The 56,154-nt window shown below is 70.5% G+C and carries 52 protein-coding genes, 3 tRNA genes and 1 pseudogene (1 of these 56 running past the window's edge); 27 read left to right on the top strand and 29 right to left on the bottom strand.

Translation table 11 applies throughout. The features are described from left to right. Together ACGF3C_RS05440 and ACGF3C_RS05435 are read right to left on the bottom strand one after the other, a co-directional pair. A protein-coding gene (locus tag ACGF3C_RS05440) for a hypothetical protein (protein ID WP_393218970.1) crosses the window boundary here: on the bottom strand, window positions 1–239 show its start. 457 nt of this gene lie to the left of the window's left edge; only the first 239 of its 696 coding nucleotides appear in the window; its start codon is at window positions 237–239; its stop codon lies off the left edge, out of view. Then, entirely contained in the window at window positions 232–732 is a 501-nt protein-coding gene (locus tag ACGF3C_RS05435; RefSeq protein ID WP_091396991.1) for a sigma-70 family RNA polymerase sigma factor, read from the bottom strand. The genes ACGF3C_RS05440 and ACGF3C_RS05435 overlap by 8 nt, the downstream gene beginning before the upstream one ends. Before the next feature lie 181 nt (window positions 733–913). Between ACGF3C_RS05435 and ACGF3C_RS05430 the strand changes: the two genes are divergently transcribed. Next, window positions 914–4,138: a S8 family serine peptidase gene (locus ACGF3C_RS05430; protein WP_393218966.1), complete on the top strand. Its 3,225-nt coding sequence runs from the start codon at window positions 914–916 to the stop codon at window positions 4,136–4,138. Window positions 4,139–4,430: 292 nt separating this feature from the next. Then, on the top strand, window positions 4,431–4,913 hold the full coding sequence (locus ACGF3C_RS05425) for a class I SAM-dependent methyltransferase (RefSeq protein ID WP_393218963.1): 483 nt from the start codon (window positions 4,431–4,433) through the stop codon (window positions 4,911–4,913). A gap of 93 nt (window positions 4,914–5,006) precedes the next feature. Here ACGF3C_RS05425 and ACGF3C_RS05420 read toward each other — a convergent pair whose 3' ends face one another. The 3 genes from ACGF3C_RS05420 to ACGF3C_RS05410 form a co-directional block, all read right to left on the bottom strand. Beyond that, complete coding sequence (locus tag ACGF3C_RS05420; protein ID WP_393218960.1) at window positions 5,007–6,551, bottom strand: non-reducing end alpha-L-arabinofuranosidase family hydrolase; 1,545 nt, start codon at window positions 6,549–6,551, stop codon at window positions 5,007–5,009. 527 nt (window positions 6,552–7,078) lie between these two features. Then, the gene (locus ACGF3C_RS05415; RefSeq protein WP_393218957.1) at window positions 7,079–8,692 is read right to left on the bottom strand and encodes a serine/threonine protein kinase; all 1,614 of its coding nucleotides are present in this window, start codon (window positions 8,690–8,692) and stop codon (window positions 7,079–7,081) included. Window positions 8,693–8,860: 168 nt separating this feature from the next. Further along, window positions 8,861–8,974, bottom strand: a complete 114-nt coding sequence (locus tag ACGF3C_RS05410; RefSeq protein ID WP_357229094.1) for a DUF3455 domain-containing protein — start codon at window positions 8,972–8,974, stop codon at window positions 8,861–8,863. Window positions 8,975–9,074: 100 nt separating this feature from the next. Between ACGF3C_RS05410 and ACGF3C_RS05405 the strand changes: the two genes are divergently transcribed. Then, window positions 9,075–9,434: a low temperature requirement protein A gene (locus ACGF3C_RS05405; protein WP_357229090.1), complete on the top strand. Its 360-nt coding sequence runs from the start codon at window positions 9,075–9,077 to the stop codon at window positions 9,432–9,434. A 78-nt stretch (window positions 9,435–9,512) separates the two neighbouring features. Here the strand turns inward: ACGF3C_RS05405 and ACGF3C_RS05400 are convergent, their stop codons facing one another. Then, a complete protein-coding gene (locus tag ACGF3C_RS05400) occupies window positions 9,513–10,628 on the bottom strand; it encodes a ricin-type beta-trefoil lectin domain protein (RefSeq protein WP_357229088.1) in 1,116 nt (371 codons plus the stop codon). A 398-nt stretch (window positions 10,629–11,026) separates the two neighbouring features. On the opposite strand from ACGF3C_RS05400, the gene ACGF3C_RS05395 reads away from it, so the two are divergent. Further along, a complete protein-coding gene (locus ACGF3C_RS05395; RefSeq protein ID WP_393218952.1) occupies window positions 11,027–12,586 on the top strand; it encodes a hypothetical protein in 1,560 nt (519 codons plus the stop codon). 156 nt (window positions 12,587–12,742) lie between these two features. Here ACGF3C_RS05395 and ACGF3C_RS05390 read toward each other — a convergent pair whose 3' ends face one another. The 3 genes from ACGF3C_RS05390 to ACGF3C_RS05380 all read right to left on the bottom strand — a co-directional run bounded on the left by ACGF3C_RS05390 (window position 12,743) and on the right by ACGF3C_RS05380 (window position 13,407). Further along, window positions 12,743–13,024, bottom strand: coding sequence for an SCO0607 family lipoprotein (locus ACGF3C_RS05390; protein WP_357229083.1), 282 nt, complete (start codon window positions 13,022–13,024; stop codon window positions 12,743–12,745). A 181-nt stretch (window positions 13,025–13,205) separates the two neighbouring features. Next, window positions 13,206–13,281: transfer RNA gene (locus ACGF3C_RS05385), tRNA-Arg, on the bottom strand. A 35-nt stretch (window positions 13,282–13,316) separates the two neighbouring features. Beyond that, window positions 13,317–13,407 (bottom strand) — tRNA-Ser (locus tag ACGF3C_RS05380). A 239-nt stretch (window positions 13,408–13,646) separates the two neighbouring features. Between ACGF3C_RS05380 and ACGF3C_RS05375 the strand changes: the two genes are divergently transcribed. Next, window positions 13,647–14,900 (top strand): hypothetical protein, encoded by a 1,254-nt coding sequence (locus ACGF3C_RS05375; protein WP_393218948.1) that lies wholly within the window; start codon window positions 13,647–13,649, stop codon window positions 14,898–14,900. Between the two features lie 4 nt (window positions 14,901–14,904). On the opposite strand, the gene ACGF3C_RS05370 is transcribed toward ACGF3C_RS05375, so the two are convergent. Beyond that, window positions 14,905–15,675: a CPBP family intramembrane glutamic endopeptidase gene (locus ACGF3C_RS05370; protein WP_393218945.1), complete on the bottom strand. Its 771-nt coding sequence runs from the start codon at window positions 15,673–15,675 to the stop codon at window positions 14,905–14,907. A 144-nt stretch (window positions 15,676–15,819) separates the two neighbouring features. Here ACGF3C_RS05370 and ACGF3C_RS05365 point away from each other — a divergent pair, with 144 nt between their 5' ends. After that, on the top strand, window positions 15,820–16,935 hold the full coding sequence (locus ACGF3C_RS05365) for a globin domain-containing protein (protein WP_393218942.1): 1,116 nt from the start codon (window positions 15,820–15,822) through the stop codon (window positions 16,933–16,935). A gap of 68 nt (window positions 16,936–17,003) precedes the next feature. Here ACGF3C_RS05365 and ACGF3C_RS05360 read toward each other — a convergent pair whose 3' ends face one another. Then, window positions 17,004–18,533: a peptide deformylase gene (locus ACGF3C_RS05360; protein ID WP_393218939.1), complete on the bottom strand. Its 1,530-nt coding sequence runs from the start codon at window positions 18,531–18,533 to the stop codon at window positions 17,004–17,006. A 328-nt stretch (window positions 18,534–18,861) separates the two neighbouring features. On the opposite strand from ACGF3C_RS05360, the gene ACGF3C_RS05355 reads away from it, so the two are divergent. Continuing rightward, window positions 18,862–19,638 carry a hypothetical protein gene (locus ACGF3C_RS05355; protein WP_357193762.1) on the top strand — a complete coding sequence of 259 codons (777 nt, stop codon included), beginning with the start codon at window positions 18,862–18,864 and terminating at the stop codon, window positions 19,636–19,638. Between the two features lie 21 nt (window positions 19,639–19,659). On the opposite strand, the gene ACGF3C_RS05350 is transcribed toward ACGF3C_RS05355, so the two are convergent. Next, window positions 19,660–21,495, bottom strand: a complete 1,836-nt coding sequence (locus ACGF3C_RS05350; RefSeq protein WP_393218935.1) for a hypothetical protein — start codon at window positions 21,493–21,495, stop codon at window positions 19,660–19,662. Between the two features lie 212 nt (window positions 21,496–21,707). Here ACGF3C_RS05350 and ACGF3C_RS05345 point away from each other — a divergent pair, with 212 nt between their 5' ends. Continuing rightward, a complete protein-coding gene (locus ACGF3C_RS05345; protein ID WP_393218932.1) occupies window positions 21,708–22,418 on the top strand; it encodes a class I SAM-dependent methyltransferase in 711 nt (236 codons plus the stop codon). Window positions 22,419–22,536: 118 nt separating this feature from the next. Here the strand turns inward: ACGF3C_RS05345 and ACGF3C_RS05340 are convergent, their stop codons facing one another. Beyond that, entirely contained in the window at window positions 22,537–23,079 is a 543-nt protein-coding gene (locus ACGF3C_RS05340; RefSeq protein ID WP_393218929.1) for a YbhB/YbcL family Raf kinase inhibitor-like protein, read from the bottom strand. Window positions 23,080–23,189: 110 nt separating this feature from the next. Between ACGF3C_RS05340 and ACGF3C_RS05335 the strand changes: the two genes are divergently transcribed. Together ACGF3C_RS05335 and ACGF3C_RS05330 are read left to right on the top strand one after the other, a co-directional pair. Further along, window positions 23,190–23,378 carry a hypothetical protein gene (locus tag ACGF3C_RS05335; RefSeq protein WP_393218926.1) on the top strand — a complete coding sequence of 63 codons (189 nt, stop codon included), beginning with the start codon at window positions 23,190–23,192 and terminating at the stop codon, window positions 23,376–23,378. 221 nt (window positions 23,379–23,599) lie between these two features. Further along, window positions 23,600–24,512: pseudogene (locus ACGF3C_RS05330) on the top strand (low temperature requirement protein A). A gap of 89 nt (window positions 24,513–24,601) precedes the next feature. Here ACGF3C_RS05330 and ACGF3C_RS05325 read toward each other — a convergent pair. Beyond that, a tRNA-Ser gene (locus ACGF3C_RS05325) sits at window positions 24,602–24,691 on the bottom strand. A 161-nt stretch (window positions 24,692–24,852) separates the two neighbouring features. Here ACGF3C_RS05325 and ACGF3C_RS05320 point away from each other — a divergent pair. Then, complete coding sequence (locus tag ACGF3C_RS05320) at window positions 24,853–25,851, top strand: NAD(P)H-quinone oxidoreductase (RefSeq protein ID WP_393218923.1); 999 nt, start codon at window positions 24,853–24,855, stop codon at window positions 25,849–25,851. 48 nt (window positions 25,852–25,899) lie between these two features. Here ACGF3C_RS05320 and soxR read toward each other — a convergent pair whose 3' ends face one another. Then, window positions 25,900–26,373, bottom strand: a complete 474-nt coding sequence (gene soxR / locus ACGF3C_RS05315; protein WP_357229816.1) for a redox-sensitive transcriptional activator SoxR — start codon at window positions 26,371–26,373, stop codon at window positions 25,900–25,902. 47 nt (window positions 26,374–26,420) lie between these two features. Between soxR and ACGF3C_RS05310 the strand changes: the two genes are divergently transcribed. Further along, the gene (locus ACGF3C_RS05310; protein ID WP_393218920.1) at window positions 26,421–27,116 is read left to right on the top strand and encodes a transketolase; all 696 of its coding nucleotides are present in this window, start codon (window positions 26,421–26,423) and stop codon (window positions 27,114–27,116) included. Between the two features lie 5 nt (window positions 27,117–27,121). Beyond that, the gene (locus ACGF3C_RS05305; RefSeq protein WP_393219110.1) at window positions 27,122–28,015 is read left to right on the top strand and encodes a transketolase family protein; all 894 of its coding nucleotides are present in this window, start codon (window positions 27,122–27,124) and stop codon (window positions 28,013–28,015) included. Here the strand turns inward: ACGF3C_RS05305 and ACGF3C_RS05300 are convergent. Continuing rightward, window positions 28,001–28,708 (bottom strand): glycosyltransferase family 2 protein, encoded by a 708-nt coding sequence (locus tag ACGF3C_RS05300; protein WP_091397575.1) that lies wholly within the window; start codon window positions 28,706–28,708, stop codon window positions 28,001–28,003. The genes ACGF3C_RS05305 and ACGF3C_RS05300 overlap by 15 nt on opposite strands. A gap of 123 nt (window positions 28,709–28,831) precedes the next feature. On the opposite strand from ACGF3C_RS05300, the gene ACGF3C_RS05295 reads away from it, so the two are divergent. Together ACGF3C_RS05295 and ACGF3C_RS05290 are read left to right on the top strand one after the other, a co-directional pair. Further along, entirely contained in the window at window positions 28,832–31,051 is a 2,220-nt protein-coding gene (locus ACGF3C_RS05295) for a glycosyltransferase family 39 protein (RefSeq protein WP_357223332.1), read from the top strand. A gap of 265 nt (window positions 31,052–31,316) precedes the next feature. Further along, window positions 31,317–32,918: a ricin-type beta-trefoil lectin domain protein gene (locus tag ACGF3C_RS05290; RefSeq protein ID WP_393218915.1), complete on the top strand. Its 1,602-nt coding sequence runs from the start codon at window positions 31,317–31,319 to the stop codon at window positions 32,916–32,918. Window positions 32,919–32,975: 57 nt separating this feature from the next. Here the strand turns inward: ACGF3C_RS05290 and ACGF3C_RS05285 are convergent, their stop codons facing one another. From ACGF3C_RS05285 to ACGF3C_RS05265, 5 genes are all read right to left on the bottom strand, one after another. Further along, the gene (locus ACGF3C_RS05285; RefSeq protein ID WP_393218912.1) at window positions 32,976–33,575 is read right to left on the bottom strand and encodes a hypothetical protein; all 600 of its coding nucleotides are present in this window, start codon (window positions 33,573–33,575) and stop codon (window positions 32,976–32,978) included. A gap of 57 nt (window positions 33,576–33,632) precedes the next feature. Further along, entirely contained in the window at window positions 33,633–35,096 is a 1,464-nt protein-coding gene (locus ACGF3C_RS05280) for a sensor histidine kinase (RefSeq protein ID WP_393218909.1), read from the bottom strand. Then, complete coding sequence (locus ACGF3C_RS05275) at window positions 35,089–35,781, bottom strand: response regulator transcription factor (RefSeq protein WP_328651712.1); 693 nt, start codon at window positions 35,779–35,781, stop codon at window positions 35,089–35,091. The genes ACGF3C_RS05280 and ACGF3C_RS05275 overlap by 8 nt, the downstream gene beginning before the upstream one ends. Window positions 35,782–35,869: 88 nt before the next feature. Further along, the gene (locus ACGF3C_RS05270) at window positions 35,870–36,376 is read right to left on the bottom strand and encodes a hypothetical protein (protein WP_357193713.1); all 507 of its coding nucleotides are present in this window, start codon (window positions 36,374–36,376) and stop codon (window positions 35,870–35,872) included. Window positions 36,377–36,487: 111 nt separating this feature from the next. Beyond that, window positions 36,488–37,501 carry an aminoglycoside phosphotransferase family protein gene (locus tag ACGF3C_RS05265; protein ID WP_393218904.1) on the bottom strand — a complete coding sequence of 338 codons (1,014 nt, stop codon included), beginning with the start codon at window positions 37,499–37,501 and terminating at the stop codon, window positions 36,488–36,490. Window positions 37,502–37,671: 170 nt separating this feature from the next. Between ACGF3C_RS05265 and ACGF3C_RS05260 the strand changes: the two genes are divergently transcribed. Together ACGF3C_RS05260 and ACGF3C_RS05255 are read left to right on the top strand one after the other, a co-directional pair. Further along, on the top strand, window positions 37,672–38,610 hold the full coding sequence (locus tag ACGF3C_RS05260; RefSeq protein WP_357223346.1) for a hypothetical protein: 939 nt from the start codon (window positions 37,672–37,674) through the stop codon (window positions 38,608–38,610). 81 nt (window positions 38,611–38,691) lie between these two features. Beyond that, window positions 38,692–39,576 (top strand): maleylpyruvate isomerase N-terminal domain-containing protein, encoded by an 885-nt coding sequence (locus ACGF3C_RS05255; protein WP_393218900.1) that lies wholly within the window; start codon window positions 38,692–38,694, stop codon window positions 39,574–39,576. A gap of 19 nt (window positions 39,577–39,595) precedes the next feature. Here the strand turns inward: ACGF3C_RS05255 and ACGF3C_RS05250 are convergent, their stop codons facing one another. Next, window positions 39,596–40,768, bottom strand: a complete 1,173-nt coding sequence (locus tag ACGF3C_RS05250) for an acetyl-CoA C-acyltransferase (protein WP_357223351.1) — start codon at window positions 40,766–40,768, stop codon at window positions 39,596–39,598. A gap of 125 nt (window positions 40,769–40,893) precedes the next feature. On the opposite strand from ACGF3C_RS05250, the gene ACGF3C_RS05245 reads away from it, so the two are divergent. Further along, window positions 40,894–41,376, top strand: coding sequence for a PH domain-containing protein (locus ACGF3C_RS05245; protein ID WP_393218896.1), 483 nt, complete (start codon window positions 40,894–40,896; stop codon window positions 41,374–41,376). Between the two features lie 16 nt (window positions 41,377–41,392). Here the strand turns inward: ACGF3C_RS05245 and ACGF3C_RS05240 are convergent, their stop codons facing one another. Further along, window positions 41,393–42,304, bottom strand: coding sequence for a rhomboid family intramembrane serine protease (locus ACGF3C_RS05240; RefSeq protein ID WP_357223356.1), 912 nt, complete (start codon window positions 42,302–42,304; stop codon window positions 41,393–41,395). Between the two features lie 94 nt (window positions 42,305–42,398). After that, complete coding sequence (locus tag ACGF3C_RS05235; RefSeq protein ID WP_357223359.1) at window positions 42,399–42,929, bottom strand: peptidylprolyl isomerase; 531 nt, start codon at window positions 42,927–42,929, stop codon at window positions 42,399–42,401. A gap of 84 nt (window positions 42,930–43,013) precedes the next feature. Between ACGF3C_RS05235 and ACGF3C_RS05230 the strand changes: the two genes are divergently transcribed. Then, complete coding sequence (locus ACGF3C_RS05230) at window positions 43,014–43,793, top strand: hypothetical protein (protein ID WP_112583840.1); 780 nt, start codon at window positions 43,014–43,016, stop codon at window positions 43,791–43,793. Window positions 43,794–43,873: 80 nt separating this feature from the next. Here ACGF3C_RS05230 and corA read toward each other — a convergent pair whose 3' ends face one another. The 4 genes from corA to ACGF3C_RS05210 all read right to left on the bottom strand — a co-directional run bounded on the left by corA (window position 43,874) and on the right by ACGF3C_RS05210 (window position 47,515). Then, a complete protein-coding gene (gene corA, locus ACGF3C_RS05225) occupies window positions 43,874–45,028 on the bottom strand; it encodes a magnesium/cobalt transporter CorA (RefSeq protein WP_357223362.1) in 1,155 nt (384 codons plus the stop codon). Between the two features lie 351 nt (window positions 45,029–45,379). Continuing rightward, complete coding sequence (locus ACGF3C_RS05220) at window positions 45,380–46,474, bottom strand: PLP-dependent aminotransferase family protein (protein WP_357193690.1); 1,095 nt, start codon at window positions 46,472–46,474, stop codon at window positions 45,380–45,382. A 106-nt stretch (window positions 46,475–46,580) separates the two neighbouring features. Continuing rightward, window positions 46,581–47,039, bottom strand: coding sequence for an ester cyclase (locus tag ACGF3C_RS05215; RefSeq protein WP_357223364.1), 459 nt, complete (start codon window positions 47,037–47,039; stop codon window positions 46,581–46,583). Between the two features lie 83 nt (window positions 47,040–47,122). Then, window positions 47,123–47,515 (bottom strand): cyclic nucleotide-binding/CBS domain-containing protein, encoded by a 393-nt coding sequence (locus tag ACGF3C_RS05210; protein ID WP_030487774.1) that lies wholly within the window; start codon window positions 47,513–47,515, stop codon window positions 47,123–47,125. 109 nt (window positions 47,516–47,624) lie between these two features. Here ACGF3C_RS05210 and ACGF3C_RS05205 point away from each other — a divergent pair, with 109 nt between their 5' ends. From ACGF3C_RS05205 to ACGF3C_RS05185, 5 genes are all read left to right on the top strand, one after another. Beyond that, a complete protein-coding gene (locus ACGF3C_RS05205) occupies window positions 47,625–48,077 on the top strand; it encodes an NUDIX domain-containing protein (RefSeq protein ID WP_181518408.1) in 453 nt (150 codons plus the stop codon). Then, entirely contained in the window at window positions 48,074–48,844 is a 771-nt protein-coding gene (locus ACGF3C_RS05200) for a hypothetical protein (RefSeq protein ID WP_357223369.1), read from the top strand. Before ACGF3C_RS05205 ends, ACGF3C_RS05200 begins: the two co-directional genes overlap by 4 nt. Before the next feature lie 78 nt (window positions 48,845–48,922). After that, window positions 48,923–49,654, top strand: a complete 732-nt coding sequence (locus ACGF3C_RS05195) for a phosphocholine cytidylyltransferase family protein (protein WP_355004454.1) — start codon at window positions 48,923–48,925, stop codon at window positions 49,652–49,654. Then, a complete protein-coding gene (locus ACGF3C_RS05190; RefSeq protein WP_179781433.1) occupies window positions 49,642–50,709 on the top strand; it encodes an iron-containing alcohol dehydrogenase family protein in 1,068 nt (355 codons plus the stop codon). The genes ACGF3C_RS05195 and ACGF3C_RS05190 overlap by 13 nt, the downstream gene beginning before the upstream one ends. Further along, entirely contained in the window at window positions 50,684–51,403 is a 720-nt protein-coding gene (locus ACGF3C_RS05185) for a CDP-alcohol phosphatidyltransferase family protein (RefSeq protein ID WP_357226148.1), read from the top strand. The genes ACGF3C_RS05190 and ACGF3C_RS05185 overlap by 26 nt, the downstream gene beginning before the upstream one ends. A 26-nt stretch (window positions 51,404–51,429) precedes the next feature. On the opposite strand, the gene ACGF3C_RS05180 is transcribed toward ACGF3C_RS05185, so the two are convergent. After that, complete coding sequence (locus ACGF3C_RS05180) at window positions 51,430–52,683, bottom strand: tetratricopeptide repeat protein (protein WP_357226143.1); 1,254 nt, start codon at window positions 52,681–52,683, stop codon at window positions 51,430–51,432. Window positions 52,684–52,981: 298 nt separating this feature from the next. Between ACGF3C_RS05180 and ACGF3C_RS05175 the strand changes: the two genes are divergently transcribed. The 3 genes from ACGF3C_RS05175 to ACGF3C_RS05165 form a co-directional block, all read left to right on the top strand. Then, entirely contained in the window at window positions 52,982–53,311 is a 330-nt protein-coding gene (locus tag ACGF3C_RS05175; protein ID WP_357226140.1) for a hypothetical protein, read from the top strand. A gap of 26 nt (window positions 53,312–53,337) precedes the next feature. After that, complete coding sequence (locus ACGF3C_RS05170; protein WP_357226137.1) at window positions 53,338–55,596, top strand: CHAT domain-containing protein; 2,259 nt, start codon at window positions 53,338–53,340, stop codon at window positions 55,594–55,596. A 97-nt stretch (window positions 55,597–55,693) separates the two neighbouring features. Then, a partial coding sequence (locus ACGF3C_RS05165) for a tetratricopeptide repeat protein (RefSeq protein WP_393218882.1) occupies window positions 55,694–56,154 on the top strand: 461 nt, incomplete at its 3' end.

Raw genomic sequence — 56,154 nt, 5'->3', positions numbered from 1 at the left:
ACCACCGGCGGTGCGGCCTGGGTGGCCGGGCCGACGCCGGGCGTCTCGACGGTGTCGCGCACCTGCACCAGGGCGGTGCCGGCGGCGAGGGCCACCACGGCCAGCCCTGCTGCGCCGACGGCCGTCCGGCGTCGCCGACGCCGGTCGCTGCGGTGCCGCAAAGTCTGTGCCCCCGGCATGGTGGTGACTCGCCGGACCTCGTCCACGATCGCGGTGAGATCGTCGCGCGGATCAGCCATGGGAGGTCTCCTCCTGGTGCGCATCGGTCAGCAAACCGGCCATCGCTCTCCGACCACGGGCGAGGTACGTCTTCACGGTTCCGACGGGGGCCTGCATCTCGGCTGCCACCTCCGCGACGCTGAGGTCGTTGAGGTGGTGCAGCACGACGGCCCGGCGCTCGTTGGCGCTCAGTCGTTGCAGCGCCTGCAACAGCGCGACGTGGTCCTCGTTCAGTCCGGGCACGCCCTGGTCGACAGCGGCCCGGCGGTGTGCGCGTACCCGGTTGAACGCCTTGCGCCAACTGCTCACCGCGATCCGGGAGGCCACCCGGCGGACCCACGCCTCCGGACTGTCCGTCTCCCGCACCGTCGCCCACCGCTGCCAGGCCCGCATGAACGCCTCGGCGACGGCGTCCTCGGCCTCGGCGCGATTGCCGGTGAGCGCGTACACGTGACCCACGACCCGACCCGCACAGGCCGCGTAGAGGGCGTCGAACTCTTCGGCGTCACGCATCCGACCGGTGCCCTCCCCTGCCTCGTCCCCTGGTCACCGCCGCATGGAACTCGCAAGGGTGCACCGGTCACATCGGCGCGGGGCGCGATTGTGGCCTCTGTCACACCAGGGTGATCAACCTGACGACCTGGTCAGGCGTCATCGTGCCGACCCGGGAGACGCCCGTGGCGGAGAGGACGATGTGCGACGACGGCAACGACGCGCCCTGACAGCCGGCGTACTCGCGACCGCGCTGGTTGCGGCGGGCCTGATCGCCCAACCGGCGAACGCGCAGGAGACGCCCAAGGCCCCCGGCACCCACGGAACCTTCACCCTGATCACCGGTGACCGGGTTTCGCTGGACGCGGCGGGGCGTCCGCAGATCCAGCGCGGGCCGGGTCGGGCCGGCATGCGGTTCGTGAGCAGCCGGGAGGACGGTCACCAGTACGTCATCCCGGTGGACGCGATGCCGCTGGTGCGGGACGGGCGGCTCGATCGACGCCTGTTCGACCTGAGCACGCTCGGCGAGTTCGGCTACGACGACCGGGCACCCGAATTGCCGCTGCTGGTCGCGTACCCCGAGAACATGGCGGCGCGGGCACGGACCGCGACCACCGGGGGTGCCGGCCGGGTGCGGGCCGATCTCCCGGCCGCGCACGCGCTCGCGGTCCGCGCGGACCCTGACGACCGGGTGAAGCTCTGGACGTCGCTGACCAGTGGTACGCCGTCCGCACGCACCCTCGCCACCGGAATCACCCACATCTGGCTGGACGGCAAGCGCAAGGTCTCCCTCGATCGCAGCGTGCCGCAGATCGGTGCCCCGGCGGCGTGGCAGGCAGGTTTCGACGGCACCGGCGTCACCGTCGGCGTGCTGGACACCGGGATCGACGCCAGCCACCCCGACTTCGCCGGCCACCTCGCCGAGGTCAGGGACTTCACCGGCGGCAACGACCCCGGCGACTCGGTCGGCCACGGCACCCACGTGGCATCGACGATCGTCGGTAGCGGCGCCGCCTCCGGCGGGAGGTACCGCGGGGTCGCGCCGGGGGCGAAGCTGCTCGTCGGCAAGGTCTGCGCCACCACCGAATGCCAGGATTCGGACATCATCACCGGCATGCAGTGGCTCGCGCCGCAGACCCGGGTGGTCAACCTGAGCGTGGGCGGCGACGACGCACCCGGCCTCGACCCGCTGGAGACCGCGGTCCAGGAGCTGAGCAACCGGTACGGCACCCTGTTCGTGGTCGCGGCCGGCAACGAGGGAAAGCCAAAGTCGGTCTCCTCGCCGGCCTCCGCCGACGACGCTCTCGCCGTCGCCGCCGTGGACGCCGACGACCAGCGGGCCTACTTCTCCAGCCGGGGCCCGCGCGTCGGCGACAACCACATCAAGCCCGAGATCAGCGCTCCGGGCGTCGACATCGTGGCCGCCGCCCCCGGCGGCGACTACGCCACCATGTCGGGTACGTCGATGGCGACCCCGCACGTTGCCGGCACCGCCGCGATTCTCGCCGGCCAGCACCCGGACTGGACCGGGCCGCAGCTCAAGGCCGCCCTGATGGACTCGGCCAAGCCGACCGGCGAGGACACCATCTACGAGCAGGGCGCCGGCCGGGTGGACATCGCCCGCGCGGTCGCCCAGCCGGTCGCCACCGACATCGGCGCCATCGACTTTCCGGTGCAGCGCTGGCCGCACGCCGACGACAGCCCGATCACCCAGGTCGTCGGCTACCGCAACACGGGCACCGCACCGGTCACCCTGACGCTGGCCATCGCTCCGGCCCCGGCCGGCATGCTCACCGTCAGCCCGGCCACGCTGGTGGTGCCGGCCGGTGGCCGGGCCGAGGCGACGATCACGGTGGACACCCGCGTGGACGCCCCGGACGGCGTCTACCAGGGCGCGCTGACCGCGACCGGTGCCGGCGACCTGCGGGTACGGACGCCCTTCGTGTTGAACCGTGAGATCGAGAGCTACGACGTACGGCTCAACCACACCGGACGCGACGGCAGACCGGCCACCGAGTACACGACAGTGGCGGCGAACCTGACCACCGGCGAGTTCAGCACCCTCCCCGCGACACCGGGCGGCGGCGTCCTGCGGCTGCCCAAGGGGCGGTACGCGTTGTACAGCACCATCCACGAGGGTGCCGTGTCGACACTGCTCGCGCAGCCGGTCCTGGACGTACGAGGCCCGATCACCGAGGCGGTCGACGCCCGCAACGCCAAGCCCGTCGCGTTGACAGTGCCGCAGCACGACGCCGCGCCGATCTCGATCAACGTGAGCGCCAACTGGGACGACGGCATGCGCTACCCGGGCGTCCAACTCAGCGGAGTCTCCCTCACTGACGTCTTCTTCGGCCGGCTCGGGCCCGCCGTCGCGGCACCCGAGTTCACAGCGACGCTGGGCGTCGGGCTCGCCCGACCGGGCCGGGACGGCACCTTCCGCAACAGCCCCTACACCTACGACCTGGCGTACGTCGGCAGGGGCGACATGTTCACCGGCCTGACCAGGAAGCTGTCACCGAAGAACCTCGCCACGGTCAGGACCACCTACCGCAGCCAGTCCACGGCGGCGACGGCCACCCGTTTCCACCGCGCGTCGGCTCCCGGAGGCTCGGGCCCGATCGGGTCGAACACGCCTGTCGACCTGCCGTTCACGGGCACCGAGTACTACAACACCGACGGCGGCATCGTCTGGACGTCCACGTTCGTCGAGGGGGACAACCTCACGACGCAGGATTCGACCTTCAGGTCGGGGCGTACGTACAACCAGACCTGGAACGCGGCACCCTTCGGGCCCTCCGTGACCCAGGCACCGACCCTGTCACCCCTGGGGTACGCGGGCCGCGACGGCGACACCATCTCGATCGCGTCGGTGCCCCTGTTCGGCGACGCGACCGGTCGCCCCGCGAGCCGCGACGACCAGCCGGTGCGGTTCCGGCTGCTGCGCGACGGTAAGGAGATCGGCACCTCGGACAGCCCGTGGGCCGACTTCGCGGTGCCCGCCGGAAAGGCCACCTACCGGCTGGAGGCGACCGCCACCCGAGGCGCACCGGACACCCTGTCGACGTCGGTCTCGGTGGCCTGGACCTTCACCTCGGCGCACACCACGTCGCCGGAGCGGCTGCCGCTGACCACGGCCCGCCCGACGCCCGTGCTCGACGACACCAACACGGCACGGACCGGCCGGACCATGACGATCCCGGTGGCGCTGGACCGGCAGGCCGGTTCGAAGGCAGCGCCGAACCGCACGCTCGGCGTGTCCGCGTCGTTCGACGACGGCCGGACGTGGGTCGCCCTGCCGGTGATCCGGAACGTCGCGCTGATCAGTCACCCACGACGGGCCGGTTTCGTCTCGCTGCGGTTGACCGCCACCGACACCGCCGGCAACACGGTCACCCAGACGATCCAGCGGGCCTACCGGATCGCCTGACGCATTGCCCGGTCCGGGGTGGCGGCGGCTGGAGCCGCCGCTCCGGACCTTCATCACCTGCGCTGATCGCCTGTCGCGGCTGTCGTTCCGGTGCGGTGACCGAGGACACGGTGCACCGACTCCGCTGACAGGGTGGAATCAGAGGTGTGAGCAGAAGGCACCGGCGAGTGACGTCGTGAGGTCCACTGTTTCGACCCGCGATCCGGGTTCGTCCAGCGGTGGCACGACGCCCGCGGCGGACGAACCGAGTGGGGTGACGCCCGCCCATCGGCAGCGCTGGGCGGTGCAGACGATGGCCGTCACGCCCGACGACCAGGTGCTGGAGATCGGTTGTGGTCGGGGGGCAGCCGTCTCCCTGGTCGCCGGCCAACTCACCACCGGCCGGATCGTCGCCATCGACCGCGCCGCGACGATGGTGCGACTCGCCACCGAACGGAACGTGGGCCACATTGACACTGGTAGAGCCGAGATCCGGCGAGCAGGGTTCGAGTCGGACGACCTACCGACCGGCCACTTCACCAAGATCTTCGCGGTGAACGTCAGCCTCTTCTGGTTGGGCGACGCGGCGCAGCAGATCGCTCGGATACGCAGCCTGCTGGCGCCGGGAGGACGGCTCTACGTCTTCGGCGAGCGACCCACCGAAGCGCACGCCACCGCGAACCTCACCGCGACCGAAGCACTGCTCCAAACCCACGGTTTCGCCACGACCACGTCGAGCGCCACCCGTGGCCAGGGCCACGTGCTCACCTGTGTCACCGGCACACCGATCCGGTGAGCCTGGGCTGATCGCAGCGTTGACATGAGCCGGGCGGGCTCGGCGTGACGCCGAGCCCGCCCGTTCCGGGTCAGTCGAGCTTGATCAGACTGTTCAGCGCTGCAGGGTCAGCAGACCCGGCCGGTACGGCAGGAGGCCGTAGTCGACGCCGTCGGAGCTGGGGGAACGACCCTGGTAGAGCAGTTGCAGGTTGCAGGCGTCAACGGTCATCGTCTGGTCGGCGTTGGTGCGCAGCAGCTCACCGTGGCTGATGTCGTTGGTCCAGGTGGCACCGCTGTTGACCTTGCCGGCGAACGGGTTGCTCTGGGATGCGGCCTGCGGCGTCCACGTACCACCCAGGCTGGTGGCCGTGAACGAGCGGAAGTAGCGGCCCGTCGAGCCGATCGCCTCGACGATCATGAGGTACTTGTTCAGGCCCTGGAGCTTGTAGACCTGGACGGCCTCGAACAGGTTGTTCGTGGTGTCACTCATGATGGTCGTGTAGTTCGAGCCGAAGCTGCCGGGGAAGTTCCCGATCGGCATGCTGGCCCGGTAGATCTTGCCGTTGTCACCGGCGAAGAACAGGTACATGTTCGTGCCGTCACCGATGACCGCCTGGTCGATCGGGCCGGTGCCGGAGCCGGTGATGCTGCCGCTGAACAGCGTCTGCGGCGACGACCAGCCGTTCGGGTTGGTCGGGTCGGTCGAGGTCCGGTAGGAGAACGCCGGGCCACCCCACTGGTAGGTGAGCACCCAGATGTTGCGCGGCGCGAAGTAGAACAGCGACGGCGCGACAGTGCCGGAGTTCATCGCGTTCTGGCTGGCCGAGCCCATCTGCGAGTAGTTCGAGAAGAGGCCGAAGTTCATCGAACCCCAGCTGGACCCGAAGTCGTGCGTGGTGGCGTAGACCAGTTGCTGGCCGTTGTAGGGGGCGACGGTGAAGTCCTTCAGCGACACCCATCCCGACCTCGGGTTCGCCAACACCCCGGTGGAGGACCACCGGTACGTCGAGGGAAGGTCGCAGGTGCCGCCCGGCGGCGGGGTCGTCGGCGGCGGCGTGGTGGGGTCGGTCCCACCGCCGACGCGGACGAACTGCCACTGCTGGTTGGTGCCGTTCCAGTCGTCGTACTGCACGATGTTGCCGCCGTCGGCGGTCGAGGCGCCCTGCACCTCCATCACCTTGTTGCTGTTGCGGTTGATCAACCGGACGTAGCCGCTGTCCGAGTCGGCCAGCCGGAACTGCTGGTTGGTGCTGTTGTTGTCGCTCCACTGCACGATGCTGCCGCCGTTGGCGGTCGAGAAGCCCGAGACGTCCAGCACCTTGTTGGACAGCCGCGACTTCACCCGGTAGTAGCCACCACCGGAGTCGACGAACTGCCACTGCTGCTGGTTGCCGTTGTTGCGGGTCCACTGGGTGATGCGGGCCCCGTCGTTCGTGGCCAGGTTGTAGACGTCCAGGGCCTTGCCGCTGTTGCGGTTTACCAACACGTACCACGCGTTCGTGTCGACAGTCGCCGCGGCGGCGGGTGACGACACCACCGTTACGGCGGCACCACCGACCATCAACGCCGCCGCGCTGGCAGCGAGGACGCGGGGCAACCACCAACGTCGCCGCCGCGAAGGCGTTGCGATCGATGGGGACATATCGAGGGCAGACATGATCCTCCTCCAGTGACCAAGAGCCGAACGGCCTGCCCGAGGGTGGGCGTACCGCGACGCGTGGCCGAGCACGCAGGCGTCAGAGAGTTAGCGTTAACAAGACGCCGGCAAGCAATAGCGCACGCCTGATTCGAGGTCGACGAAGCAAGGCTTGCCCGGAAAGCCGAGGTGTCGTCGTCCTTAGGCATCGACTGTGAGCGATAACATGCCGTTCGTCAAGACGTAACGTGCTGGGAACATCTACCGCTGTCAACCTGCGGATCTTGAGGTGAAACGACTTGAACCGCATTCCCGCAGGCATCGCCCCAGATCCCCGGCCAGGACCACCGCGAGGCCCTTGAGGAGGCCCTGCGAGCGCGTTAACATCGACGACCGCCCATTGCCGATGGCTCACTGACGGTGCCGGTGAATTCCGCCTGACGGGTCGGCCGGCAGGAGCGATGGGCGCGGCGACGGTAAGGACCGATCGCCATGTGAGTCAAGGCCCACCGGGTGGGCCGGTCCGCGGGGGCCGGGGAACCCCCGAGTCAGACCGCGCCTCGATCGACCAGGCTGAACGTCGTGTTCAGCGGGGCGTCGCCGAGAAACTCGACGAAGATCTCGCTCTTGGTCGGGCTCCACTGCACCGGGCCGTGCTCGTCGTTGATGATGGCGTAGGCGGGGCGCCCCTTGTCGTCCTTGCCGTCACGGTACAACGTGAACAACGTTGCCTTGCTCGGCCGACAGTCGGCTCCGACCAGCGCCGAGTACCCTTCCGAATCGACCTTGACCCCGAGGCACGGTCGGTGGGCGATCTCCGGGTTGACCGATTTGATCATGTAGTCGACACCGACTGGTTCGAGTACGAAGAGCGCATCCTTGCCGGTTCCGTTGCCGACCTCGACCTCGCCGTGAGACGGCAGCGACAGGTCACGGTCGATCTCCACCACGTGCAGCAGGACTCGCCGCTGACCGGCCAGCATGGCCTGGGCCGGGTCCACGCTGGCCGACGGTGAGGCGGACGGCTTGCCCGACGCGGGCGTGGACGTCGTGGCCGCCGGCCCGGTCGTCGCCGGGCTACCGCTCGGCGTCGAGCCGGTTCGATCCTGTTTGGACTGCCCACTCAACAGTTGCGGACCGAACAGGAAAGCGGGCACCAGCACCGCGACCACCGCGGCGGTCGCCCCCAACGCGGTGAGCCAGCCACGCCGGCGTGGATCCGCGCGGCCGGCCTTGGCCGGACCCGATGTCGTCGACCGCACGCCTTGATCACCACCGGCAGCGGGCGACACACGTGGTGGCGTCGCGCCCAGGAGTTGGGCCGGATCGCCGGGACCCACCGGAGACGCTGCGGTCAACAGCCCGTCGAGCAACTCCCGGGACGTGGGCCGGGCAGCTGGGTCCTTCTCCAATGCGCGGGAGACCAGATCCCGCAACGGCCCACCGAGCCCGGTCAGGTCCGGTGGTTGAGTGAGGATCCGCATCGCGGTCGCGGTAGGGGAGTCGCCCCCGAACGGGCTGCGGCCGGTCGCGGCGTAGGCGACCAGGGCCCCCCAGGCAAAGATGTCCGCGGCCGGGCCCGCCGGACGGCCGGAAGCCGTGTCGAACCGCTCCGGAGCCATGTACGAGACGGTCCCGACCATCTGGTTGGTCCGGGTGTGCTGGCTCGTCGCCTCGAAGGCTCGGGCGATGCCGAAGTCGATGACCTTGATCCCACCCGGTGCGACCAGGACGTTCGCCGGCTTGAGGTCGCGGTGGATCACCCCGGCGCCGTGGATGGCGGTGAGCGCGGTGGCCACCCCGACCGCGATGCCGTGCAGGTGCGCCCCTCCCAGCGGGCCCTGCTCCCGAACCACCTGGGCCAGACTGGGGCCCTCGACGTACTCCACCACCAGGTAGGGCGGGTCATGGTCCGGGTCGGCGTCGAGAACCTCGGCCGTGCAGAACGGTGGAACCTGGCGGGCGCGGTTCACCTCACTACGGAACCGACCCCGGAACTCCTCGTCGTGCGAGAGGTCCGCACGGACGACCTTGACCGCCACCCGCCGCCCTTGCGGCGACCGGGCCAGGAAGACACTGCCCATGCCCCCGTCACCGAGCCGGTCGAGCACCTCGTACCCACCGAGGCGTGCCGGGTCACCGGGACGGAGCCCGCCGCTCACGCCGGATGCCCGCAGACCGCGACCACAGCGCGAACCGATCCGCCCATCACCCGTCCCCCTAGGTCACTCCGACGCCGGCCGCAGCCTATCGTCCGCCCACCGAATCCCGTCGATGCTGTCCATCAGTCGGCCACGACCGGGGCTGCCGCCTCGTCGCAGCTGGGCCCCCTACCGCTTCGAGGCCCAGAAGACGTAGACAGCGCCGTACGGCACGGCCACCGTTGCGCCTTCGGTGCAGGCGCCGGCCGGTGCAACGCCGCCCGACGTCAGCAGACGGCTGATGTACCGACGACGGCAACCGCTCGGACCCGCCCCCGACTACGGCGAGCGTGATGTCCCTGAGGCATCAATATGACTCACAGGCATCACGGTCGTTCGGGCGTTGCCCTCCGCACACCAGAGTCTGCGGCAGGCGGTGCGCCTCGCGCCCTACGTCTACGCCGTCGTGATAACCGGGATCATCGCGACCTCGGCCGGGGTGGACCTCGTTCTCCATGAACCCCTCGGCACCACGCCCGCGACCTGGCTCATCCTCATCGTCGGCAGGCCGGTGCTGTTCATGCTCGGACGGATGGACTCCGAGTACGTGCTGCTCGGCCAACTCCCACCGTCCCGGTTGGCCTGGCTGGCACTGCTGATCGCCACCACGCCCGCGTTGACCACGCTGGCGACGGTCCTCGTCGTGCTCGTCACCGTAGGCGTCCTGGTCGGCATCACACTCACCGACACGTGGCGCCTTTGACGCGCGACGGCCAAGGGGTAGCGCAGGCGACGGTGGTCGGATCACCCACGATCCGACCACCCGCCGCGACCCTGCGAGCTATCGGCGGCTCCACTGCTGGTTGGCCTGGCCCGTGCAGGTCCAGAGGACGAGCTTGGTGCCGTTGCCCGTACCCACGTTGTACGGGTCGAGGCAGAGGCCGGACTGCACCCCGGTGATGGTGCCGTTGGCGTTGACGTTCCACTGCTGGTTCGTTCCGCCGTGGCAGTCGTAGATGGTGACCAGGGTGCCCGGCGAGGTGCCGTAGCCGGCGGCGTCGAGGCACTTGTTGCCGTACACGGTCAGCGTCTTGCTGCTCGTGTAGGTCCACTGCTGGTTGGTGCGGCCGTGACAGTCCCACAACTGCACCTGCGTGCCGTTGGTGGTGGAAGAGCCGGGGACGTCGACGCAGCGACCGGACAGGGCACCCACGATCGCAGTGGTCTGCTGCCCGCCGCCGCTTCCCGGGTCGCCGATGCTGCCGGGCACCGCCTGCAGCGCGCTGTACCAGCGGGCAGCCATCTTGTCGTAACCGCCGGCCGTGGGGTGGACGCCGTCGATCAGGTCGGCGGTGGTGAGTGCGCTGTACATGTCGACCAGGCGTACCCGCTTGCCGGCGTTCACCTTGCTCTGCACGATGCTCGGGATCGCCGCGTTGAAGGTGCGGGCGGCCGCATTCTGGTTGCTGTTGGAGAGCGGGATGATCTGCGCGACGAACACCTCCGCGTTGGGAGCTGTGGTGGTGATCCGGTCGATCAGGGTGGAGAGCCGGTTCGGCGCGGTGCTCACGTTGTAGTTCTGCAGGATGTCGTTGGTGCCGATGTGCAGCAGAACTGTCTGCGGCCGCTGGGTGTTCAGCCAGCCGACGATGTTCGCGTCGATCTGGTCGATGCGCCAGCCGGGATGCCCCTGGTGGTCGTGGTCACCCAAACTGGCAGGCCCGTTGAACTGCGACCCGACGAAGTCCACGGTGTACCGCCCGTTGACGAGTCGCTGCCAGAGCCCGATGCGGTACCCGCCCGGCACCTGCGTGCCCTCGGTGATGGAGTCGCCGAGAGGCATCACCCGCACCCCGCCGTTGGATTCGGCGTTGGCCGGGCCGGTCGAGGTCAGCACCCCGGCGAGGACGACACCGAGCGCGGCGGTCGCCGCGAGCCATCTTGCCCTGGTTCGCATAGATTTCTCCCCTGCAGTGGCAGTGCTGACCGAGGGGTCAGGCCGTCGCGACCATCGCCGCATCGACATGACGATGCCGCCGCAGCACTGGGACGGATTGTTAACGCTAACAGCGATTCATGTAAATTCTTGTCGCTGATCCGGCCCACGTCAAGCGCCAGAAACCCAGGCACCCAGGCCGGCGCGGCGGCGGGAGGGTGTCGACGGAACAGAAGTGCACGGTGGGACTGCTGGGGCGCTGGTGACGCGTACGCCGAATGTAGGCTTTTTTCGCATAAGTACCCTTGACATGAAGATCGTTCGACTACCTTCGCCTTGGTGGCGACAACCGATTTGTTGCCCTCTGCACCTAATGCGACGTGCGGAACCTGGTGTCCGGAGAAGGGCTAGGTAGCTCGATGTCCAACTATCCACACCCGAAGATGAGCGAAGTAGCGGCAGCTCAAGCCCCGCTGTCGAGGAGGCGCCGGGCACGCTGGCTCCTCGCCGGGGTGGCCGGGTTGACCGGAGTGGTCGGTCTGGCCGCCTTCACCCCGGCGGGGATGAGCGGAGCGGCCGGGAAGCACGGAGGCACCCCCTCGAATGCCGGAAGCCAGGTCCTCGCCGACGGTAATCGGGGCAGCGGCGACGACCGCGACGGCCAGGACCGGGGCGGTCGCGACGGCAAGGAGCACAAGGAGGACGGCGACCATCGGGACAGCCGGGGCGACGACTTCCGGTCCGTACCCTGCAACGCCGACGAGCTGATCGCGGCGATCGTCCGCGCGAACGCCAGCTCCGGGGCGAAGCTCCGGCTCGCCGAGAAGTGCACCTACACGCTCAACAGGTCGGCGCCCCAGCCGCCGGTGCCCTTCGGCGCGGTCGGCCTGCCGATCATCACCCAGCAGGTCGTGATCGACGGAAACGGATCCACGATCGTCCGCGCGGCCAACGCCACCCCGTTCCGGATCCTGGAGGTCGGAACCGGCGGCGACCTGACGCTACGCGACGCCACCATCAAGGGCGGCCTGGCCGACGGCGGGCTCGGCCAGGGCGGCGGTGGCATCCGGATCGACGTCGGCGGCAGGGCCACCATCGAGAACACCAACGTGGTCTACAACCACACGAACGGCCCGGGTGGTGGTATCGCCAACTTCGGCGTCACGCGGATCCTCGGCGGGAACGGCCACGACAAGGACCGGGACGGCAAGGACCGCGACAAGAAGTGGGAAGACGGCAGCACCATCAGCAACAACAGCGCGGTGTTCGACGGCGGAGGCATCTTCAACAACGGCAACCTCACAGTGCAGAACACCCGGCTGAGCTACAACAACACGATCGGGGTCGTCAACATCCTGCCCATCGGTGGCGCCGGTGGCGGGTTGTCGAACAGCAGCACCGCAGTGCTCGAGAACGTCCACCTGGACAACAACACCGCGGGCTTCCGCGGCGGTGGCATCCGCGGTGGTATCAACTCCACCACCGAGGCGAAGAACGTCGAGGTCAACGACAACCGAGCCGGCAGCGAAGGCGGCGGAATCTTCTCCGACGGCGTCTTCAACCTCAGGCACGGCAAGGTCCACCACAACGAAGCCGGCCAACGTGGCGGCGGCGTCTTCAACCAGATCGGCCAGTTCGTGGCCGAAGACAGTTGGATCAGCGAGAACGTCGCCAGCACGAACAGCACCATCGAACACGGCGGTGGCATCTACAACGGCAGCGGCACCGTCGTCCTGCGCCGCACCCACGTCGACCGGAACCGGGCCATCGGCTCAAGCTCCCAGGGCGGCGGAATCTACAACAACGCCACGTTCACCCTCACCGAAAGCAAGGTCACCGACAACATCTCCACCCTGGCACCCGGCGGCATCTTCAACGACGGCGGCCAGGTCACCGTGGACCAGAAGACCGCCATCAGCGGCAACCGGCCCACGAACTGCACCCCCAGCTCACCGCCGGTGCCCAACTGCTTCGGCTGATCATTCGATCACCCCGGCAGTCGGGTAGTACGAGACAGGCAATCCGGTCCCGCACAGGTTCGATCAGGAAGATCGGATCTGCTGCGGGACCGGTGCCGTCGGCGGGGACTCGCACGGGCGCTCCCCTGCCGGGCGACGATCTTCCGGGTGCCCGGTTCAGGTATCGATGATGTTGTTGTTCTCATCGATGCCGTGGCTGCGCCAGTAGACGTCCCACTCGTCGTCGACGTGCTGCGGGATCTTGCCCTCCGGGTAGCGGACGTACGGCGGGGTCGGCTCCTGCCCATCCGGGAAGCAGGCGCTGCCGCCCTGCCCGCCCACCGCGATCGCCGGATACTCACCACCAGCGCAGATGTCCTCCCGGAACGAGCAACCGGTGGTGGCCATCAGCCCACCCAGGCCGACCGCGGCCAGAGCGATCATGATTCGCGTTCGCATGGAGGGAATTCTGGTCGCTGCGGCAGCGCCTGCCATGCGCACGCGTACTCATCTCGCGCCGGGCGTCACGATTCCTCGCCCGGATCGACCAGGCCGACGGGCGAGCAGAACAACCGCGTCCGACACGTACGCCCATACCAAAGCAGGGAATATAGCCTATTGGCTATATTCCCTGCTCAAGTGGTGCGCCCGAAGGGACTCGAACCCCTAACCTTCTGATCCGTAGTCAGATGCTCTATCCATTGAGCTACGGGCGCTCGTGCTCAGCCAGCATACACACCTGACTTTCGCGCGGAGACTCCGGGATTCGAACCCGGGAGGGGCTTTAAGACCCCAACCGCATTAGCAGTGCGGCGCCATAGACCAGACTAGGCGAAGTCTCCCCGGTGATCCTCAGACCACCGCGCCCGAGGATACAGGTCACCACCCACCGGGAGCAAAACGACTTCCGGGGTACGCCCACCAGGGTCCGTCCGCCCCCGTGTTTCCACGCTGTGCGCGGGCGTGATCGGGACTACGCTCCATCGATATGCAGGAGCAGCCGCCCAGCGAGTCGACCCGTCGAGAGCCTGCTGAACGAGCGCGTCGGCGTTCTCCACGGGCCACGTTCACGCCGCCGGTCGTGGCCGAGGAGCCCACCGAGACGGTGGGGCCCGAGTCGGCGGCGCCGCCGGCCGCGAGTCCGGCGAGCCAGCGTCCTCGACGGGCCAAGGCCGCACCGGCGGTGCTCTTCCAACCACCGGAGCCGGACCGCCCCCTGCCTCGACAGCCTCGGCGAGCGCCGGCCGAACTGACCACCGACACCAACGCCGAGCAGCCGGAGCAGCCGGAGCACTCGGAGCAGCCGACCGGCGACCAACCGAGCCCAGCAACCGGCCTCGCATCGCCACCGCCGAAGGCTCGGACCGCCCCTGTTCGCAGGGCTGACCATCGGCAGGCAGCCGACACGCCCGCCGAGGTGACCCCGGCCACGCCGACGCCCCGCAAGCGCGCCGCGAAACCTACAAAGGCCGCGAGCACCACCGGCGAGGCGAGCACCATCACGCCAACGGCCCCGGCCAGAGCCGCAAAGACCACCAGGCGCGCGGCCACCCCACGAAAGAGCACTCCGCCGACCAAGAGCATCCCGCCGACAAAGCCCGCCCCCGAACCCGTGGTCAGGCCGCAGACGGCACCCGCCGAGCAGCAGCTGACCCCGGCAGACCCCGCCGTGCGGCAGGTTGAGCCGGCTCTGGGGCGTACCCCGGAATCGGAGCTGCGCGCGGTCGCCGCGCGCGTGCTCGACCACCCTGGCTTCGCACCGGAGCTGTTGGCTCTTGCCGCGGTGCGGACGTTCGGGCCCGGCGCGGCCGGGTGGGCCGCTGGGTTGCGCGACAGGTACCCGGACGCCTCGGCGGACGGCCTGGCCCGGTTGGCGGCCCGGCGGTTCGTCCGCTCGGCGGGTGCTGGTGGGGCGACCGCCGCGCTGGCCGGCTTCTTCGCGCCGCTGGCCGAGTTGGCTGCTGTGCTGTGGACGCACTCGGAGCTGGTGCTGCACCTGGCCGCTGCGTACGGCAAGGATCCGACGCATCCCGACCGGGCCGTCGACCTGCTGGTGCTGACCCAGGTGCACCCGGATCGGGCGAGCGCGGCGGCGGCTCTGGCCGCCGCCGAGAGCGCTGGTGACCCGGTCGAGGGGGCGTGGCCGCGGGCGGCGGAGGCGGCCTGGCGGTTGGCCGCGCCGCTCACGGCTCAGGCCGGTGGTTGGGTGGCGTTGCGGCTGGTGGCCCGGTTGCTGCCGGGCGCGGCGGTGCTCGCGGCGGCTTTGGGTGATGCGGCGGCGGCCGACCGGCTCGCGGCCCGGACGGTGGCCGTCTACCGACCCGACCGGCGCTGACGGGTCAGAGCCAGTCGAACCACTCCCGGGGCAGCAGCGCGTAGCCGACGAAGGCGAACACGTCGAGCAGGGTGTGCGCGATGATCAGCGGCATCACCCGCCGGGTGCGCAGGTAGAAGAGGCTGAACACGACGCCCATGATCGCGTTGCCGACGAACGCGCCGAAGCCCTGGTAGAGGTGGTACGAGCCGCGCAGCAGCGCGCTGGCCGCGATGATCGCGGCCAGCCGCCACTGGAGCTGACGCAGCCGGGTGACCAGGTAACCGACCACGATCACCTCTTCCAGCACGGCGTTCTGCACGGCGGCGAGGATCAGCACCGGAACCGTCCACCAGATGTCCGGCAGCGCGGCCGGCACCAGCGTGGCGTTGAGACCCAGGTGGGCCGCCACCCAGAACAGCGCCAACCCGGGTAGGCCGATGAGCGCCGCCAGGCCGGCGCCGCGCGCCACGTCCTGGCCGGGCCGCCGGTGGTCCAGGCCGAGGGTCCGCGCCGGGTCGCCGGGGTCACGGGTGAGCAGGTGTACGGCGAGAAGCACCGGCAGCAGCGCGAACACGATGCCGAGCAGCTGGTAGGTGAGGTCCAGCCAGGGGCGGGCCGACGCCGAGGTGTTCAGCGAGGCGGTCTGCTTGGAGAGCGGACCGTCGGCGGTCAACTTCGCGATGATCGAGACCACCGCGTAGATCGCGGACTGGCCGAGGGAGAGGCCGAGGACCAGCAGCGTCTCGGTGCCCAGCAGTCGGCGGGACACCGGGCGGGTCAGCTCAACGGTCACCGCACCACTCTGCCCGACGTACGGCACAGGTGACACGGCCGACCGGCCACCGTGAGCCGATCGCACATTCTGTGCGACCAGTCGACACGCTCCGTGGAGATTCTATGAGCGCCCGATCCGTTGCCGTCTGGAGAAGGAGCGTCAGTGGACAACCTCGCGCGGTTGCTGAAGGAGAGCTGGGCCCTGGTCGAGGACGACCGGGTCCGGCTGAGCGGTCACTTCTACGCTCGACTGTTCCTGCTCGACCCCGCCCTGCGGCAACTCTTCCCGGTGCAGATGACCGGCCAGGGCGACCGCCTACTCGAAGCGATCATCACGGCGATCCACACGGTGGACGACCCGGAGAGCTTCGACGAGTTCCTCCGGGCGCTGGGCCGCGACCACCGCAAGTACCACGTCGACGAGCGGCACTACGCCACGATGGGCGTCGCGCTGCTGGACGCGCTGCGCAGCACCGCCGGCGACGGCTGGAACCTGGAGTACGACCAGGCGTGGCGGGAGGCCTACGCGGCGATCGCCGCCCTGATGGTTGCCGGTGCCGCCTCCGACGACGACCCGCCGTTCTGGCACGCCGAGGTGCTGACCCACGAGCGGTACGGCCCGGACACCGCCGTGCTGACCTGCCGGGCGTTGCAGCATCCGCTGCGCTGGCAGGCGGGGCAGTACGTGAGCCTGGAGGCGCCGCGCTACCACCCCCGGGTGTGGCGCAACTACTCGGTGGCGAACGCCCCGAACGACGACAACGTGCTGGAGTTCCACGTGCGGTCTCCGGGGGCCGGCTGGGTGTCCGGTGCCCTGGTGCGGCGGGTGCGGCCGGGTGACCTGCTCCGCCTGGCGGCACCGATGGGGTCGATGACCCTGGACCGCGCCTCGGAACGGGACATCCTCTGCGTGGCCGGCGGCGTCGGGCTGGCGCCGATCAAGGCGCTGGTGGAGGAGTTGGCCACCTTCAACCGGACCCGGTGGGTGCACGTCTTCTACGGTGCCCGACAGGCGGCCGACCTGTACGGCCTGGACGGATTGCAGGAGTTGGTGGCCGCACACCCGTGGTTGTCGGTCACCGCGGCGTGCAGTGAGGATCCGGACTTCGACGGCGAGCAGGGCGAGATCCCGGAGGTGGTGGCCCGGTACGGCCCGTGGACCACGCACGACTGCTTCGTCTCCGGTGCCGCCCGGATGGTCCGGTCCACCCTGCGGGTGCTGGCCGCCGACAACGTGCCACCGCCGAACATCCGCTACGACACCTTCGGCGACCTCTAGACGTTCCTCCCCCCACACCGGGGCGCGTGCCCCTGCCCCCTGGGGCACGCGCCCCGGTCCCTTCCTGGTCAGTAGCGCCAGGGGCGCCCGGTCTCGCGGTACTCCTCCACCGGCACCAGGGGCACGCCCGGTGCCATCCGGTCGACGTAGAGCCGGCCTTCCAGGTGGTCAATTTCATGTGCGACCAGCCGGGCCATGCCGAATTCGAACGACGTGATGATCCGGCTGCCGTCCCACTGGGCGTGTTCCACGTCCAGGCGCAGTGGCCGGGGCACCAGACCTCGGTGGTCGAAGAAGGAGAGGCAGCCCTCGTACTGCTCGTCGGTCTCCGGGTCGGCGTCGACCACCCGCGGGTTGAGCAGCACGACCGGCTCCGCCGACCGGTCGGGCGGCCGCACCACGGCCGCCGCGCGGCCGATGCCGAACTGCGGCGCGGCGACACCAACACCCTTGCTGAACGGGTGCAGCTCGTCGAGCCGGGCCAGTGCCATGACGAGCCGGTCGACCACGTCCCGGGCGACATGTTCCTCAGCGGGCAGGTCGAACGGGCGGGCCCGCTGGCGGAGCAGGTCGTCTCCGCGTTGCACGATGCCGAGGCCGCGCATCCGGTCGCTGGGTCGGACCCGGGCGGCGCCGGGGCCGATGTCCGGTTCGGTCTCCGGGCGGGCACGGAACCGCCACTGCATCCGGTAGCGGGCGTTCAACGGGGGGTCGTCGGTCTGCCAGTCGTAGATCACCCGGTCGCCCTCGTCGTGACGCTGCGGCGCCGTCCGCAGCGGGCCCTCCTCCGCGCTGAGCGAGGTCTCCACGCCCCAGACCTGCGGGTCGAGAGCAGCGGGCAGATCCAGGCGTACGGCGAGCTGGCGGGTGGGCAGTCGGACGGCCCGCTGGAACCAGGGGCCCCACTTGTCGTGGCCGACGCTGTACGCGTACTCGATGGTGGCCCGGTCGCCCGGGTAGAGGGGGAAGCGTCGCTCCCCGTTCTCGAAGAGCAGCCAGATCTCCTTGAACGCGTCCCGATCGTGCTTGGCTCGCCAGTGCATCGGCTCCGGGTCTCCGCCGCCGTCGTCTCGACGGGCCTGTATCTGCAGCTCGGCGAAGGTGAGGGGGTGCTCCCGGTGGTGCCGGTTGGAGCGGCCGGGGTCGTTCGGGTAGCGGTCGACGGCGACCCGGACCAGGTAGCGGGTGACGGGCTCGGTGCCGGCGTTGTAGAGCTCACGGTGGATGACGCACCGGTAACCGTCGTCGGCGTGGGTGAGGGTGGCCAGCTCCCGTTCCACGACCAGCCCGGTGCCGGGTGGCAGCCACTGGCCTGGCAGGTACGACTCGCGGTGCGGATGACCCGCCCGGGCGTGCCGAAGGTCGTCGTACTCCCGGAAGCGCTGCCAGATCGCGCCGCTCGCCTCCAGGACGGCCTCCGCGCGGCGGGCGAAGTCCTCGGTCGGGCGGTGCCGGCGCCCCTCGACGTGGCTCACGTAGGACGGGTCGAACCCCATCAGGACGGCCAGTTGCTTCTTGGACAGCCCGCGCCCGGTCCGTTGCCGGGCGAGTTCGGCCGCGAAGGAGTCGGCAGCCCGTTCGAGGGGTGAGGTAGTCATCAGCTTCCTCGTGGCCGGGGCTATAAGTTTTCACGTTCCGTGCGCGGGCACACACGCAAGTGGCATGTTCTCGACACACCGCTTGACAATTCACCGATGGCCGTCGATTGTGCGGCGGCGTTTCCCAGCAGGGACTCCGGGTAGTAGCCGAAGCACTACTCCCGCCGAACACGGGGGTGACCTGGGCGTCCGGGATGTGACCAAGGTGAGGCTTCCCTTACGGCCACGGGCTTGGTTAGGCTAGCCTTAGCTCAGGACGGCACTGGTTCGTCCGCCGGGGCGCACTCCTCGGTCAGACAGACAGGGGACGACTCAGGTGACAGCGGTGATGCCACGGCGCGAGGCCGCCACCACGCCGCTCGCCCCCGTCACCGCTGCCCTCCGGGCCATGTTCGGCACCGACGACCTGCCCGGCCTCGCCCGGGGCCTGCTGGTCGACGACGAGCTCGGCTGGGCGCCCGCCACCACCCTGATCGATGGCAGCCGACTGCCGGAGTTGCTGAACGGCGCGGCCGTCCGCTGGGGCGGCACCCCGCACGCCTGCGCGGCGCTCGCCTGGAAGTCCTACAGCTACTGGGCGGCCCTGCCGGTCGTGCTCGGCTGGGCCTCCGCCCGGCGGGTGCCACTGCTCGACCCGGCCGACCTGCTGATCCATTTCGAGGACCACCGGCAGCTGCTCACCATGGGCCTGCGCCGGGGGACCACGGTGGCGGTGCTGCCGAACGACCCGCTGGCGCTGACCGGCCTGCCGGAGGTGCGGGTCGTCGCCGACGAGGCGGAGCTGCTGGCCGCGCTGCGCGCGTCCCTGCTCGACGCCCACCTGGCGCCGCTCATCACGGCGATCCAGTCCGAGGTCCGGGTGGGCACCCGGACGCTGCTCGGCTCGGTCGCCTCCGGCATCGCGCACGGCATCCTGCGGGCTGCGGACGCCCTGCCCGGCTCCACGGTCCAGAGCATCGACACCCTGCTGGGCGCACTCGACCTGGCCGACCTGATCGAGCTCGTGCCGGGGCCGACCGGTGAGCCGACAGTGCAGCGCCGCACCTGCTGCCTCGCCTTCACCCTGCCCCGCCCGAAGGTCTGCCAGGGCTGCTGCGTCCGCTAGGCCAGACCGGGGCGGTATCGCTCAGTCGGTCAACGGCCGGACATCCCACACCCACACGCCGCCGGTGAAGACCGGTTGGATCCCGGTCAGCTCGGTCATGCCCCGGCGCAGCGCGGTCTCGTGCTCGTGTGGCCCGAGGATGACCACCCCGGCCCGCCAGTAGCGCAGGTCGTCGACCGCTCGGACCCGGCTCTGCGGCGTGATCGGCGGCACCGCCCCGGTGCGTCGGATGGTGGTGAAGAAGCTGCTGGTGGGGCGGGGGGTCGCACCGAACAACGCGACCTTCGGCGGATCGGCGTCCGGGCGGGTGTCCGGGCCGAGGAAGTAGCCACGGGCCAACGGCATGTCCAGCCGGGTCGTCGCGGACCAGCGCAGCGGCTCGGCGTAGGTGGTGTCCGGCAGCGGCAGGGTCACCACACTGCGCCCACCGGCCACGTACGGCCGCCACGCCCCACTGGTCACGAAGCTGGGGACCGGGTCGGGGCGGGCCACGGGCAGCGGGGTGGGGACGATCGGCAACAGGGCCATCGTGAGCACTGTGGCGGTGACGAAGCGGATCTGCCCCCGGGCGGCCGGGTGCGCGTAAGCCAACTCGCGGGCACGTTCGGCGCCGTAGGCGAGCAGCAGCCCGATGATCGGGGTGATCGCCAACGCCCAACGCGTCGGCACCACCGAGTGCAGGATGGGCAGGTTCTCCAGCGCCGCCCAGGGGCCCGGCACACCCGTACCCCGGTTGTCGAAGCGGACCTCCCGCCCCAGCGACAGCACCGCGAAGAGCAACCCGAGCGCGGCCAGCGCGAGCACCACGATCGACCGGCGCAGCCACCAGACCAGGGCGATCACCAGCACCACAAGGGCCCACCCGAAGAAGCTGTTCTCCTCGGTCGGGTTCTTGGCCAGGCCCGCGGCGGTGCGCGCGCTACCGGCCAGCGACTCCCGGGAGTACGCGAGGAACGAGGCCACGTCGCTGGAGTAGCCGCGGATCAGGCGGGACAGCCCGGAGTACGCCCCCGGTCCGAAGAACTGGACGTACAGGGGGTACGCGAGCAGGAGCCCGGCGACCCCGGCGGCGACTGCCAGCCCGGCGAGGAAGGATCGGGCCCGAGGCCGTAGATCCGCGCGGCCGAAGGCGAGCACGCCGACGACCACGCCGAGCCCGATCGCGGTCATCAGCAGGATTTCCAGGTTGAGGAACGCCTGCCAGACGATGACCAGCGCGAGAAGGGTCCCGTTGCGCAGCCAGCGGCCCGGCTCACCGAGTCGTAGCGTGCGCCAGATGATCAACGGGACGACGAACTGCGAAACGATGTTCGGGTGCCCATTGGCGTGCGACACCATGGCCGGCGCGAACGCGCAGAAGCCTGCGGCAAGCCACGCCGGCCCCCGACTGCCGATCAGGACCCGGGAGAGCAGGAAATACCAGGCCGTGGCGGTGGCAATCATGCCGGCGGTCAGAAAGATCAGAAATGACGCTCGCGGCCCGAACAGCAGGGTGATCGGCGTCATTGGCAATGAAATGGATAATACGGACGTATTGGCCATCAGATTGACGCCGTCGGGCACGTTCATCTGATTGGAATGGAACGGATACGCAAAGTGCGTGACTACTCGCGCACCGTGCGCCATCATCCATTCAAACTGCGACTGATCCGACTGGTTGTCCCGCACATCGCTGTCCGGGTCCAGCCAGAGTCGACAGGTGACCCAGAAGCCGAGCACCACGAAGCTCAGCACGGCGGTCAGATCGGCCCACATCCCCCTCCGGGAAGGCCGATCGGCACCGGAAGCCCCCTCCGTCGACGGCGCGGCGGCCGGGCTGCGGTTGCCGCTGGGCACGTCCGGTTCAGGAGTAGTCATGACAATTCACAGGGTAGTCAGCGCATGGCAGCGCCGTGACATGTTTCGGGGTACTGCCGTACTATGTGCCGGGTTCGCGGACCGCCGATCACGAACCCACCCCCCGACCACAATTCGGCCACCCCGATGCCCCGATTCTTTCGCCGTCCCAGCGGATGATTCACTCTGTCGGTCCAGGCACGGGTCGAGTTCATACCGTGAGGAATCGACGCATGGCAGAAATCACTGGGGACCAGCGCGTGCAGTCCGAGGTGCTGGAAGGCCTGGCAACCGCTGTCAACCACCGTCGCTGGTTCATCGAACTGGCCGTGCCGTACCTCGGCGACGACCCGATCGAGATCGGCAGCGGTCTCGGTGACTACGCGCTGGAATGGTCCGAGCGGCTGCCACGTTTCACCGCCACCGAGGCCGACCCGGACCGGCTGCTGCAGCTCAAGGAGCGCCTCGCCGACCGTCCGAACGTCGACGTCCGGCAGATGCTGCTGCCGCACAACGACCGGGGCGACTACAGCGCGGCCGTCTCGTACAACGTCCTGGAGCACATCGAGGACCACGTGGGCGCGCTGGAGAGCATGCGCGACCTGGTCCGGCCCGGCGGCGCCGTGATCATCATCGTGCCCGCGTTCCAGTTCGCGATGGGCCCGGCCGACATCGCCACCGGGCACGTCCGCCGCTACACGAAGAAGACGCTCGGGGCGGCGATGACCGAGGCCGGTCTGACCATCGAGAAGATGCACTACGCCAACGCGCTCGGGCTGATCGGCTACTTCATGGCCACCAAGGTCTTCCGGCTGATGCCGAAGGAGGGCCCGATGGTCAAGGTGTACGACACCCTCGTCCTGCCCGCCACCAAGGCCGCCGAGCAGCTCGTCCTCCCGCCGTTCGGCCAGTCCGTCTTCGCCGTAGCCCGCGTCCCCGCCTGACCCAGACCCAGACCAAGCCCGGCCCCGGCGATCTTGCACTTCCTGTCGTCGTTGTGCCTGGTATGTCAGGAATGCCGGGACAGAAGTGCAAGATCGCGGGAGTTGGGAAGGGCCCGGGTCAGTCCTTGATCTGGTACGTGGGGCGGATCACCGCTCGGGCCAGGGTGTGGAACGTCAGGTTGAAGCCGACGTAGGCGGGGGTGGCGTCCGGGGTCAGGTCCAGGCGGTCGACGTCCAGGGCGTGCACCGCGAAGACGTACCGGTGCGGGCGGTCGCCGGCCGGCGGGGCCGCCCCGCCGTACCCCTGCTCGCCGTAGTCGTTGCGGACCGAGAACGCCCCGCCGAGGTCGGTGCCCGCCGCGCCTCCAGCCCCGGTGGGCAGCTGGGTGACGTTGACCGGCACGTTCACCAGCACCCAGTGCCAGAAACCGCTGCCCGTCGGCGCGTCCGGGTCGTAGCAGGTCACCGTGAAGCTCTTCGTCTCGGCGGGAAAGTCCGACCAGGCCAGCTGCGGCGAGACGTTGTCACCCCCGGTGCTGCCATGCGCGTGCCGGGCGTCCATCGGCTCGCCGTTCTGCACGTCGTCGCTCGTCAGCGTGAACGAGGGCACCGTCGGCAGCAGCTCGTACGGGTCCGGGGCGATCGGTCGTTCCAGGGTCATGGGGACGCGTCCTTCCGATGTGCGGAGATACCAGCCCCTTCTTACCCCGCCGCGGCCCTCCCGACGACCGGAAGCACGCGCTGACCGACTGTGGTTTTGCGGAGCTACGGTTGAGTTCGGGCAACGTTCCGCAGGGGGACATCGTGGCCGGCATCTGGCGGGACTTCGTGGTAGCCATCCTCACCGCGTTCCGCCGCCGGGACGAACGAGCCATCGCCGACGACCGCCGACGCGCGGTGGAGCGACTGGCCGAGGAGACGATCCGCCGGGAACGGCGAACCGTCGACCCGCCGGAGTGACCGGGAGGCGGGACGCCGGAACCCTCAGTGACGAACAGACACGATGATCTGATGTGGCGGATCTTCCGGTCCCGGCCGGTGGTCACCGCGGAGACTCACCGACCGACGCTGTTCGAGGTCTTCTTCGACCTGGTGCTCGTCTTCGGGCTCATCCGGGTCACCACGTTCATGAGCGAGCGACAGTCGTCGGTGACACCCTGGTGCAGGGCCTGCTCGTCCTCATGCTGCTGTGGAACTCCTGGCTCGTCTATGCCTGGCTGGGCAACTACGTCCGGCTCGACGTCGGGTTGATCCGGGTAGGCATCGCCGTGGCGATGGCAGCGGTCTTCCTCATCGCGTTGGTCCTCCCCGAAGCCTGGGAAACCGGCAGGGGTACGAGGACACCCCGGCTGATCCTGGTGCTGGCGTACCTGGATCCCGCTCGTCCTCGGCGCGGTGTTGGGCGGCACCGCGCAGATCCTGCTCTGGGCGGCGGCGCTCATCATCGACATGGGCGGTGGGGTGCTCGCCCTGCTCGTGGGCGGGTGGCCGGTACGCAGCCCCGGCCACTTCGCGGAGCGGCACGGCCTGGTGGTGATCATCGCGCTCGGAGAGTCCCTGATCTCGGTCGGCGCCGGCGTCGGAACTCAGATGATCCACTGGCCGACCCTGCTGGCGGCGCTGCTCACGCTCACCGTCACTGGTTGCCTGTACTGGCTGTACTTCCCCAGCGCGTCAAGCGCCGGGAACGCACTGACGACGGACTCCGGACTGCACCGGGGCTTCGTGGCCGGCAACGCCTACAGCGTCGCCCACCTCCCGCTGCTCGCCGGAACCATCTACGTGGCGCTGGGAGTCGAAGAAGTGCTCGCCGGCATGGCGCACGGGAAGTCGCACGAAACCCTGCACTGGATCCCGGCCGTCGCGCTGTTCGGCGGGACCGCCCTGTACCTCGCGGGCCGGGCGACGTTCCTGGCACTCAGCGTCCGGTGCGTACGACCCGAGCAGTTTCTCGCCCCCGCTGCGGCGCTGCTGCTACTTCCCGTCGGCCGTTACCTGCCCGGTCTGGCCGCTCTGGGCCTGCTCACCGGGTTTCTCGTCATCCTGCTCAGCTACGAGGCGTGGACCAGGCGCAGTGCCGCCAGGATCGACTGACCCGCGCCAGACCCACTCGACATTCAGGAAATCGCGGCATCCGCGCGGCCGTAACACCCCGACTTCTTGGAAGTCGTGTGGATCAAAAATGGCGGAGGGTGTGGGATTCGAACCCACGAAGACATCGCTGCCTTACCGGTTTTCAAGACCAGCGCCATCGGCCACTAGGCGAACCCTCCTTGGCCGTCACCCGTGGGCGTACGGCCACGCATAGTCTGCCACGGCTCGCTCCGGGCGGCCCGGCGTCCCTCCCCGGTGCGCCGGCCAGGCGGTCTGCCGCGTCCACTGTGGGCTGGACGGTGCGCCTGCGGCACCCGGGGAGATCGGGAAGACTGGGCCCATGCGAGCCATCACGATTCCGGAGCCCGGTGGACCTGACGCGCTGGTGTGGGCCGAGGTGCCCGACCCGGAGCCGGGCCCGGACGAGGTGATCGTGGACGTGCGGGCCAGCGGGGTGAACCGGGCTGACCTGCTGCAACGGCAGGGGCACTACCCGCCGCCGCCGGGCGTGCCCGCGTACCCCGGGTTGGAATGCTCTGGGGTGATCACGGAGGTTGGCGCGGAGGTCGCCGGGTGGGCGGTCGGGCAGCAGGTCTGCGCGCTGCTGGCCGGCGGCGGGTACGCGGAGCGGGTCGCGGTCCCCGCTGGGCAGTTGCTGCCGGTGCCGGCCTGCGACCCGGTCGACGCGGCGGCGCTGCCCGAGGTGGCCTGCACGGTCTGGTCGAACCTGGTCCAGGTCGCGCGGCTCGGCGGGGGCGACACGCTGCTGGTGCACGGTGGCGGCAGCGGGATCGGCACCTTCGCCATCCAGTTCGGGGCGGCCCTCGGTGTGACAGTGCTGACCACCGCGCGGGAGGCCAAGCACGCCCGGCTGCGTGAGCTGGGCGCGGCGCACGTCATCGACTACCGGGAGCAGGACTTCGTCGAGGAGGTCCGGCGGATCACCGACGGACGCGGTGTCGACGTCATCCTCGACATCATGGGTGGGTCCTACCTGGGGCGGAACGTCTCCGCGCTGGCCACCGGCGGTCGGCTCGTGGTGATCGGGATGCAGGGCGGGCGCAAGGCCGAGTTGGATATCGGCGCGCTGATGACCAGGCGGGCCAGCGTCACCGCGACGTCGCTACGGTCCCGTCCGCTCGCCGAGAAGGCGGAGATCGTCCAGGGCGTACGGGACGAGGTGTGGCCGTTGGTCGAAGCGGGCCGGATCCGGCCGATCGTGGACCGGCGGCTGCCGATGACCGAGGCGGCGCAGGCGCACCGGCTCGTCGAGTCGAGCGACCACTTCGGCAAGGTGCTGCTCACCCGCCCGCCGGGCGGAGGGTCGGCCGTCAGCTGAGCGAGCCGGCCGGGTCGGCGCTCCTCAGCGACCTCAGCGGCCCGGCCGTCAGTTGACCGAGCCGGCCGGCGTCGGGTCGACGATCGGTCGGGGCAGCACCAGCCGGGCGCCCGGGCCCTCGCCGGCCAGCGCGTCCTCCGGGTTGTTCAACGTGCAGCGCTGCAGGGACAGGCAGCCGCAGCCGATGCAGCCGTCCAGGTCGTCGCGGAGCCTGGTGAGCAGCCGGATCCGCTCGTCCAGCCGGCTGCGCCAGCTCGCCGACAGCCGCGCCCAGTCCTGCGGGCTCGGCGTGCGGGCCTCGGGGAGCGAGTCGAGTGCCTCCCGGATCTCGTCGAGCGAGACGCCGACCTGCTGGGAGATCCGGATGAAGGCGACCCGCCGAAGCTCGGCGCGGGCGTACCGGCGCTGGTTGCCGCCGGTGCGGTCGGCGCGGATCAGCCCGAGTCGCTCGTAGTAGCGCAGCGCCGACGGTGCCACCCCGGAGCGGGCGGACAGCTCACCGATCGTCAATGAATCCGGCATCCCCAGGTCCTTGAGTTGAAGTCCACTTCAACTAACACAGTAGTGGCATGGCCACCACACTGACCACCGACAGCAGCGCCCGACTACCCGGGCTGATCCGACGACTGACCGGCGACGAGAAACACGCGCCGAGCGCGCACTCCACCGTCGACGTGCTCCAGGTGCTCTACGAACGGGTGCTGCGGGTCACCCCCGACACCGCCGACGACCCGGAGCGGGACCGGTTCCTGCTCTCCAAGGGCCACGGACCGGCCGCCTACTACGCGGTGCTCGCCGCGCACGGCTTCATCCCGGACGCCTGGCTCGACGACCTGGCCGGACCGGAGAGCCGCCTCGGCCACCACCCGGACCGACTCCTGGTGCCCGGGGTCGAGATCGGCTCCGGCTCCCTCGGGCACGGCCTCGGGCTGGCCGTCGGCACCGCGCTCGGCCTGCGCGCCCAGGGGCTGCTCAACCCCCGGGTGTACGTGCTGCTCGGCGACGCCGAACTGGACGAGGGATCCAACCACGAGGCGATCGCGTACGCCGGAGCGACCGGCCTGGACAGCCTCACCGCTGTCGTGGTCGACAACGCGTCGGCCAGCCACGGGTGGGCCGGTGGCATCGCCGGCCGGTTCACCGTCAACGGTTGGACCGCCGAGACCGTCGACGGCCGGAACCACGAAGCCCTGTATTCGGCACTGACCGGGCACCGACCACGCCACCCGCACCTGGTGGTCGCCCGCATCGGGAGCAAGGGATGACCGACATGCGTACCGCCTTCATCGACACCGCCACAGCGCTTCTCGACGAGGATCCGCGTACCGCGCTGGTGCTGGCCGACATCTCGGCGAGCCAGTTCGCCCCAGCCGGCCACCGTCACCCGGACCGGGTGCTCAACGTCGGGATCCGCGAGCAACTGATGATCGGTGTGGCCGGCGGGCTCGCCCTGACCGGTCTGCGTCCGATCGCGCACTCGTACGCGACGTTCCTGGTGGACCGGGCGTACGAGCAGATCAAGTTGGATCTGGACCACCAGGGCGTTGGCGCCGTCCTGGTCAGCATCGGCGCGTCGTACGACGGATCGGCTGAGGGTCGCACCCATCAGTCGCCCGGAGATGTGGCGCTCTTCGACTCCCTCGGTGACGGCTGGACCGTCCGGGTGCCCGGCCACCCGGACGAGGTGGGGCCGCTGCTGCGTAACGCCGCGACCACCGACGATCCGATCTACCTGCGGCTCTGCGAGCAGCGCAACACCGAGGCGTACCCGGACGCCACCCGGCTACGGGTGCTCCGGCAGGGCCCGACGAATGCGCCCCTCGTGGTGGCGGTCGGACCGATGCTCGACCCCACAGTGGCGGCGACCGAGGGAATGGACGTGACAGTGGCGTACACCCACACACCCCGGCCGCTCGACACGCCAGGGCTGCGGGCGCTCGCCAACACCGACGTGGTGTTGGTCGAGCCGTACCTGGCGGGAACGTCGAGCGCGCTCGTCAACCGGGCCCTGGCGGACGTGCCGCACCGGCTGCTCGCCCTCGGGGTAGGTCAGACCGACCTGCGACGGTACGGCGATCCAGCCGACCACGCCCGGTGGCACGGGCTGGACGCCGACGGCCTGCGGCGGTCGATCAGCGCGTTCCTGGGGTCAGTTGGCGGCTGAGACGGCGGGGCGGCGGCGAGCGCGCTCGCGCCCGAGGATCCAGATCGCCTCGACGCCGTCCTTCCAGGTGATCTTCTTGCCCTCTTCCCGGCCGCGTGCCCGGTAGCTGATCGGCACCTCGTACGGCCGGATCCGGCGACGCAGCAGCTTGCCGGTCACCTCGGCCTCCATGCCGAAGCCGCGCGAGCGCACCCCGAGCGACCGGTAGAGCGCCACCGGCATCAGCTTGAAGCAGGTCTCCAGGTCGCCGATGTACGAGTTGAACAGCACGTTGGCCGCCATCGTGACGCCCTTGTTGCCCATCACGTACCAGAAGCTGTAGGCGCTGTGGCTGCCGAAGGTGCGATTGCCGTAGACCACAGTGGCCCGGCCGTCGAGCACCGGGTCGAGCAGCTTGGGGATGTCCTGCGGGTCGTACTCCAGGTCGGCGTCGAGGATGACCATGTAGTCACCCTCCGCGCTGTCGACCGCCGTCTTGATGGCGGCACCCTTGCCGGCGTTGCGCTGGTGGGTGATGACCCGGAGGCGCGCGTCGTCGGCGCGACCGAGGACCTCGCCGGTGCCGTCGCGGCTGCCGTCATCGACGACGACCAACTCGATCTCACACGGATAGTCAACCGCCAATGCCTGCTTGAGGGCATCCGCGATGCGTTCTTCCTCGTTGTAGACCGGCATGAGGATCGAGAGCTTCACGGGGATCTCCACGGTGGCGGCAACACGTCGGCCATAGCCTAACCTGGTTGGTTTGTTTACCGCGTACCGCTACCGCTGGGCAGTCGACGCGGCGGCCTCAGATCAATGGTGTTTACTTCCGCCATGTCGGCTGCCGGCTCCCTGCTCGCGGTGGTTCCTGCCGCCGCGGTGCTTTTGCTCATCGTCGCGGTGATGCCACGAGAGGCTGGCGCGGTGGCACCGCTGCGGCTCGCCGTGGTGCGCGCCGTCCTGCTCAGCGGGGCGTACGCGGTGCTCGTCGTCGAGGTGCTCGGCGCGTCGCACGCGCTGACCCGAGGCGCGTTCACAGTCGCCTGGCTGCTTCTGCTGGTCGCAGCCGCGGCGGTGGCCGGTCTGCGCTGGCGACGGGCGATCCGCCCCGGGCAGCCGAGCGCCGCCGCACCGGTGCCGGTCAGCGCCGCGCCGGCGGTCAGCACCGCACCGCAGCCGGTCCCGGTCGGCGCTGTGGTGTCCGGTGGCGGACCCGACGTGTCCGCCCCGGCCGCCGAGCGCGGTGAGCCCGGCCCCGCGCCGATCCGGGCTGCTCGGGGGTTCGCTGACCTTCGTTCCGCAGCGGTCGAGGCGTGGCGTACGGCCCGGCCGGGTGAGCGGCTCCTCGCCGGCACGGTCGGCGGGCTGGTCCTGGTGGAGCTGCTGGTCGCGCTGCTGGCCGAGCCGAACAACTTCGACTCGCAGACGTACCACCTGCCGAAGGTGGAGCACTGGGTGGCCCAGGGCGACCTGGACTTCTGGCCCACCGCCATCCACCGGCAGGTGACCATTCCGCCCGGAGCCGAGTACCTGCTGCTGCACCTGCGCCTGCTCACCGGTGGGGACCACCTGCACAACCTGGTGCAGTGGGCGGCCGGAGTGGTCTGCCTCCTGGTGGCCGCACGGATCACCGCGCAGCTCGGCGGCGGCCGGCGGGCCCAGTTGCTCACCGCGTTCGTGCTGGCGACCACGCCGATGGTCGTGCTCCAGGCGACCAGCACGCAGACCGACCTGGTCTGCGCGGCGTGGGTGGCCTGCGCGGCGACCCTGACGCTGGACGGTCTGAGCCGACGGACCGGCTGGGGCACGCTGCTCGGGCTGGGGGCGGCCACCGGGTTGACCGCGGTGACCAAGACCAGCGGCCTGATCGCGGTCGGCCCGCTGCTGGTGCTCTGGGGACTGGCCCAGTTGAGGCTGGCCCGGGCCGATCGATCGGCGTTGGCAGGCCCGACAGCGCCCGGCGGAGGTCGGCGGGCCTGGCCGATCGGCGGGTTGGCCCGCACTGTCGGCGGTTCGGTGCTGATCCTGGTGGTCGCTGCCGTGGTGGTCGGCCCGTTCCTGGCCCGGGTGACCGCCGAGTTCGGGCACCCGCTGGGGCCGCCCCGGCTGCGCGAGTCCATCCCCATGGAGCGGCACGACCCGGCGTCGATAGTGGTCAACGCGCTGCGGATCGGGCACACCGCGTTCGACACGCCGCTGGCACCGCTGCGTCGGGCTGGAGCCGAGGTGATCATCAGCGGCGCCGAGGCGATCGGGGTCGACCCGCAGGACCGCGCGATCACCTTCGGGCGGGAGCTGTTCCCGGAGCCGGCCTGGTATCCGGACGAGGACCGGGTGGCGTTCCCGCTGGCCGGGGCGTTGGCGGTGATCGGTGCGGTGATCGCGCTCGCCCGACCACGGCGGATCACTCCCGAGCGGGCCGGGTCGCTGCGGGCGTACGCCGTGGTGGTGCTGACCGCCGTGCTGCTGCACACCGCGATGATCAAGTGGCAGCCGTGGGGCAACCGGCTGCTGCTCTACGCCGTCGTGCTCGCCACGCCCCTCGCCGGCCTCTGGCTGGACGCACTCCTGCGCAACCGCGCGGGTGGGCGTCGAACTGTTGCCACCGTGGCGGCCGTCACCGTGCTGGCCACCTCGGCGCTGGCCGGAGTGCTCGCACTGTCGTACGGCTTCCCGCGCCGGCTGGTCGGTTCCGGCTCGGTGTTCACCACCTCGGACTGGGACACCCGGTTCCTGCGCCGCCCTCAGTGGGCCGACGAGTTCCGCTGGGCGGCGACAGCGGTCCAGGACAGCGGTGCGCGACGGATCGGGTTGGTGCAGCAGAACGACAACTGGGAGTACCCGTGGTGGCTGCTGCTGCGGCAGCCCGACGGCGGCTCACCGGACCTGGTGGCGTTGCAGTCGGTGTTGCCGGAACGACCGCCGGCCGATCCCGCCTCGGTCGACGCGATCGTCTGCACCGGCAACAAGGCGGCCTGCGCCAAACTCGTCCCGGCCGGCTGGCGGCTGGAGTTCCGCAGCTACGTCGGCTACGCCCTGCCGCCGGGCCGCTAAAGCCCGCCGAACTGCCGTCAGTTCCGGCCGCACCCCGCCCTCCGCGCGTCGATCAAGGAGTTGTGGTGGGGTGCCAATCGCCCATTGGTGTTCCGAACGGGCACCACAACTCCATGATCGGCGGGGGCGGCGGCGGGATAGTCCGATCCGGGCGGTTCTGCATTCCGCGCGCAAGGATCTGAGGCGCATTCACATCTGTTGATTCGCACGTTACCGTCTGGTAACTCAATCGACGTCCCGCGATTGAGCCGAAAGGAGTGCGTCGATGCCTGCAATCCCCGCCAGGCCCGAACGCGCGACCCGACGACGGGCCATCACCGTCGCCGTCGCCGTCGCCGCTCTCGTCCTACCGATGCTCGCCGGACCGGCCACCCCCGCCACCGCCGCCGACCGACCAACCGTCCAACCACTCCCCGCCAACCTCGAAGCCATCCGGGCCGCCGAGGCGACCGCCCTCTACGGCAGCCCGGCGATCCGCCCGATCGAACAACGGCGTACCGCACTGATCACCATGGGCGACAGCGAGATCTCCGGTGAGGGGGTCGGCAACTACGTCCCCGGCACCCACCAGGACGGCAACTGGTGCGACCGCTCGTACGACCAGGCGGTCTTCCGTACCGGCATCACGTCGGACGCGCAGTACAACATCGCCTGCTCCGGTGCCACCCCCTGGAACCTGATCGCCGGCGGCCCGACCCAGCACAACGAGCTGAACCAGGGCGACCACCTGGGCATCAAGGCGCGCAACACGCACGTGAAGCTGATCTGGGTGGTGGTCGGCGCGAACGGTGACGGCACCATCCAGTTCGGTCCGGTCGCCACCGACTGCGCCGTCCGCCGGGTCTTCTTCCAGGGCGCCTGCTACCCCGCCTACACCGACCAGTGGACGATCCGCACCGACGGCAGCCGGCAGGCGGTGGAGTCGGCGCTGACCGACATCCGGCAGACCATGACCAACGCCGGCTACCTGCGGTCGGACTACGAACTGGTGCTGATGTCGTACCCGAGCCCCGGCAGCCCCGACGTGGAGGACAACCCCAACTTCCCCGGCTGGTACTCCGGCGGTTGTCTGCTCTACCTGGCCGACGCGGCGTTCGCCCGGAACAAGGCGGTGCCGATGTTCGAGTCGGCGCTGCGCTCGGCCGCGGCGAACACCGGAACCCGCTACCTGGACGCCAGCCGGCTCTTCCACGGGCACGAGGTGTGCACCGACAACACCTCGGTGCGCGGGCTCTTCATTGAGGTCGGCATCTGGAACGAGAACGCCGCCCGGCAGTCGTTCCACCCCAACGCCCGCGGGCACGGCATGTTCGCCCAGTGCATCACCCAGTTCTGGAACTCCGGGCAGACGCGGGCGAGCTGCGTCGACCCGGCCAGCACCGGCGGTGGGGTGCTCTACCCGGGTCTGCTGGAGTTCAAGCAACTGCGCAACCTGGCCACCGGCACCTGTGTCGACGGCAAGGGGTACGACTCCCGCAACGGCACCGCGCAGCAGCCGTACTCCTGCCACGGTGGGCGCAACCAGGGCTTCTGGTACGACTCGGCCCGGCGGTCGTTGCACTCGGAGCTGTCCCACGACCGTTGCCTGGACGTCGCCAACAGCTCGATGACAGCCGGAACCGCTGTCAACATCTACGACTGCAACGGCACCGGCGCGCAGCAGTTCGTCTTCTCCGGCAACCAGATCAGACCGGCCGCCGCGAGCAACCTCTGCGTGGCGTTCGACAACCCGCTGCTGGGTAGCTCCCGCCTGCGGTTGGCGAACTGCGGAAGCAGCACCCGTCAGCAGTGGTCGTTCGAGGCCCGTACCGCCGCCAACCCGGTCGGCTACGGTCACGACGACTTCATCGGCTCCCGCGTCTACTGACGAGTTCGCGTCTGCTGACGGGGGAAGGGGCCCTGGCCGATGTCAGGGCCCCTTCGCTCACTTGGCGCGGGGAACGAGGATGAGCCGGGCCACGCCCTTGTCGCCGTCCTTCGCGCCGGCGACGCCGAGCGTCGCGCCGACCTTCACCTCGCTCGGCTGCACCGTGGCCCGCCGCTCGACCACCCGCAGGTCGTCGCCGAAGGTCCAGGTCATCGTGAAGCCGTCGGTGGACTTGACGGTCATCGAGTCGCCGTCGATCGCTGTCACCTCGCCGCGCTGCACGGCGACGGTCTGCGTACCGCCGTCCTTCGTCTTCACCACCGCCTCACCGTGCAGGGTGTTCTTACGCAGCAGCACGCGGGCCTGGCGGCGCTTGCGCCACTCCTCACCGCGCGTCTCCCGGGCCTTCTCCTTCGCGCTGGGGGACGAACCCGGCGTCGGCGTGGCCGGTGCGGCGACGGTCAGCACGTCCAGGTCGTCGGCGTCGAAGCCCATCGCGGCCAGTGCCTGACCCTCGACTCCCATGGCGGCGGCGACCTCGACGGCGACATCCCGCGCGGGCTGGCTGGCCACCTCGGCCGCGCCGCAGCCGCTGACGCCGAGCGCGACCGCCGCGAGCAGTGCCGTGGTGCCGGTGGCGATACCCCAACGTGGCATGACTCTCCCTCTCTGTCAGTGGAGCCCTCAGCCTTCCCCGGAACGACGAGCGGAGCGTCAGGCCGATGTTCGAGTCAGGTAAGGATCACCGGGCAGCCGGACGGTGAAGGCGGCACCGCCCTCCGGCGCGTGCCCGGCGGCGATCTCCCCGCCCAACCGGCGGACCAGCCCGGCGGCCAGCGCCAACCCCAGCCCGCTGCCCACCTTGCGCACCCCCCGGTAACGCTCGTGCAGCGCACCGCGTTCGAAGGCCACCGCCAGGTCGTCGTCGGTGAAGCCGGGCCCGCCGTCGCGGACCTCGAACACGCCGCCGTGCGCCGGGTCCGCGCCGGCCGGCCGGACCGCGAGCACCACCGGCGACCCCGGGGGTACGACCCGCAGCGCGTTCTCCAGCAGCCCGTCCAGGACCTGCCGGATCCTCCCCGGATCGGTGTACGCGGGTACCGGCTGACCGGGCGTCTCCACCCGGAACGGCACGCCCACCGCCGCGCACCGACCGGACCAGGTCGGCTCCGCGTCCACTGCCAGTTGGGTCAGATCCACCGGCACCGGTTCCAGGGGAAAGTCGGCGGCCTCCAGCCGGGCCAGCGCCAACAGGTCGCCGATCAGCCGGTCCAGGTGCTGGGCCTCGGCCAGCATCGTCCGACCGGCGTCCACCGTGTCGTCGGCGCCGAGCACCCCGTCGGCGAGCGCCTCGGCGTACCCCCGGATCGCGGTCAGCGGGGTGCGCAGCTCGTGCGAGACGGAGAGGAGGAACTCGCGCTGTCGGCCCTCGCTGGTGGCCAGAGCGGCAGCCAGACCGTTCAACGCCTCGGCCAGGTCGGCGACCTCGTCCGGCGACTCGACCGGCACCCGGACGGCCCGGTCACCGGCGCGCAGCCGGGCGGCGGCGGTGGCCGCGACCCGGATCGGCCGGGCCAGCCGACGGGCCAGCAGCAGCCCGGCCACCACACCGGCGGTCAACCCGGCCAGCAGCGGCAACCAGAGACTGAGCAGCACCCGGGCCCACAGCCCGTTGGCCAGCGGACGGGAGAGCACCACCCCGTTTCCGCCGGGCAGGGCCCGACCCTCGACCAGGGCCCGCTCACCGTTGACGGAGCGGCGGGCCGACACGTTGCGGCCCTGCCCGATCCGCTGCACCACCCGGGGTGGCAGACCCGCCCGGTCGACCGCCCCACGGCGGATCAGGTACGCGTCGATGCCCTGGTCGCGCAGTTGTTGGATGAGCCGTTCCTCGTCGGCGCTGCGCCCCCGGTCGAGGCGGGTCCGCAGCACCTCGGCGGCGAGTCGGGCCTGGGCGGCGAGCGCTTCCTGCTCGCTCCGCTCCGCGCCCCGGATCGCCAACGGCACCGCGACGATGGCGGTGACCAGCACCGACACCAGGGCCACCGCGCAGGTGACGAGTACCGCGCGGGCGGTCAGCGTACGGCCGGGTCGGCCTCGTCGGGGTGCGGTGGGTGGGGCGCCGACCACCGGCAGGGCCATGGTCGGCGACTCGACGTGCCGGGGGTGGTCAGGCATCTACCGCGTACCCGACGCCGCGATGGGTCCGGATCACGCTCGCCGGGCCGAGCTTCGCCCGCACCTGGGCGACGTGCACGTCCACCGTCCGGGTGCCGGCGTGCGCCGCGTAGCCCCAGACTCCGGCCAGCAGCTCCTCCCGGGTGAAGACCCGGCCGGGCCGGGCCATCAGGTGGGCCAGCAGGTCGAACTCGGTGGAGGTGAGCTGCACCGGGGCACCGGCGGCGGTGACCGTGCGGCGGGCCGGGTCGAGGGTCACCGGGCCGACGACACGTGGGCGGTCCGCGCCCTCCGGGCCGCCGGCGGATCGGCGCAGCACCGCGCGGACGCGGGCGACCAGTTCCCGAGGGCTGAACGGCTTGGTGACGTAGTCGTCGGCACCCAACTCCAGGCCGACGATCCGGTCCACCTCGTCGTCGCGGGCGGTGAGGAAGATGACAGGGGTCCAGTCGCCGGCCTCGCGCAGCCGGCGGCAGATCTCGGTGCCGGGCAGACCCGGCAGCGCGATGTCCAGGACGCAGGCCACCGGGCGCATCCGGCGAGCAGCGCTCAGACCGGCCTCGCCGTCACGTTCCAGGTGGACGCCGAACCCGTCCCGGGTCAGGTAGAGCCGGACCAGGTCGGCGATGGCCGGCTCGTCCTCCACGACGAGGACGAGCCCGCGATGCGGTGGTTCGACGGTCACCGGCCCATGATTGCCGACCGCGCAGGCTCGGCGCGATCGGTGTGTGTTCGAGTTCGGTAAAGCCGGGCGACGCCCGCTCGGGGTCAGCTCACCAGGACGGAGCGAAAAGCCCGGGCCGGGCGGCGGCCGGCGCGTCACCGATGCTGGCGACGACCCGCGCGCCGGGCGGCCGCAGGCGGGTCCGGAACGCCTGGTTGAGCAACGCGTCGAGCTGCCAGACCTGCTTCGGGTGACTGGTCCGGATCAGGAACCGCTCACGGATCCCGTCGATCGCGGTGGCCGCCATCTCGACCGACTGCAGCCGCGGGTCCGGGCTCCAGGTGACATTGCTCAGCTCCCGCAACTCGGTGTTGAGATGCAGGCGCAGTCGGTGCAGGAGGCGGGTCTGCTGGGTCACCACCAGGCGGCGGTGCGTGAGTAGCAACAGGTAGTCGCCGGTGACCGGGCGGTCGGGGCGGCTGCAACGGGTGACCAGGATGGTGGCGTCACCGGAGCCGACGCAGCGCCGGAAGACCGGCATGTGCCGGCTCACCGTCTGCACGGCCAGGCCAGCCTCAGCGGCGGCCGGGAGGAACGTTCGGGAGAAGACGTCCATGACCTGCCCAACGACGTCCCCAGCAGGGTGACGTGGGTCACCCGGAATTTTTGGAAGTTCCACGCCGCCTGTCGCACTGCCTGTCCGACTTCCGACTCGGACGGATCATGGTCAGGAGTTCGGCTGAAGTGGACTGGCGGCGAACAGCTCCTCCAGCCACCCCGGGACCGCGTCGGCGTACTCGGCGCGGGACTCCTCGGCGGTGTCCAGCGCCCGACGCCAGGACAGCGACCGGCTCACCGGACCCAGGCCGACAGCGAGGTCGGCGGCCTCCACGAGGGTCCGCCGGTCGTACCGGTCGGTCCACACCTCCAGGTACGCGTCGCGCAACCGCACCAGTTGGGCGTCGTCGGGGGCAAGCTTCCCGGCGTGCCCGACGGTGCGCAGGGTCACCAGCAGCGTGCCGAACGGGTGCGCCACGGAGGCGTCGCCCCAGTCGAAGTACCGGTACCCGGCCGCGCCGGCGAAGACGTTGCCGTCGTGCAGGTCGTCGTGTTGCACGGTCGCCGGGATGCCGAGGTCGGCGAGCCGGCGGCACCGCTGCGCGTACGCCGGCAGCTCAGCCCGCAACCGCTCGTGCACCTCCGGACGGAGCCCACCCTCGGCACCGAGCAGCAGCGCCTCGTGATCGTCGAGCAGCTCGGCGAAGAGACCGGCCAGCACCTCCGGACGCTGATCCGGCACGCCGGAGGCGACCAGCTCGTCGGCGCGCGACGCGCTCGCCAGTTGCAGCGCCGCGTACCCGGGCAGCGCCCGCTCCCAGTGCGCCAGGTCGGGGTCGCGCGCCAGCACGTCGCGCAACGACTCGCCGCCGTCGGGTAGCAGCGACCAGCCCTGCGCCGGGTCCACCGCGATCGGCGTGAGCACCCGGTCGGGCGTCAACGCGGCGAGCGCCGCGATCAGGACCGCCTCGTGCACGGTGCCCGGGTTGTTGGCTTTGAACCAGACCGGGCCGTCATCGGTGGGCACCCGCCACACCAGCGACCAGGGCCGCAGCCTCGGCTCCACCGGCCCGGTCACCCGTCGGCCGGCCCGGCTGAGCTGCGCGTCGACCCAGGACCGGGCCCGCACCTGCCACTGCTCGCTGGACCAGTCGGGGGCACGCTCACCGGCGATCGTCGTCACGCTGGGCACCCTAGGCCGTCTTACCGACGTTTGGGGACCGCTTTTCCGGCCGGCACGTCGCGGCGTCCCACCGAAGGCCGATTGCGCACTCTGCGAGATGCGACGGGACCACCCTGAGCGACATCATCGCTGCGCATAGTCACGTGCGAATCGGCCCGGGGAGTAGAGCTATGACGGAAACGCCGACCACAGGCACCCGAGACTTCGCGGGACCCCTCGTCGCCGAGCGTCCACACCGCAACGGCGTCATCATCGCGGTGAGCGTGGCGGCCGGAGTCCTGCTGGCCGTGCTCTGGTCCTACGAGTTCGTCGACTCGGTCATCGGTGACAGCGTCGCCAGCGGGCTCCTCGGTCACGACGCGAAGGCGACGGCGATCTCCGGTACCGCCGCCGGCCTGGTGTTCGCATTCGTGTCGGGCCTCGCTGGCACCTTCACCGCGTGCAACATCGCGATGCTCGCGTCCATCGGGCCGCTCGGCGCGGCAAGCGGTGGCAACGGCGACCGACTCCGGCTGCTGTTGCGGCCGGTCGGCTACCTCACCCTGGGCATGGTCGCCGTCGCTGCGGTGTACGGGTTCGTCGGAGTCCTCCTGGGCGACCGGCTCCCCCAGTTGTCCACCGAGACCGCCGGTGGAGTGCCGGTACGCATCATCCAGTCGTCAGTGGTGTTCGGTGTCATCGGACTGGCCCTCATCTACCTCGGGCTGGCCGCGATCGGGACGGTGCGGGACGTGTTCGACGACCGACCGGTCGCGCGGGTGATCACTCTCGGCGCGCTCATCGGCGGCTTCCTCATCGGCCGGCCGTACCCGCTGTTCAACAAGTTGTTCCACTGGGCGGTCGACAGCGGCAACCCGCTGTACGGTTCGGCCGCGTTCGTTCTGCAGTCCCTCGGCAACATCGTGGTGGTCACCGCGCTGTTCGCACTGCTGATCATGCTCACCCGCGGCCGGTTCATCGGCTGGCTCGCCGCCGACGTGCGGCGCAGCATGGTGCTCAGCGGCGCCCTGCTCATCGCCCTCGGGGTCTTCACAGTCGTGTACTGGGACGTCCGGGTGCCCTCGATCTTCGGCTTCGGCTGGTTCCCCACCATGTTCTACAACCACTGACGCCGGTCCGGACCTGCCGCCCGCGGCGAAGACGGCACGTTCGAAGATGCTCCGGCACGTCGGGTCCCCGATGCTGTTCGGATGACTGGCGCGGCAGACCCGAACCGGTGGAGTGTGGCCAACACGGCACTGCGAACGGCAACCGACCGGTTCACCGACCTGGTGACCGCCGCGCCCTCGCCCGTCGTCATGGCGACCGCCGACTGGACAGTGGCCGACACGCTGGCCCACGTGGTGTCGATCGCGATGTTGTACGTGTCGAGACTGGAGGGCACCGAGGTCCCCATCCGGGTGCCGGGGCTGGAGGACCTGCTCGCCACCACGAACGTGGACACGGTGGCCGACGTCAATGCCCACGTGCTCGCCCACTTCACCGAACGCGACCCGCAGGTGCTGCTGACGCAGCTGAACACCATGGTCGACCGCCTCCTGGCGACGTCGGCCGATCCGCGATCGACGGTGAGTTGGTTGGGCAACGCGCGGGTGACGGTCGGCGGCCTGTTCGCCCATCTGACCAACGAGCTGCTGGTGCACGGCTGGGACATCGCCCGGGCGCTCCGCCGGGCGTGGCCGATGCCGGACGAGCACGCCGCGCTCTACTGGGACCTGTTCATGTTCGACATGCTGCGCGACACGTACGGGGTGCTGCTCAACACCGAACTGCCGACGCCCCGGCACGATGTGTCGGTGCAGTTCCGCTCACGGTACGTAACAACGACGACGCTGACCCTGGGCGACCGCCGGGTGTGGATCGCGGCTCCCGACGCCCCGTTCGACGCGAGCGTGACGTTCCGCCCCGCCCGGTTCAACCTGATGATGTTCGGCCGGATCAGCATCGCGCAGGCGGTGCTGCGGCGCGACGTCGTCATCGGTGGGCCGAGGCCGTGGCGACTGCCCGCGTTCCTCCGGGTCGTGCACATGCCCAACGGCCGGCTCGCGCCCCCACCAGCATCCCGGCGGGAGTGACCGGTGTGTGGCGGTGCCCTCAGACCAGCTCGACGATTGTGGCGTTGGCCATGCCGCCGCCCTCGCACATGGTCTGAAGGCCGTAGCGGATGCCGTTGTCCCGCATGTGCTGGAGCATGGTCGTCATGATCCGGGCACCGGAGCCGCCGAGCGGGTGGCCGAGGGCGATCGCCCCGCCACGCGGGTTGAGCCGCTCCGGGTCCGCCTCGGTCTCCGCCAGCCAGGCCAGCGGCACCGGGGCGAACGCCTCGTTCACCTCGTACACCCCGATCTCCTCGATGCCCAGCCCCGCGCGGCGCAGCGCCTTCGCGGTGGCCGGGATGGGTGCGGTGAGCATGGTGACCGGGTCGTCGGCGGCGACCACTGCGGTGTGGATCCGGGCCAACGGGCGCAGGCCGTGTCGGCTGGCCCAGTCGGAGGTGGTCACCGCGAGGGCCGCGGCGCCGTCGGAGATCTGGGACGCGGAACCGGCGGTCACCACGCCGTCGGCGCGGAACGGGGTGGCGAGCTCACCCAGCTTTTCCAGGGAGGTCTCCCGGCGGATGCCCTCGTCGGCGGCGAACTTGCCGCCGTCGGCGAGCGGCACCGGGGTCAGCTCCGGGTCGAACGCGCCGGCGTCCTGCGCGGCTGCCGCCTTCTCGTGGCTGGCCAGCGCGAACTCGTCCAGCTGGGTACGCGAGAGACGCCACCGTTGGGCGATCAGCTCGGCCCCGACCCCCTGGTTGAACGGCAGCGGCGCGTCGTCGGCGAAGCCCTCGACGCCCCGGTAACGGGCGCGCAGCTGGTCGCTGAACGGCATGCCGCCGGCAACACTGGAGCCCATCGGCACCCGGGTCATCGACTCGACGCCGCCGGCGACCACCAGGTCGGCCTGACCGGAGAGCACCGTCGCGGCGGCGAAGTGCAGGGCCTGCTGGCTGGAGCCGCACTGCCGGTCGAGCGTCGTGCCGGGGACCGTCTCGGGCCAGCCGGCGGCGAGCACGCCGTTGCGGGCGATGTTCCACGACTGCTCGCCGACCTGGGACACGCAGCCCCAGAAGACATCGTCGACCTGGGCCGGGTCGAGCCCGGTGCGCTCGGCGAGGGCGCGCAGCACGTGCGCCGAGAGGTCGACCGGGTGGACGCCGGCGAGGCTGCCCTTGCGCCGTCCGACCGGGGTACGAACCGCGCCGACGATGACCGCGTCACTCATGTTTACTCCCCGGTAACTTGGGCTGCCCCGATCCTACGTCGTCCATCGACCCTCCGGCGTCGATCATGGACTTGTGGTGGGCAGAAGCTCCCGCTTCGCACCATATTTGGGGGCACCACAACTGCATGGTCGACCCGCGCGGGGGCGGCGATTCGGCTTACCGCTGGCATGCTGGGCGGGTGACTGAGACCTCCCCGGCCCGGCAGTGGCGAGTGCCGGCGAGCCTGCCGGCGGCGAAACTGGCCGGTGCGGTTCTGCTCATCGCGCTCGGTCTGCTCTTCGCCGACGGCGACCCGGTCCGGCTGGCACTGGCCGTCCTGGCCGCCGCCGCGCTGGCCGGCTGGGCGGTACGTGACCTGGTCGCGCCGGTCCGGTTGGCGGTGGACCCGGCCGGGCTCACCGTCATCCACGGCTACGCCGGCCGGCGGCTGCTGCCCTGGTCGACGGTCGAGGCGATCGCCGTCGACCGGCGGCCCCGCCTCGGGCTCACCAGCGAAACCCTGGAGATCGACGCGGGCAACTCGCTGCATCTGTTCGGCCGGTACGACCTGGGGGCCACCCCGGAAGAGGTGGCCGCCGCACTGCGCGCCGCCCGCCCTGCCAGGTGAGCAGTGCGGCGGTCTGTCAGGTGAGCAGTGCGGCGGTCCGGAAGAGCACCAGCGCGAGCAGGATCAGCAGGATCAGCGCCCCACCGGTGACCTGCACCAGCGTGCGCCGACCACGTGGCGCGTACGCGAGCACCAACGCCATCAGCGCGCCGACCACCAGGCCGCCCAGGTGCCCGGGGATCGAGATGCCCGGCACAGCCAGCGTGAACACCAGGTTGATCACCAGGATCGGGATGATCCGGGAGATGTCCCGGCCCAACCTGCGCTCGATGATGATCAGCGCGGCGAAGAGACCGAACACGGCCGTCGACGCGCCGACGGTGGCCGCCCGTGGGCTGCTGAACAGGTAGGCGGCCACGTTGCCGCCGAGGCCCGCGATCAGGTAGAGCGCGGCGAACCGCACCCGCCCGAGGTTGGCCTCCAACGACCGGCCGAGCACCCACAGCGCCCACATGTTGAGCAGCAGGTGAAGTACGCCATAGTGCAGGAACATCGCCGTGACCAGCCGGTACCACTGGCCCTCGGCGATCCCGCCCAGCGTGTAGTCGGAGAGGTAGGCCCGGCCGAGCACCGCACCCCACTCGGTCAGCGGCGTGCTGCCACCCATCAGGCCGCCGAAGCCGGAACCGCCGACCGCCGCGTCCCCGCCCCGGGCGGAGGCGATGGAGGCCAGCAGGAACAGCACGTTCACGGCGATCAGCGCCTTGGTGACATAGCCGTGCCGGCCGGCCGTACCGCCGCCGAAGGCGGTACGCGCCGGCCGGACACTGCGACGTCCCTCGTCGACGCACTCCGGGCACTGGTGCCCGACGGACGCCTCTCGCATGCAGTCCGGACAGATCGGCCGGTCGCAGCGGGCGCACCGGACGTAGGTCTCCCGGCCGGGGTGCCGGTAGCAGACCGGGGTGGTCGGTGGAGATTCGCTCACCGGGCCGACCCTCCGTCCGCCACCGCACGGTCCACCGGCACCGGCCGTGCTCCGGAGCGCTCAATCATGCGAGCAAAGGTACCTCGCCGGTCGCTCAGGAAGCGGACCGCTCGATCTCGACCCGCTCGATGACGACGTCCTGGAGCGGACGGTCGCTCGGACCGGTCGGGGTGTTCGCGATCGAATCCACGATCTTCACCGACTGCTCGTCGGCGACCTGGCCGAAGATCGTGTGTCGGTTGTTGAGGTGCGGCGTCGGGGACACCGTGATGAAGAACTGCGAACCGTTGGTGCCCGGTCCGGCGTTCGCCATCGCCAGCAGGTACGGACGGTCGAACCGCAGCTCCGGGTGGAACTCGTCGGCGAACTTGTAGCCCGGGCCGCCCCGGCCGGTGCCGGTCGGGTCGCCCATCTGGACCATGAAACCGCTGATCACCCGGTGCGAGATGGTGCCGTCGTAGTACGGACCACTGCCCGGCTGACCGGTGCGCGGGTCGGTGTACTCACGGTTGCCCTCGGCCAGGTCGACGAAGTTGCGGACGGTCTTCGGCGCGTGGTTGGGGAAGAGCTCCAGCCGGATCGGGCCAGCGTTGGTGTGCAGGGTGGCGTAGACAGCCTCGGCCACGGGTACTCCTCACTCGTTGGTCAGTTCCATGCGGATCCTCCCATGTGCCCGATCTGGCATCGCGGAGGCATCCGAAGGTGGAGGATGACGAAGGAACAACTCCCAGGAGGTAGGACCGTGTTTGGATTCGGGCGGCGTAAGTCCCAGGGGCAGTTGGCGAAGGCCGAGCTGAACCAGAGCATCAGCCACCTGATGCTGGCAGCCAACCACGCCGCGAAGGGCGCTGGCGCGACCGTCGGCCCGCGGGTCCAGGTGGCCCGAGGTTACGTCGCACCGACCGCCGCGAAGGTACGCGACCGCGCGTCGACCGGCTGGGGGACGACTCTCACCACGCTGGCACCGCTGGCGGCGGCTGCTCGTGACGGCGCCGCGCAGGCAGGGCCGCTGACCAGGAAGGCCAAGTCGAAGACCATGCGGATCACCGGTAAGAAGAAGCAGCCGCGTCGTCGCGGCTCGATGATGACCGGCCTGTTGGCGGCGGGTGCCATCGCCGGCCTGGCCGGCGCGGTCGCGCTGCGTCGCCGTCGGGAGCAGCAGGAGTGGGCCGAGTACGACCCGACCCGCAGCACCCTGGAGCCCATGCGCGACGAGGTCGACTCGATCGAGGTGCGTACGCCGTCCGCCGCCCGGGGCTCAGACGGGTCCGCCATGTCCGGCGCGGCGGGGATGACCGGCGCGGGCAGCTCGGCGGTGGCCGGCGGCTCCAGCGCCAGCACCACCGCCCCGGCCAAGCAGACCGGTGTCCGCCCGACCGACAAGGTCCCGTCGGTCGCCGAGGGCGCCACCGACGTCTCCGGTCGGCCGACCGACGACCTCACCAAGGCGCTGGGCAAGGACACGGCCCGCACCAACGGCCGCCGCTGAGCTCAACAGCAGCGCATCGGAGCGCCGGCGAGTGGTCACCCACTCGTCGGCGCTTCCGCGTGCGCGGCGCTGTCGCCGGTTCAGAGCCAGCCGTTGCGGCGGAACCAGCGGTAGAGGGCCAGTGAGACGCCGAGCATGAGGGCGAGCGCCACCGGATAGCCGTACGTCATCTTCAGCTCGGGCATGTTGTCGAAGTTCATGCCCTCGACGCCGGCGATGGAGGTCCAGACCGCGGCGATGGCCGCCCACGCGGCGATCTTGCGCATGTCGTTGTTCTGGTCGACGGTGACCTGGGCCAGCCGCGCCTGGAGGATCGAGTTCAGCAGGTCGTCGTAGGAGTTCACCTGCTCGACGGTGCGGCTCAGGTGGTCCTGCACGTCCCGGAAGTACTTGCGGATCTCCTTCGGCACGTCCCGGTTGACCTGGGAGGTCAGCGTCATCAGCGGCCGTTGCAACGGCACCACCGCCCGCTTGAACTCGACCAGCTCCCGCTTCATCTGGTAGATCCGCTGGATCCGCCCGTGGCCCTGCCGGTCGAAGACCTCCGCCTCCAGCACGTCCAGGTCGTCCTCGATCTGCTCGGCCACCTCCAGATAGAGGTCGACCACCCGGTCGGTCACCCCGTACGCCACCGCCCACGGGCCGTGCAGCAGCAACTCCTGCTTGGTCTCCAGGTCGGCGCGGATCGGGGCGAGCCGGCAGGCGTCGCCGTGCCGGACGCTGATCACGAAGTTCGGGCCGATGAAGAGCATCACCTGCCCGGTCTCCACCACCTCGGAGTTCTCGGTCAGCTCGGTGTGCTCGCAGTAGCGGGCGGTGCGCAGCACCAGGAAGACGACGTCGCCGAACCGCTCCAGCTTGGGGCGCTGCTCGGCCTTGACCGCGTCCTCGACCGCCAGTTCGTGCAGGCCGTAGGTCTCCGCGATGGCGGTCATCTCGGCCAGCTCCGGCTGGTGCAGACCGATCCAGACGAAGCCGTGCTCCTCGCGGCGGGCAGCGGCCAACGCCTCCGCGTAGGTCCAGTCGCCGGGCTGCCGCTTGCCGTCGACGTAGAGCGCGCAGTCGACCACAGCGCTGCGGCCGGTGCCCGTACCCGTCGGGGCCGGCGCGGGCGGCGAGCCGTCGGCGTTGAGGATCCGGGTCATCGCCCGGACCGGGGAGGGCCACGCCCGAGGTCGCAGCACCCGACCGGTGGTCGACGCTGCCGTCCGGTCCCGCTCTGTCCGATCCGTCATCGCGTCACCTCCCGCGCTCAGTCAGCGGCTTGCAGGCTACGCCGATCGCGGTCGAAGACCGGTGTGACGGCGGTCGCGGTCGAAGACCGGTGTGACGGCGGTCGCGTGGGGGCGGCGCCGGGCGGGCCGGGCCGCATCGGGGGGTGTGCGGGGGACGACACGGCCCACCCGGCACCTGTGGGGGCGGGAGGTTGTGCTGCCGCGTCGACCCAGCGGGACCGAGCCCGGAGGCCGGCGGTGAACACCGCAACTCGCGGGGTGACGCTCGCAGCATTGTGGGCCAGCCGGCCGCCCGGAGGGGAGCCCCGGGACGGCCGGCATCGTCGTTCTGTCAGGAACCCGACAGTTGAGTCAGCTGCGGACGGCCTCGACGGCCGAGGCGAGCCGCCGGACGCCCTCGTCGATCCGATCGGCGGTCACTGCCGAGAAGGCCAGCCGGAGAGCGTGCCGCCCGCCGTCCAGCACGAAGTCACTGCCCTTGACCACGGCGACCCCGCGCTCGGCCGCCGCCGGGGCGAGCCGGTCGACCAGCACGTCCTCCGGGAACTCCACCCAGAGGAAGTAGCCGCCGTCGGGCTCCACGAACCGCGCCTGCGGCAGGTGCCGGCGCAACGACTCGGCGAGCACCTGGGCCCGCTCGCCGAGCGCCGCCCGAACCGTCTCGATCGAGCGGTCGATGTCACCGGAGACGCAGAACTGGTGCACGATCGCCTGGGACACCATCCCGGGGGAGATGTAGAGGCTCGTCGCGTTCTTCGCGATGGAGGCGATCAGGTCGGCCGGGCCGACCAGGTAACCGACCCGCACACCCGGGCACACCGTCTTGGTGAAGCTCGACGCGTGCACCACCACGTTGCGGGTGTCCAGCGAGAGCATCGACGGCAGCGCCTCGCCACGGAAGCGGACGTCCGCGTACGGGTCGTCCTCGAAGATCGTGAACTCGTACTCGGCGGCCAGGTCGAGCAGCTCCCGGCGCTTCTCCAGGGACAGCGTCATGCCGGCCGGGTTCTGGTAGTTCGGGATGACGTGCGCGAGCCGGGGGCGGACCCCGGACTCCAGCAGCTTGCGCAGCTCGGCAGTGTCCAGCCCGTCCGGTTGGACGGCGACGCTGTGCAGCTCACTGCCCATCCGCTGGAGGTTGAGCAGCGTCCGGTCGTACGTCGGGCGCTCCACCACCACCGCGTCGCCCGGGCGGACCAGGTGGTCGAAGAGGAACGCGTCGGCCTGAAGCGACCCGTTGGTGACCAGCACCTGGTCGGCCTCGACCCCGTGCTTCTCGGCGATCCACTTCCGCAGCGGAAGGTACCCGACGGAGGTGCCGTACGCCGTCACCCCCGCGGGGTCGGCGTCGAAGGCGCGGACGGCGGCGGCCTTGAGCCCCTCGACATCGACGATGTCCAGGGAGGGAGCCCCACGGGCAAAGGAGATCAACTGCTCGGCGGTCATGGATATTGAGCGTACGGGCGACGGCGGGGGACACGCGGTCGGCACGGCGATGTCCGCATCCTGAGCCACCGGGTCGGGTGACGGCACTCCACCGGTCGGCGGCAGATCAGACCGGAAGGGCGAGCGCGTCGTGCTGCGCACCCCGGGAAAGTCCCTCCAGCTGCACCCCGAGCGCGTCGAGGAGCTGACTCCAGTCGAAGTAGGAGCGCCAGGCGGTGATCCGACCCTTACGGGCCCGGACCACGTCGGCCACCTCCCAGCTCACCAGCCGGCCGGTCGGCGCGACGGTGCCGTACGGCGAATGCAGGGTGCCGGTGTGGGTGCCGGTCAGCCGCAGCTCGACAGCGGCGCCCCCGCCGGTGCGGACCGCGCCCATCGGGTCGACTCGCAGATCCGGGAAGGCGCCGGTCCAGGTGCGCAGCAGGGCAGGCAGCTCGATCGGACGGACCGTCACGCCCGGCATGGCGTAGAACGCCTCGGGGGCGTAGAGATCCGGCAGCCGGGCCACGTCCCGACGCAGGAGCATTGCGTACTGCTGCTCGACCAGCCGCTCCGCGTCACGCATCGGGACCTCCCCCACGGGCCACGGCATCTCCGCGCCCGCAAGGGATGTCTACCCATCGATCCGGCCCCGCACACCACCCCCGGTCAGGTGGTGGCGACCGCCTGGCTCTCCGACCAGACCCGCATGATGTCCCGCACGGAGATCACGCCGGCCACCTCCCGGCCGTCCAGCACCACCAGGTGCCGGAATCCGCCCCGGGCCATCGCGGCGGCGGCCTCGGCCACCGTCCACTCCGGCCCCGCGTAGACCACGTCCCAGGTCAGGTGCGCGCCGGTGCGTTCCACGTCGCAGTCCAGACCGGCACCAATGGCCTTCAACACGTCACGTTCGGTCATGATCCCCACGCCCTCGGAATCCGGGTCGATCACGACCGCCGACCCGACACCGCGGGCCGACATCATCCGGGCCGCCTGGCGGAGCGTGTGCTCCGGACCGACGACGAGGACCTGGCTGGACATCGCATCCCGTACCTGCATCACACATCACCCCTTTGGGACGGTGGCATTCGGTACGGACATGGTGGTCGGTGGATGTTTCCGGGACAAGAGCGGCATCGCACAAGCTGCGGACGCTGGCTACTGTCGGATGGTGTCCACCGAGCCCCTGCGCTGCGCCGGCGCGCTGATCGTCGACCATGACGGCCGCATCTTCTTTCAGCGCCGCTCACCACACCGACGCCTGTTTCCCAACTGTTGGGACATCGTCGGCGGCCACGTGGAGCCCGGTGAGGACATCGACGAGGCGTTGCGCCGGGAGATCACCGAGGAGACCGGCTGGGTCCTCTCACACGTCCTGGGCCAGGTGGGCGAGTACAGCTACGTCGGCGACGACGGCCTGGCCCGGACCGAGTACGACTTCCTGGTCCGCGTCGACGGTGACCTCGACCGCCCGATGCTGGAGGCCGGCAAGCACACCGAGTACCGCTGGCTGGCCGAGCACGAGGTGACGGTGCTCGACGAGCACCGCGACGTCAACGACGGGCTGATCCGGCGGATCGCGGAGGAGGGCTTCGCCGTCCTGCGGTCGATCGGTCTGTGAACGCCATCGACCTGGCGCCCCACCGGATCGCCGGGCTGCTCGCACCGGCCGTGGACCGCACCTTCCGCGCCGGCATCCTGGCCGGCCGGGACGGCGGTGGCGCCGAGTTGTCCCAGCGCTACGGCGGCATCACCGCCACCGGCTTCCTGGTCGACCTGCGCACCCGGCTGGCCGCACCCGGTGGCACCGTCGACGGGCAGGGGTTCGCGGCCATCACCCGCTACCAGGACCCGGTCGCCTGCCGGCGGAGCGTGGACAAGCAGGTGGCCCACGGGATGATCTACCGCGGCCCGGACGGCTCCCTGTCCGCCACCGAGCGGGGCGCGGCGTTCCTCGCCGAGCTGTACCAGGTGCACGCCGAGGTCACCGAGGAGTTGTGGGCCGGCCACGACGACCGGGTGGCCCGGCTGGTGTCCATGCTCGGCCGACTGCTGTCGTACGCACTCGTGCTGGCCGACGAGGAGACGAACCCGGTCGCCTCCTCGGCCTTCACCGCACTGGCACCCCCGTACGAGCCGGACGGCGCACCGTCGGGCGTGCTGCTGCTCAACCGGCTGGGCACGCTGCGACACCATCGGGCCGACGCGCACGCCGCCGCCTGGACCGCCGCCGGACACACCGCGTCGAGCATCGCCGCCCTGCCGGCCGGTCCCGAGCGACTCGCCATCGAACTGGAGACCGACCGGCGGGCCGCCGCCCCGTACGCCGCGCTCAGCGCGGAGGAGCGCCTGACCATGCTCGCCGACCTGGCGGCCTTGCCCGGCTGACCCGGTTGGCCGGAGCGGCGCACCCGGCCGGCGCTATCCTCCACCGGTGACCGGAGCAGGACTAGGGAGGATGTCGCGATGATCGGAATGGTGCTCGCGGCCGGAGCGGGACGACGGCTGCGCCCGTACACCGACACCCTGCCCAAGGCGTTGGTGCCGGTGGACGGCGAGACGACGATCCTGGACATCGCGCTGGGCAACCTTGCCGAGGTCGGTCTCACCGACATCGTGATCGTCGTCGGGTACGCGGCGGACGCGGTCGTCTCCCGCCAGGCGGAGCTGGAAAAGAAGTACGGGGTCACCCTCACCCTTGTGCACAACGACAAGGCCGAGGAGTGGAACAACGCCTACTCGCTCTGGCTGGCCCGGGAGTACTTCGCTCGCGGCGTGCTGCTGGTCAACGGGGACACCGTGCACCCGGTGAGCGTGGAGAAGACCCTGCTCGCCGAGCGTGGTCCGGGCATCCTGCTGGCCGTGGACACCCTCAAGCCGCTGGCCGAGGAGGAGATGAAGACCACCTTCGACGCCGCCGGCCAGCTCACCCGGATCACCAAGATCATGGACCCGGGCGAGGCGTACGGGGAGTACATCGGCGCGACACTGATCGAACCGCAGGTCGCCGACGCCCTCGCCGACGCGCTGGAGGCGACCTGGCGACGGGACCCGAACCTCTACTACGAGGACGGCTACCAGGAGTTCTCCGACCGGGGCGGGGAGGTGCGGGCGGCGCCGATCGGTGACGTCCTGTGGGTCGAGGTCGACAACCACGCCGACCTGGCCCGCGCGCGGGAGATCGCGTGCCGCTACTAGCTCGGAGCGTCCTCACCCCGCTGCACATCGACGTGCGACGCGGGGCGGTCGCCGACCTGGGCGCGATCCTGGCCGACGGGCGGATCTCCTCCGGGGGCGACGTCGCGGTGGTGGTCGGCCCGGGTCAGGGTGCCCAGATCGCGGAGCTGATCCGACCGTCGCTGCGCTCGGCGGACGTTTTCACCGTCTCCGGCGGGACACTGGACGCCGCCGACGACCTGGGCGGCAAACTCCGCGCCCGGTCCTACGACGCGGTGGTCGGCATCGGTGGCGGCAAGACCATCGACGTGGCCAAGTACGCGGCGACCCGCCGAGGGCTGCCGATGGTGTCGGTGGCGACCAGCCTCGCCAACGACGGGATCGCCTCCCCGGTGGCCAGCCTGATCACCGACGGGATCAAGGGCTCCTACGGCGTACACATCCCGATCGGGGTGATCGTCGACCTGGACTTCGTGGAGAGCGGCCCGGACCGGCACAACCGGGCCGGCATCGGCGACGTGATCAGCAACATCAGCGCGCTGGCCGACTGGGAGCTGTCCCGGCAGGTACGCGGTGAGCCGGTCGACGGGCTGGCCGCCTCGCTCTCGCGGGCGGGCGCCGAGGCGGTGCTCAACCACCCCGGCGACATGAGCGACGACGCCTTCGTGATCGTCCTCGCCGAGGCGTTGATCTCCAGCGGTCTGGCGATGGCTGTCGACGGCACCAGCCGCCCGTGCAGCGGCGGCTGCCACGAGATCATGCACGCGGTCGACTCGCTCTTTCCGGGAACCGCCTCGCACGGCGAGCTGGCCGGGCTCGGAGCGCTGTTCTGCACCTGGCTGCGCGGCGATCTCCGCCGCTTCGGGGAGATGTCGGCCTGCCTCGCCCGGCACGGCCTGCCCCGGCTCCCCGCCGAGGTGGCGCTGACCGACGACCAGTTCATCGAGGCGGTGCAGTTCGCGCCGCGTACCCGGCCGGACCGGTACACCATCCTCGAACACCTGGCACTGTCGCCTACCGAGACCCGGGAGCGGCTGGCAGACTACGCCGGTGCAATCCGCGACCAGCTTGGCTGACCCCCGTCCCACCGTCGCCGACTTCCACCGGGTGAACCGGGGCGGCGGCCTGTTCAGCGAGTCGATCAGCCAGTGGCTGGGGGCCGTCTTCGCGCTCGTCGCCCAGCGGCTCGGGCTGCGCCCGACAGCGTTGACAATCACCAACCTGGTGCTCGGACTGGCCACCTCGGTCACCGTCGTGGCGCTCGCCGGCCCGGTCGCCGCCGGGGACGTACCGGCCTGGGTGGTCGGCCTGCTCGCCCTCATCGGCTGGCAGGTGGCGTACTCCCTGGACTGCGCGGACGGGCAACTGGCCCGGGTGACCGGCCAGGGCAGCGCGGCCGGCGCGCGCGTCGACGTGCTCTGCGACGTGGCCGCGCAGATCGCCCTGGTGGCAGCGCTGGCCGCCACCGCCGTGGCGCAGGAGCCGGCCACGCCGACCTGGCTCGTGGCGACCTTCGCGGGCACCTGGATGGTCAACCTGGTGACGTCCGTGATGCAGGCCGGCCCGAACGCGGCCAGCATGGTCACCTCGACCTCGCTGCCGGTGCGCCTGGTGAAGCTGGTCCGCGACTACGGCGCGGTGATCTTCGTGGCCGCCGTGGTGCTCGCCGTGGCCCCCGCGCTGGTCCTCTGGGTGATGGTCGCCTTCACCATCGTCAACGGCGGCTTCCTGCTCGCGAGCATCGCCTTCTCCGCCCGAGCCTCCTGGTAACGACTACCAACGCCTGCGCGCCATCATCACGATCCCGAGGGCAGTTCGGTCTCGCCGTCCTGCGCGCGTTGTCGGCGGAGTTGTTCGAGGACGGCGGTGTCGGCTTCGAGGTCGGGGTGGTCGACCTGTCGATCGAGGTCGACCACGTGTTCGAGCTCCCGGATCGCCTGGTCCAGGTCACCATTTGCCCGGTGGACCAACGCCATGTTGTAGCGGGTTACGGCTTCGCCGGCCCGGTCGCCGACCTCCTGCCGGATGGGCAGGGCTTGGTGGAAGTGGTCGAGGGCCCGCCGCCGATCCCCCCACCCGTCGTACACGCTGCCGATGTTGTTGAGGGTGGTGGCTTCGCCGGCCCGATCACCGACCTCCCGCCGGATGGGCAGGGCCTGGTGGTAGTGATCGAGGGCCCGCTGCCGATCCCCCAAGGCGTTGTACACGCCGCCGATGTTGTTGAGGGTGGTGGCTTCGCCGGCCCGATCACCGACCTCCCGCCGGATGGGCAGGGCCTCGTGAAAGTGGTCCAGGGCCCGCCGCCGATCCTCCAAGGCGTTGTACACGCTGCCGATGTTGTTGAGGGTGGTGGCTTCGCCGGCCCGATCACCGACCTCCCGCCGGATGGGCAGGGCCTCGTGAAAGTGGTCCAGAGCCCGCCGCCGATCCCCCCACCCGTCGTACACGCTACCGATGTTGTTGAGGGTGGCGGCTTCGCCGGCTCGGTCGCCGACTTCCCGCTGGATGGGCAGGGCCTGGTGGTAGTGGTCGAGGGCCCGCTGCCGATGCCCTGACTTGTCGTACACGTGGCCGATGTTGTTGAGGGTGGTGGCTTCGCCGGCTCGGTCGCCGACTTCCCGCCGGATGGGCAGGGCCTGGTGGTAGTGGTCCAGAGCCCGCTGCCGATCCCCTAACCGGTCGTACACGCTGCCGACGTTGTTCAGGGTTGCGGCTTCGTTGGCCCGCTCGCCGGCCTGCTGGTACATGGTCAGGGCCTGCTGAAAGTCCTCCAGTGCCGGCCGGGGCCGACCGGTCGACGACCGCGCCCAGCCACGTTGGTAAAGGGCGCCGGCATCCGGGCCGAGGGTCAGGGTCGCGGTGGCCATGGCCTCGACCGCCGCGAACCGCGAGGTACGCAACCACACCCAACACACCCGGTCACCGACATGCCGGGCGATCAGCGGCTGCTGACCGGCGACAGCAAGCCGATGCACCTCCACATGTCGGGCGACGGCGGTCGCCGCAGCGTGGGTGACGGAACGCAATGGTGACGGTTCTCGATCCTCCATGCCGAACCACCTCGCTCTTCCTTCCCGCTGCTCCCGGTTGCCTGTTCGGCGTGTCCACGGACCGGACCGTGGCACACCAGCGGTGTACCGCGGTTGCATGGGTCGTCATTGTTCTTCCCACGATGGCCGGGACTTGGTCAGCGAGTCGGAAACCCGTCAGCCGGGTTTACCGAGCGGCCACAGGACGCGAATAAACGTACAGTGGCCGCCAAGGTCCACCCGTTGATCGCCCGGCCTGGGCCAGGGATCAGCGGTCCTGGGCCGGCTTGACCAGGCGCATCAGGGGAGGGTGCGGGAGATGGGGAACGCCACAGTGGAGGTGTCCGGGGCGCAGGCCGCGCGCTGGGCGGCGGAGCTGCGGTCCACGCTGATCGGGGCGATGGGGCCGGACGACAGCGTGTCGCCAGTGCAGGTGCAGCGGTCGGCCGAGATGGTGATCGCGGTCATCGGGCTGGTGTTCTCCGGGGTCGAGGTGGCCAAGACGATCGCCGAGTGGTGGAGCGCCCGCCGCCGGGAAGGCGTTGCGGTGACCGTGCTGCTGCCGGACGGCACCCGGATCGAGCTGGCCGAGGGCAGCCAGGCTCGGCTGGAGATCGCCATGCGGCAGGAAGGCACCGAGCCGCACTGAACTGACCGCCACGACGGGATGGGCAGATGGGCACCTTCGAACTGGAGGTCTTCGCGCAGACCTCGAACTACTACGAGCTGCGGCTGTCCGCCGACGGCGCGGCACCCCAGACCCGCAACCTGGACCGGGCCGCGGTCGATGAGCTGATCACGCTGGTACAGCGTGACTACAGCAGTGACGCCAACGCACAGAAGGTGTACGGCGCGGTCCGGCTGGCTGATCTGGGGGCGAGGCTGGCGGAGTTCCTCGACGGCGATCAGCGGTGGCTGACCCCGATGCTGGCCCATCCTGCCGGGGCGGTGTTGCGGATCGCCGCCGAGGAGCGGTTGCGGCACCTGCCTTGGGAACTGCTTGCCCGGGAGGGCACGTTCCTGACCGTGGCAGGGCGGGCACCGCTGTTGCCGGTTCGTGCGGTTGGCACCCACGCGGCACTGACCAGCCCGGTCACGCCGAAGAACCGGCCGTTGCGGGTGTTGTTCATGGCAGCCTCGCCCGAAGGCGTCGAGCCGGTGCTCAACTTCGAGGCCGAGGAGGCGGCGATCCTCGCCGCGACCCGACGGACCGGCACCGATCTGGTGGTCGAGGAGAGCGGCACCCTGGACGGGCTCCGGTTCCTGAGCCGCGCCTACGGGCCCGACCATTTCGATGTGCTGCATCTGAGCGGGCACGCCACCACCGACGGCGGGGAGCCGGTCTTCGTGGTGGAGGGCGAGTTCGGCGGGCGCGCCACGGCGACGGCCGACCAGATCGCCCAGGCGATGCAGGGACACTGGCCGCGACTGGTGTTCGTTTCCGGCTGCCTGACCGCTGACGCCCCCGGGGGTGGGGTTTTCCCCTCGATGAGCGAGAGCCTGGTCGACGCCGGCGCCCCTGCGGTGCTGGGCTGGGCGCTACCGGTGGGAGACGTCTCCGCCACCGATTTCGCCGCAGCTCTCTACCAGGCGCTGGCCGACGGCGGGTCGTTGGACCAGGCCGTCATCGAGGCTCGCCGTCACCTGTTCCACGACAGGAAGAGCAACTGCTGGCATCTGCTCCGGGTCTATGCCGACCGGTCCCCGCTGAAGCCCCTGGTCACGCCGCTGCACACCCGGGGCCGCAGACAGTCGCAGGTGCGCGCCGCCGACCAGCAGTTCCTGGACCCGCAGACCCAACTGTCCCGGGTCGCGTCCCGCGCCGAGTTCGTCGGCCGACGGCGGATCATCCAGCGCTGTCTGCGTGCCCTCCGGCAACCCGCCGACACTGCCGGCGCGGCGCAGGGCCTGCTGCTGGCCGGCATGGGTGGGCTCGGCAAGAGCAGCCTCGCCTCCCGGCTCCTGGAACGCATGCCCATCCACCAGCATGTCGTCTGGTACGGCCAGGTCGACGCCATCAAGTTCCGTGAGTTGACCACCAAGATCCGCTTCGACAGCGGGGAGCAGTCCGAGGAGGCCGGCAGGCTTCTGGACAACGAGCAGATTTCGCTCCCGACCCGGCTGCGCTACCTGCTCGACGCCGACGGGCTCCTCGGCAGAACACCCTGCCTGTTCGTGTTCGACGACTTCGAGACCGGCAACCTCGACATCCGCGACGACGGCAGCCGCGTGCTCGCCCCGGCGATGGCCGAGATCCTGCCCGCCCTACTCGGTGCGATCCGCGACACCGGCAGTCCGAGCCGCGTGATCATCACCAGCCGCTACCGCTTCCCCACCCCGGCCGGCACCACCGTCGCCGTCGCGGCTCTGGAGACCCTCAGCCCCGTCGAGCAGACCAAGAAAATCGCCAACCTGGTCAACCTGCGCCCCGAATCCGCCATCGACCCGGCCATCCGGGACCGGGCGATCCAGGCCGCAGCGGGCAATCCCCGCCTGCTCGACTGGCTCAACCGGATCGTCAACGATCCCGCCCTCGACATCGATGGCCTGCTCACCGCCATCGAGAACGAGACCGACAGGTTCCGCCGCGAGACGGTGCTGGCCGACAACCTGCTCGACTCCCAGCCCCTCGAACTCCGCCGCATGCTCGCCAGGATCAACGTCGTCGAACTACCCGTACCCGCCGCCACCGTCCACGCAATGCACCAACACGCCGACGCCGATCGGCACATCCAGCGGGCCGTCCAACTCGGCCTGCTCGAAGAGGGCATCGACCCCGAGACCCGCCAGCCCCGCTACTACGTCTCCAACGTCCTGCACCCCCTCGTTCGCCCTCTGATCACCGACGACGAGTACATCGAGGCATGCGCCGCCGCCGCCCAGTCCCTCTACCAACTCTGGGTCCTCAACCCCGCCGGTCCCGATGGCCGCTGACCCGAGGAACGTCGCCCGATGGGTCGAGGTGCATCGGCTTGCCATCGCCGGTCGGCAGCCGCTGATCGCCCGGCATGCTGGTGCCCGGGTGTGTTGGGTGTGGTTGCGTACCTCGCGGTTCGCGGCGGTCGAGGTCACGGCCACCGCGACCCTGACCCTCGGCCCGGATGCCAGCGCCCTCTACCAACGTGGCTGGGCGCGGTCGTCAACCGGTCGGCCCCGGCCGGCACTGGAGGACTTTCAGCAGGCCCTGACCATGTTCCAACACGCCGGCGACCGGGGCAACGAAGCCGGCACCCTCGCCAACATCGGCCATGTGTACGACAGGTTGGGTGATCGGCGGCGGGCCCTCGACCACTACCACCAAGCCCTGCCCGTCCATCGGGAGGTCGGTGACCGAACTGGCGAAGCCGCCACCCTCAACAACATCGGCAGCGTGCACAACGCCTTGGGGGATCGACAGCAGGCCCTCGACCACTACCACCAAGCCCTGCCCATCCGGCGGGAAGTCGGCGACCGAGCCGGCGAAGCCACCACTCTCAACAACATCGGCCATGT

Source organism: Micromonospora sp. NPDC047762, from assembly GCF_043204655.1.
In the GTDB taxonomy this organism is placed as follows: Bacteria; Actinomycetota; Actinomycetes; order Mycobacteriales; family Micromonosporaceae; genus Micromonospora.
The sequence above is the reverse complement of the archived record's forward strand: the minus strand, read 5'-3'. Positions and strand labels throughout refer to the sequence as shown.

Excerpts from the sequence above, each read along its gene's own strand:
- ACGF3C_RS05295 (WP_357223332.1), top strand. The coding sequence starts at position 28,832 with ATGTCGGCTGCCGGCTCCCTGCTCGCGGTGGTTCCTGCCGCCGCGGTG.
- ACGF3C_RS05355 (WP_357193762.1), top strand. The coding sequence starts at position 18,862 with ATGCCACGGCGCGAGGCCGCCACCACGCCGCTCGCCCCCGTCACCGCT.
- ACGF3C_RS05420 (WP_393218960.1), bottom strand. The coding sequence starts at position 6,551 with ATGTCTGCCCTCGATATGTCCCCATCGATCGCAACGCCTTCGCGGCGG.
- ACGF3C_RS05230 (WP_112583840.1), top strand. The coding sequence starts at position 43,014 with ATGACGAAGGAACAACTCCCAGGAGGTAGGACCGTGTTTGGATTCGGG.
- soxR (WP_357229816.1), bottom strand. The coding sequence starts at position 26,373 with ATGCCGGATTCATTGACGATCGGTGAGCTGTCCGCCCGCTCCGGGGTG.
- ACGF3C_RS05280 (WP_393218909.1), bottom strand. The coding sequence starts at position 35,096 with ATGCCTGACCACCCCCGGCACGTCGAGTCGCCGACCATGGCCCTGCCG.
- ACGF3C_RS05245 (WP_393218896.1), top strand. The coding sequence starts at position 40,894 with ATGGTCGACCCGCGCGGGGGCGGCGATTCGGCTTACCGCTGGCATGCT.
- ACGF3C_RS05180 (WP_357226143.1), bottom strand. The coding sequence starts at position 52,683 with ATGGAGGATCGAGAACCGTCACCATTGCGTTCCGTCACCCACGCTGCG.
- ACGF3C_RS05395 (WP_393218952.1), top strand. The coding sequence starts at position 11,027 with ATGTCCAACTATCCACACCCGAAGATGAGCGAAGTAGCGGCAGCTCAA.
- ACGF3C_RS05195 (WP_355004454.1), top strand. The coding sequence starts at position 48,923 with ATGATCGGAATGGTGCTCGCGGCCGGAGCGGGACGACGGCTGCGCCCG.
- ACGF3C_RS05425 (WP_393218963.1), top strand. The coding sequence starts at position 4,431 with ATGGCCGTCACGCCCGACGACCAGGTGCTGGAGATCGGTTGTGGTCGG.
- ACGF3C_RS05220 (WP_357193690.1), bottom strand. The coding sequence starts at position 46,474 with ATGACCGCCGAGCAGTTGATCTCCTTTGCCCGTGGGGCTCCCTCCCTG.
- ACGF3C_RS05255 (WP_393218900.1), top strand. The coding sequence starts at position 38,692 with ATGACTGGCGCGGCAGACCCGAACCGGTGGAGTGTGGCCAACACGGCA.
- ACGF3C_RS05285 (WP_393218912.1), bottom strand. The coding sequence starts at position 33,575 with ATGCCACGTTGGGGTATCGCCACCGGCACCACGGCACTGCTCGCGGCG.
- ACGF3C_RS05215 (WP_357223364.1), bottom strand. The coding sequence starts at position 47,039 with ATGCGTGACGCGGAGCGGCTGGTCGAGCAGCAGTACGCAATGCTCCTG.
- ACGF3C_RS05310 (WP_393218920.1), top strand. The coding sequence starts at position 26,421 with ATGGCCACCACACTGACCACCGACAGCAGCGCCCGACTACCCGGGCTG.
- ACGF3C_RS05290 (WP_393218915.1), top strand. The coding sequence starts at position 31,317 with ATGCCTGCAATCCCCGCCAGGCCCGAACGCGCGACCCGACGACGGGCC.
- ACGF3C_RS05270 (WP_357193713.1), bottom strand. The coding sequence starts at position 36,376 with ATGGACGTCTTCTCCCGAACGTTCCTCCCGGCCGCCGCTGAGGCTGGC.
- ACGF3C_RS05345 (WP_393218932.1), top strand. The coding sequence starts at position 21,708 with ATGGCAGAAATCACTGGGGACCAGCGCGTGCAGTCCGAGGTGCTGGAA.
- ACGF3C_RS05350 (WP_393218935.1), bottom strand. The coding sequence starts at position 21,495 with ATGACTACTCCTGAACCGGACGTGCCCAGCGGCAACCGCAGCCCGGCC.
- ACGF3C_RS05400 (WP_357229088.1), bottom strand. The coding sequence starts at position 10,628 with ATGCGAACCAGGGCAAGATGGCTCGCGGCGACCGCCGCGCTCGGTGTC.
- ACGF3C_RS05435 (WP_091396991.1), bottom strand. The coding sequence starts at position 732 with ATGCGTGACGCCGAAGAGTTCGACGCCCTCTACGCGGCCTGTGCGGGT.
- ACGF3C_RS05170 (WP_357226137.1), top strand. The coding sequence starts at position 53,338 with ATGGGCACCTTCGAACTGGAGGTCTTCGCGCAGACCTCGAACTACTAC.
- ACGF3C_RS05250 (WP_357223351.1), bottom strand. The coding sequence starts at position 40,768 with ATGAGTGACGCGGTCATCGTCGGCGCGGTTCGTACCCCGGTCGGACGG.
- ACGF3C_RS05175 (WP_357226140.1), top strand. The coding sequence starts at position 52,982 with ATGGGGAACGCCACAGTGGAGGTGTCCGGGGCGCAGGCCGCGCGCTGG.
- ACGF3C_RS05320 (WP_393218923.1), top strand. The coding sequence starts at position 24,853 with ATGCGAGCCATCACGATTCCGGAGCCCGGTGGACCTGACGCGCTGGTG.
- ACGF3C_RS05205 (WP_181518408.1), top strand. The coding sequence starts at position 47,625 with ATGGTGTCCACCGAGCCCCTGCGCTGCGCCGGCGCGCTGATCGTCGAC.
- ACGF3C_RS05305 (WP_393219110.1), top strand. The coding sequence starts at position 27,122 with ATGCGTACCGCCTTCATCGACACCGCCACAGCGCTTCTCGACGAGGAT.
- ACGF3C_RS05340 (WP_393218929.1), bottom strand. The coding sequence starts at position 23,079 with ATGACCCTGGAACGACCGATCGCCCCGGACCCGTACGAGCTGCTGCCG.
- ACGF3C_RS05360 (WP_393218939.1), bottom strand. The coding sequence starts at position 18,533 with ATGACTACCTCACCCCTCGAACGGGCTGCCGACTCCTTCGCGGCCGAA.
- ACGF3C_RS05390 (WP_357229083.1), bottom strand. The coding sequence starts at position 13,024 with ATGCGAACGCGAATCATGATCGCTCTGGCCGCGGTCGGCCTGGGTGGG.
- corA (WP_357223362.1), bottom strand. The coding sequence starts at position 45,028 with ATGACGGATCGGACAGAGCGGGACCGGACGGCAGCGTCGACCACCGGT.
- ACGF3C_RS05260 (WP_357223346.1), top strand. The coding sequence starts at position 37,672 with ATGACGGAAACGCCGACCACAGGCACCCGAGACTTCGCGGGACCCCTC.
- ACGF3C_RS05210 (WP_030487774.1), bottom strand. The coding sequence starts at position 47,515 with ATGCAGGTACGGGATGCGATGTCCAGCCAGGTCCTCGTCGTCGGTCCG.